Origin of the sequence: Polaromonas aquatica, from assembly GCF_042659145.1 — a bacterium.
Lineage (GTDB): Bacteria > Pseudomonadota > Gammaproteobacteria > Burkholderiales > Burkholderiaceae_C > Polaromonas > Polaromonas aquatica.
Map to the genome: position 1 here is coordinate 55,667 of NZ_JBHSRS010000013.1, position 54,937 is coordinate 110,603.

56 protein-coding genes, 1 other RNA gene and 1 riboswitch (2 of these 58 cut by a window edge) are annotated in these 54,937 nt (G+C 61.6%); of the genes, 31 read left to right on the plus strand and 26 right to left on the minus strand.

The genetic code is table 11. From position 1 onward, the window contains the following. The 3 genes from ACFQND_RS04415 to ACFQND_RS04425 form a co-directional block, all read left to right on the plus strand. Positions 1-1,213 carry the 3' portion of an Hsp70 family protein gene (locus ACFQND_RS04415; RefSeq protein WP_371437883.1) on the plus strand. Its footprint begins 68 nt before the window's first position, so the window shows 1,213 of its 1,281 coding nt (coding positions 69-1,281); its start codon lies off the left edge, out of view; the stop codon is at positions 1,211-1,213. 53 nt (positions 1,214-1,266) lie between these two features. Continuing rightward, positions 1,267-2,130, plus strand: coding sequence for an alpha/beta hydrolase (locus tag ACFQND_RS04420; RefSeq protein ID WP_371437882.1), 864 nt, complete (start codon positions 1,267-1,269; stop codon positions 2,128-2,130). Positions 2,131-2,317: 187 nt separating this feature from the next. Further along, positions 2,318-2,779, plus strand: coding sequence for a DUF2721 domain-containing protein (locus tag ACFQND_RS04425; protein ID WP_371437881.1), 462 nt, complete (start codon positions 2,318-2,320; stop codon positions 2,777-2,779). A 104-nt stretch (positions 2,780-2,883) separates the two neighbouring features. Here the strand turns inward: ACFQND_RS04425 and feoB are convergent, their stop codons facing one another. Beyond that, positions 2,884-4,791 (minus strand): ferrous iron transporter B, encoded by a 1,908-nt coding sequence (gene feoB / locus ACFQND_RS04430; protein WP_371437880.1) that lies wholly within the window; start codon positions 4,789-4,791, stop codon positions 2,884-2,886. Beyond that, positions 4,788-5,084: a FeoA family protein gene (locus ACFQND_RS04435; protein WP_371437879.1), complete on the minus strand. Its 297-nt coding sequence runs from the start codon at positions 5,082-5,084 to the stop codon at positions 4,788-4,790. The genes feoB and ACFQND_RS04435 overlap by 4 nt, the downstream gene beginning before the upstream one ends. 247 nt (positions 5,085-5,331) lie before the next feature. Between ACFQND_RS04435 and ACFQND_RS04440 the strand changes: the two genes are divergently transcribed. Then, positions 5,332-5,811, plus strand: a complete 480-nt coding sequence (locus ACFQND_RS04440; protein WP_371437878.1) for an Lcl C-terminal domain-containing protein — start codon at positions 5,332-5,334, stop codon at positions 5,809-5,811. Between the two features lie 17 nt (positions 5,812-5,828). On the opposite strand, the gene ACFQND_RS04445 is transcribed toward ACFQND_RS04440, so the two are convergent. After that, positions 5,829-6,863: an NADP-dependent oxidoreductase gene (locus ACFQND_RS04445; protein ID WP_371437877.1), complete on the minus strand. Its 1,035-nt coding sequence runs from the start codon at positions 6,861-6,863 to the stop codon at positions 5,829-5,831. Between the two features lie 141 nt (positions 6,864-7,004). On the opposite strand from ACFQND_RS04445, the gene maiA reads away from it, so the two are divergent. After that, positions 7,005-7,643 carry a maleylacetoacetate isomerase gene (maiA, locus tag ACFQND_RS04450; RefSeq protein ID WP_371437876.1) on the plus strand — a complete coding sequence of 213 codons (639 nt, stop codon included), beginning with the start codon at positions 7,005-7,007 and terminating at the stop codon, positions 7,641-7,643. 21 nt (positions 7,644-7,664) lie between these two features. After that, positions 7,665-8,477, plus strand: coding sequence for a peptidoglycan editing factor PgeF (pgeF, locus tag ACFQND_RS04455; RefSeq protein WP_371437944.1), 813 nt, complete (start codon positions 7,665-7,667; stop codon positions 8,475-8,477). A gap of 14 nt (positions 8,478-8,491) precedes the next feature. Here pgeF and ACFQND_RS04460 read toward each other — a convergent pair whose 3' ends face one another. The 5 genes from ACFQND_RS04460 to ACFQND_RS04480 are packed head-to-tail and all read right to left on the minus strand — an operon-like array spanning position 8,492 to position 12,386. After that, the gene (locus tag ACFQND_RS04460) at positions 8,492-9,151 is read right to left on the minus strand and encodes a hypothetical protein (RefSeq protein WP_371437875.1); all 660 of its coding nucleotides are present in this window, start codon (positions 9,149-9,151) and stop codon (positions 8,492-8,494) included. 1 nt (position 9,152) lies between these two features. Then, the gene (locus tag ACFQND_RS04465) at positions 9,153-9,674 is read right to left on the minus strand and encodes a carboxymuconolactone decarboxylase family protein (RefSeq protein WP_371437874.1); all 522 of its coding nucleotides are present in this window, start codon (positions 9,672-9,674) and stop codon (positions 9,153-9,155) included. Positions 9,675-9,694: 20 nt separating this feature from the next. Continuing rightward, positions 9,695-10,687: a Bug family tripartite tricarboxylate transporter substrate binding protein gene (locus ACFQND_RS04470; RefSeq protein ID WP_371437873.1), complete on the minus strand. Its 993-nt coding sequence runs from the start codon at positions 10,685-10,687 to the stop codon at positions 9,695-9,697. A gap of 35 nt (positions 10,688-10,722) precedes the next feature. Further along, entirely contained in the window at positions 10,723-11,523 is an 801-nt protein-coding gene (locus ACFQND_RS04475) for an SDR family NAD(P)-dependent oxidoreductase (RefSeq protein ID WP_371437872.1), read from the minus strand. After that, positions 11,520-12,386 (minus strand): amidohydrolase family protein, encoded by an 867-nt coding sequence (locus ACFQND_RS04480; protein ID WP_371437871.1) that lies wholly within the window; start codon positions 12,384-12,386, stop codon positions 11,520-11,522. The genes ACFQND_RS04475 and ACFQND_RS04480 overlap by 4 nt, the downstream gene beginning before the upstream one ends. Before the next feature lie 115 nt (positions 12,387-12,501). Between ACFQND_RS04480 and ACFQND_RS04485 the strand changes: the two genes are divergently transcribed. Next, positions 12,502-13,410 carry a LysR substrate-binding domain-containing protein gene (locus tag ACFQND_RS04485; RefSeq protein ID WP_371437870.1) on the plus strand — a complete coding sequence of 303 codons (909 nt, stop codon included), beginning with the start codon at positions 12,502-12,504 and terminating at the stop codon, positions 13,408-13,410. Between the two features lie 3 nt (positions 13,411-13,413). Here ACFQND_RS04485 and ACFQND_RS04490 read toward each other — a convergent pair whose 3' ends face one another. Continuing rightward, entirely contained in the window at positions 13,414-13,704 is a 291-nt protein-coding gene (locus ACFQND_RS04490) for a hypothetical protein (RefSeq protein WP_371437869.1), read from the minus strand. A gap of 98 nt (positions 13,705-13,802) precedes the next feature. Between ACFQND_RS04490 and ACFQND_RS04495 the strand changes: the two genes are divergently transcribed. The 4 genes from ACFQND_RS04495 to ACFQND_RS04510 all read left to right on the plus strand — a co-directional run bounded on the left by ACFQND_RS04495 (position 13,803) and on the right by ACFQND_RS04510 (position 19,050). Then, a complete protein-coding gene (locus tag ACFQND_RS04495; protein ID WP_371437868.1) occupies positions 13,803-15,563 on the plus strand; it encodes a PHA/PHB synthase family protein in 1,761 nt (586 codons plus the stop codon). Between the two features lie 46 nt (positions 15,564-15,609). Then, positions 15,610-16,788, plus strand: a complete 1,179-nt coding sequence (locus tag ACFQND_RS04500) for an acetyl-CoA C-acetyltransferase (protein ID WP_371437867.1) — start codon at positions 15,610-15,612, stop codon at positions 16,786-16,788. Between the two features lie 140 nt (positions 16,789-16,928). Beyond that, positions 16,929-17,666 (plus strand): acetoacetyl-CoA reductase, encoded by a 738-nt coding sequence (gene phbB / locus ACFQND_RS04505; RefSeq protein ID WP_371437866.1) that lies wholly within the window; start codon positions 16,929-16,931, stop codon positions 17,664-17,666. A 223-nt stretch (positions 17,667-17,889) separates the two neighbouring features. Further along, on the plus strand, positions 17,890-19,050 hold the full coding sequence (locus tag ACFQND_RS04510; RefSeq protein WP_371437865.1) for a low temperature requirement protein A: 1,161 nt from the start codon (positions 17,890-17,892) through the stop codon (positions 19,048-19,050). Positions 19,051-19,156: 106 nt separating this feature from the next. Here ACFQND_RS04510 and ACFQND_RS04515 read toward each other — a convergent pair whose 3' ends face one another. After that, positions 19,157-19,996: an AraC family transcriptional regulator gene (locus ACFQND_RS04515; protein WP_377412461.1), complete on the minus strand. Its 840-nt coding sequence runs from the start codon at positions 19,994-19,996 to the stop codon at positions 19,157-19,159. 98 nt (positions 19,997-20,094) lie between these two features. Here ACFQND_RS04515 and ACFQND_RS04520 point away from each other — a divergent pair, with 98 nt between their 5' ends. The 3 genes from ACFQND_RS04520 to ACFQND_RS04530 all read left to right on the plus strand — a co-directional run bounded on the left by ACFQND_RS04520 (position 20,095) and on the right by ACFQND_RS04530 (position 22,755). Continuing rightward, the gene (locus ACFQND_RS04520) at positions 20,095-21,327 is read left to right on the plus strand and encodes an MFS transporter (protein ID WP_377412464.1); all 1,233 of its coding nucleotides are present in this window, start codon (positions 20,095-20,097) and stop codon (positions 21,325-21,327) included. Between the two features lie 197 nt (positions 21,328-21,524). Next, positions 21,525-21,845: a quaternary ammonium compound efflux SMR transporter SugE gene (sugE, locus tag ACFQND_RS04525; RefSeq protein ID WP_371437862.1), complete on the plus strand. Its 321-nt coding sequence runs from the start codon at positions 21,525-21,527 to the stop codon at positions 21,843-21,845. 121 nt (positions 21,846-21,966) lie between these two features. Further along, positions 21,967-22,755, plus strand: a complete 789-nt coding sequence (locus ACFQND_RS04530) for a MipA/OmpV family protein (RefSeq protein ID WP_371437861.1) — start codon at positions 21,967-21,969, stop codon at positions 22,753-22,755. 44 nt (positions 22,756-22,799) lie between these two features. Here the strand turns inward: ACFQND_RS04530 and ACFQND_RS04535 are convergent, their stop codons facing one another. From ACFQND_RS04535 to ACFQND_RS04585, 11 genes are all read right to left on the minus strand, one after another. Further along, positions 22,800-23,891, minus strand: coding sequence for a DNA glycosylase AlkZ-like family protein (locus tag ACFQND_RS04535; RefSeq protein ID WP_371437860.1), 1,092 nt, complete (start codon positions 23,889-23,891; stop codon positions 22,800-22,802). A gap of 48 nt (positions 23,892-23,939) precedes the next feature. After that, a complete protein-coding gene (locus ACFQND_RS04540) occupies positions 23,940-24,818 on the minus strand; it encodes a sugar phosphate isomerase/epimerase family protein (protein WP_371437859.1) in 879 nt (292 codons plus the stop codon). A gap of 8 nt (positions 24,819-24,826) precedes the next feature. Beyond that, positions 24,827-25,792 carry a Bug family tripartite tricarboxylate transporter substrate binding protein gene (locus ACFQND_RS04545; protein ID WP_371437858.1) on the minus strand — a complete coding sequence of 322 codons (966 nt, stop codon included), beginning with the start codon at positions 25,790-25,792 and terminating at the stop codon, positions 24,827-24,829. 39 nt (positions 25,793-25,831) lie between these two features. Continuing rightward, positions 25,832-26,851, minus strand: coding sequence for an amidohydrolase family protein (locus tag ACFQND_RS04550; protein ID WP_371437857.1), 1,020 nt, complete (start codon positions 26,849-26,851; stop codon positions 25,832-25,834). A 24-nt stretch (positions 26,852-26,875) separates the two neighbouring features. Next, a complete protein-coding gene (locus ACFQND_RS04555; protein ID WP_371437856.1) occupies positions 26,876-27,574 on the minus strand; it encodes an SDR family NAD(P)-dependent oxidoreductase in 699 nt (232 codons plus the stop codon). Next, on the minus strand, positions 27,564-28,529 hold the full coding sequence (locus tag ACFQND_RS04560) for a Bug family tripartite tricarboxylate transporter substrate binding protein (RefSeq protein WP_371437855.1): 966 nt from the start codon (positions 28,527-28,529) through the stop codon (positions 27,564-27,566). The genes ACFQND_RS04555 and ACFQND_RS04560 overlap by 11 nt, the downstream gene beginning before the upstream one ends. A 161-nt stretch (positions 28,530-28,690) precedes the next feature. Continuing rightward, positions 28,691-29,887, minus strand: coding sequence for a dihydrodipicolinate synthase family protein (locus ACFQND_RS04565; RefSeq protein WP_371437854.1), 1,197 nt, complete (start codon positions 29,885-29,887; stop codon positions 28,691-28,693). Then, positions 29,884-30,924 (minus strand): NAD(P)-dependent oxidoreductase, encoded by a 1,041-nt coding sequence (locus tag ACFQND_RS04570; RefSeq protein WP_371437853.1) that lies wholly within the window; start codon positions 30,922-30,924, stop codon positions 29,884-29,886. The genes ACFQND_RS04565 and ACFQND_RS04570 overlap by 4 nt, the downstream gene beginning before the upstream one ends. Beyond that, positions 30,822-31,985 carry a Gfo/Idh/MocA family protein gene (locus ACFQND_RS04575; RefSeq protein ID WP_371437852.1) on the minus strand — a complete coding sequence of 388 codons (1,164 nt, stop codon included), beginning with the start codon at positions 31,983-31,985 and terminating at the stop codon, positions 30,822-30,824. Before ACFQND_RS04575 ends, ACFQND_RS04570 begins: the two co-directional genes overlap by 103 nt. 111 nt (positions 31,986-32,096) lie before the next feature. Next, positions 32,097-33,080, minus strand: coding sequence for a tripartite tricarboxylate transporter substrate binding protein (locus ACFQND_RS04580; RefSeq protein ID WP_371437851.1), 984 nt, complete (start codon positions 33,078-33,080; stop codon positions 32,097-32,099). Between the two features lie 156 nt (positions 33,081-33,236). Beyond that, entirely contained in the window at positions 33,237-33,887 is a 651-nt protein-coding gene (locus tag ACFQND_RS04585) for a TetR/AcrR family transcriptional regulator (protein WP_371437850.1), read from the minus strand. Between the two features lie 152 nt (positions 33,888-34,039). On the opposite strand from ACFQND_RS04585, the gene ACFQND_RS04590 reads away from it, so the two are divergent. Both ACFQND_RS04590 and ACFQND_RS04595 read left to right on the plus strand, forming a co-directional pair. After that, positions 34,040-34,351: a hypothetical protein gene (locus ACFQND_RS04590; protein WP_371437849.1), complete on the plus strand. Its 312-nt coding sequence runs from the start codon at positions 34,040-34,042 to the stop codon at positions 34,349-34,351. Between the two features lie 189 nt (positions 34,352-34,540). After that, positions 34,541-36,244 (plus strand): thiamine pyrophosphate-binding protein, encoded by a 1,704-nt coding sequence (locus ACFQND_RS04595; protein WP_371437848.1) that lies wholly within the window; start codon positions 34,541-34,543, stop codon positions 36,242-36,244. Positions 36,245-36,348: 104 nt separating this feature from the next. Here ACFQND_RS04595 and ACFQND_RS04600 read toward each other — a convergent pair whose 3' ends face one another. Next, positions 36,349-36,807 carry an SWIB/MDM2 domain-containing protein gene (locus tag ACFQND_RS04600; protein WP_371437847.1) on the minus strand — a complete coding sequence of 153 codons (459 nt, stop codon included), beginning with the start codon at positions 36,805-36,807 and terminating at the stop codon, positions 36,349-36,351. A 548-nt stretch (positions 36,808-37,355) separates the two neighbouring features. Between ACFQND_RS04600 and rraA the strand changes: the two genes are divergently transcribed. Beyond that, the gene (rraA, locus tag ACFQND_RS04605) at positions 37,356-37,868 is read left to right on the plus strand and encodes a ribonuclease E activity regulator RraA (RefSeq protein ID WP_371437846.1); all 513 of its coding nucleotides are present in this window, start codon (positions 37,356-37,358) and stop codon (positions 37,866-37,868) included. A gap of 43 nt (positions 37,869-37,911) precedes the next feature. On the opposite strand, the gene ACFQND_RS04610 is transcribed toward rraA, so the two are convergent. The 4 genes from ACFQND_RS04610 to ACFQND_RS04620 form a co-directional block, all read right to left on the minus strand. After that, on the minus strand, positions 37,912-38,727 hold the full coding sequence (locus ACFQND_RS04610) for a sulfite exporter TauE/SafE family protein (RefSeq protein ID WP_371437845.1): 816 nt from the start codon (positions 38,725-38,727) through the stop codon (positions 37,912-37,914). Positions 38,728-38,763: 36 nt separating this feature from the next. Continuing rightward, a non-coding RNA gene (gene ssrS, locus ACFQND_RS27290) (6S RNA) lies at positions 38,764-38,943 on the minus strand. Positions 38,944-39,048: 105 nt separating this feature from the next. Beyond that, entirely contained in the window at positions 39,049-39,414 is a 366-nt protein-coding gene (locus ACFQND_RS04615; RefSeq protein ID WP_371437844.1) for a cell division protein ZapA, read from the minus strand. Further along, positions 39,414-39,656, minus strand: coding sequence for a DUF904 domain-containing protein (locus ACFQND_RS04620; protein ID WP_371437843.1), 243 nt, complete (start codon positions 39,654-39,656; stop codon positions 39,414-39,416). The genes ACFQND_RS04615 and ACFQND_RS04620 overlap by 1 nt, the downstream gene beginning before the upstream one ends. Positions 39,657-39,692: 36 nt before the next feature. Continuing rightward, positions 39,693-39,979, plus strand: a riboswitch (cobalamin riboswitch). Positions 39,980-40,062: 83 nt separating this feature from the next. On the opposite strand from ACFQND_RS04620, the gene ACFQND_RS04625 reads away from it, so the two are divergent. The 14 genes from ACFQND_RS04625 to cobN all read left to right on the plus strand — a co-directional run. Next, positions 40,063-41,904 carry a TonB-dependent receptor domain-containing protein gene (locus tag ACFQND_RS04625; RefSeq protein WP_371437842.1) on the plus strand — a complete coding sequence of 614 codons (1,842 nt, stop codon included), beginning with the start codon at positions 40,063-40,065 and terminating at the stop codon, positions 41,902-41,904. An 11-nt stretch (positions 41,905-41,915) separates the two neighbouring features. Then, the gene (locus ACFQND_RS04630; protein ID WP_371437841.1) at positions 41,916-43,262 is read left to right on the plus strand and encodes a cobyrinate a,c-diamide synthase; all 1,347 of its coding nucleotides are present in this window, start codon (positions 41,916-41,918) and stop codon (positions 43,260-43,262) included. Further along, positions 43,259-44,110 (plus strand): cobalamin-binding protein, encoded by an 852-nt coding sequence (locus ACFQND_RS04635; protein WP_371437840.1) that lies wholly within the window; start codon positions 43,259-43,261, stop codon positions 44,108-44,110. Before ACFQND_RS04630 ends, ACFQND_RS04635 begins: the two co-directional genes overlap by 4 nt. Next, positions 44,103-44,729 carry a bifunctional adenosylcobinamide kinase/adenosylcobinamide-phosphate guanylyltransferase gene (locus tag ACFQND_RS04640; protein WP_371437839.1) on the plus strand — a complete coding sequence of 209 codons (627 nt, stop codon included), beginning with the start codon at positions 44,103-44,105 and terminating at the stop codon, positions 44,727-44,729. Before ACFQND_RS04635 ends, ACFQND_RS04640 begins: the two co-directional genes overlap by 8 nt. Continuing rightward, positions 44,726-45,604 carry an ABC transporter substrate-binding protein gene (locus ACFQND_RS04645; protein ID WP_371437838.1) on the plus strand — a complete coding sequence of 293 codons (879 nt, stop codon included), beginning with the start codon at positions 44,726-44,728 and terminating at the stop codon, positions 45,602-45,604. The genes ACFQND_RS04640 and ACFQND_RS04645 overlap by 4 nt, the downstream gene beginning before the upstream one ends. Beyond that, positions 45,601-46,620 (plus strand): FecCD family ABC transporter permease, encoded by a 1,020-nt coding sequence (locus tag ACFQND_RS04650; protein ID WP_371437837.1) that lies wholly within the window; start codon positions 45,601-45,603, stop codon positions 46,618-46,620. Before ACFQND_RS04645 ends, ACFQND_RS04650 begins: the two co-directional genes overlap by 4 nt. Further along, entirely contained in the window at positions 46,617-47,411 is a 795-nt protein-coding gene (locus tag ACFQND_RS04655) for an ABC transporter ATP-binding protein (RefSeq protein ID WP_371437836.1), read from the plus strand. Before ACFQND_RS04650 ends, ACFQND_RS04655 begins: the two co-directional genes overlap by 4 nt. A 17-nt stretch (positions 47,412-47,428) precedes the next feature. Beyond that, complete coding sequence (gene cobO / locus ACFQND_RS04660; RefSeq protein WP_371437835.1) at positions 47,429-48,010, plus strand: cob(I)yrinic acid a,c-diamide adenosyltransferase; 582 nt, start codon at positions 47,429-47,431, stop codon at positions 48,008-48,010. Positions 48,011-48,139: 129 nt separating this feature from the next. Continuing rightward, positions 48,140-48,835 (plus strand): 5,6-dimethylbenzimidazole synthase, encoded by a 696-nt coding sequence (gene bluB / locus ACFQND_RS04665; RefSeq protein WP_371437834.1) that lies wholly within the window; start codon positions 48,140-48,142, stop codon positions 48,833-48,835. Positions 48,836-48,963: 128 nt separating this feature from the next. Beyond that, positions 48,964-51,156 (plus strand): TonB-dependent receptor, encoded by a 2,193-nt coding sequence (locus ACFQND_RS04670; protein WP_371437833.1) that lies wholly within the window; start codon positions 48,964-48,966, stop codon positions 51,154-51,156. Positions 51,157-51,168: 12 nt separating this feature from the next. Further along, positions 51,169-52,668 carry a PepSY domain-containing protein gene (locus tag ACFQND_RS04675; protein WP_371437832.1) on the plus strand — a complete coding sequence of 500 codons (1,500 nt, stop codon included), beginning with the start codon at positions 51,169-51,171 and terminating at the stop codon, positions 52,666-52,668. Between the two features lie 83 nt (positions 52,669-52,751). Then, positions 52,752-53,234 (plus strand): MotA/TolQ/ExbB proton channel family protein, encoded by a 483-nt coding sequence (locus tag ACFQND_RS04680; protein ID WP_371437831.1) that lies wholly within the window; start codon positions 52,752-52,754, stop codon positions 53,232-53,234. Next, positions 53,231-53,599 carry a DUF2149 domain-containing protein gene (locus ACFQND_RS04685; RefSeq protein ID WP_371437830.1) on the plus strand — a complete coding sequence of 123 codons (369 nt, stop codon included), beginning with the start codon at positions 53,231-53,233 and terminating at the stop codon, positions 53,597-53,599. The genes ACFQND_RS04680 and ACFQND_RS04685 overlap by 4 nt, the downstream gene beginning before the upstream one ends. Beyond that, on the plus strand, positions 53,596-54,937 hold the 5' end (the start) of the coding sequence (gene cobN / locus ACFQND_RS04690) for a cobaltochelatase subunit CobN (RefSeq protein WP_371437829.1). 2,912 nt of this gene lie beyond the right edge of the window; 1,342 of the gene's 4,254 nt are visible here — the first part of the coding sequence; the start codon lies at positions 53,596-53,598; the stop codon falls past the right edge of the window. The genes ACFQND_RS04685 and cobN overlap by 4 nt, the downstream gene beginning before the upstream one ends.

Below are 54,937 nucleotides of genomic sequence, written 5' to 3' on the forward strand. Positions count from 1 at the left end.
TCCCGGCCAGCCTGCAAATTCATCGCTTTTGCTGCCGCTTGAAGACGGCAAGCTGACCCTGCCATCGGTTGTTTTTTTTCATGCCGAGGACGAGCATGTTAGTTACGGCCGTGCCGGCCTGGCGGACTACCTGGCAGGGTACGAGGGGCGTTTGATGCGCTCGCTTAAAAGCCTGCTCGGCACATCCATGATTGATGAACATACGGAAGTCGCGGGCCGCGCGCTGCCGTTTCGCACCTTGCTGGCGCAGTTCATCGGTGAACTCAAGCGCCGCGCCGAACGCACCGCAGACCAGCCCTTTACCCGCGCGGTGCTGGGCCGGCCGGTGTTTTTTGTGGACGACGATGCCAAAGCCGACAAACAGGCTGAAAACACGCTGGCGGAAATTGCCCATTCGGTCGGGCTCAAGGACATCGCCTTCCAGTACGAACCGATTGCTGCGGCATTTGATTACGAATCGCAGATCGCACACGGTTCGCGTGAAGAGCTTGTGCTGGTGGTTGACATAGGCGGCGGCACTTCCGACTTCGCGCTGGTGCGGCTGGGGCGCGAGCGTGCCGGCAAAGCCGAGCGGCGCGACGACATCCTGGCCAGTGGCGGTGTGCACATAGGCGGCACGGACTTTGACAAATACCTGAGCCTGGCCAGCGTCATGCCCACCCTGGGCCTGGGCAGCCGGCTGCACAGCGGGCTGGAGATTCCTTCGGCCCAGTACTTCAACCTGGCGACCTGGCACACCATCAACCAGGCCTACACCAAAAAATCGTGGACTCAGATCAGCGACCTGCACCGCAGCGCGATTGAAAAAGACAAGCTTGAGCGCCTGCAGAACCTGGTGCGCGAGCGGGCCGGTCACTGGCTGGCGATGCAGGTCGAGGCCGGCAAGATCGCCTTGTCCGATGCGGCAGAAACCACCATGGACCTGGGACGCATCGCACCCGGCGAAACACTTGTGCTGCACCGGCCGGATTTTGACCGCGCCATTCACGGCCTGGTGAATACGGTGGAAAGCACGGTTTCAAACCTCCTGCGGGATGCGGGCATCCAGGCGGACGACGTGGATACCGTGTTTTTTACCGGCGGCTCCAGCGGCGTGCCCTTGCTGCGCGAGCGCATTTCCGCACTGTTGCCGCAGGCCCGGTCCGTCGAAGGCGACCGTTTCGGCAGCATAGGCAGCGGCCTGGCGCTGGATGCGCTGCGCAAGTTCGGCTAAGGTCTGATTTGTTTTTGCAGTTGACGGCAAGCTGCGCTGGAGTTTCTGACACCGTGAAACGCTTTCTTCCCTTGTTTGCATGTGTATGGTTTCTGGCCGCCTGCAGCAGCGTGCCGGAACCCCGGGCGAGAATTCAGCAGGCTGATGCGCTGGCCGCGAGCAAGGGCTGGTTGCCGTCACCGGTCAATGCGGGTGTGTTCCGGCTGATGCGCTATACGCCAGCGGCCTACGTCGCAGGAGACCAGCTGACGGTCTACATCGAGGGTGACGGCCTGGCCTGGATCAATGGCCAGCAGCCTTCGTCGGACCCCACGCCGATTAATCCGCTGGCATTGCGACTGGCCCTGGCGCATCCCGGGGGCAATGCCGCTTATCTGGGCCGCCCCTGCCAGTACGTGGGTGCCGATAGCGCGGGCTGTGCCGAGCGCTACTGGACATACCAGCGTTTTGCGCCAGAAGTGATTGAGGCTTCCAGCCAGGCGCTGGACAGCCTGAAGAAGCAGTTCTCTGCAAAAAAGATCACCCTGGTGGGCTATTCGGGCGGTGCGGCTGTGGCGCTGCTGCTTGCGGCGCGCCGGTCAGACATCGCGCAAGTGATCACTGTCGCGGGTAATCTGGACCACCAGTCGTGGACGCGGATGATGAGGGTGGAAGCACTGGCTGGCTCCCTCAATCCTGCGGATGTCACAGGCCAGTTGCAGAACATCCGGCAAACGCATTTTGCCGGCGCCGGGGATCGCACAGTCCCGGCTGCGTTGATTATTGATTTCTCAAAACGTTTTCCATCGGGCAAACAGCCTGTGGTGATCGTCAAACCCGACTATGGCCATGCCTGCTGCTGGGCGGAAAACTGGCCCCAGCTCCTTCGGGAGGCGGAGGCCCTCCCAGGGCAAGCTTCCGGTTCAGAAAAAATGTGATGCAGGCGAGGGCGCGGGCAGATGCCAGCACCCGCAGGCACCTGCAAAAGCCTCTGACATGCACATACACTTGGGCTGGAAAAATCAATAACAAACACAAGCTGAATATGCGCAGTAAACCGGCCTCCGTGCCCAGTTCCTCTCTATCGTTACGGTTGGCCAGCCTGCTTGCGGCGAGGAGCCTCAGATGAACTTTGCGACTGACCTTTCAACTGTCACGCACGGCATACAGCTGGCTGTGGCGCCCGTGTTTCTCTTGACGGCGGTTTCCGGAATGATTGGCGCCGTGGCGGGCCGGCTTGCCCGCATCATCGACCGCGCGCGTTTCCTGGAAAACCGGCTTGAGGATGGCGACGTGGCGCGGCCGCGCGCCCTGAAGATGTACGCCGAACTGCGGGCGCTCAGGCACCGCGGATGGCTGGTCAACAGCTGCCTGGCCTTGCTGACTTTTTGCGCCATGCTGATCGGCTTCACCATTATTTTGCTGTTTCTGGGCGAGACCGCCGAGCTGGCGATACTGAAAGTCGCGACCATCTCCTTTTTGTCCGGCGTGGTGTGTTTTCTCGCGGCGCTGGTTTGCTTCCTGGCTGAAACCATGCTGGCCACGCGCCTGCTCAGGTTTGCCGAGTTACCTGCCAAAGAAGGCTAGTTTTATATAAAAATGGCCTGTGGCCACCGTGCAGCGGGCGCGGCGAGCTATTAAAAGAGTAGCGTTGGATATCGCCCCGGCCCGCCTGCGGGCGCAACCCCGAGCTACCCGCCCGCGCCAAACGCCAGCGCCACGCGGTAAGTCACAAAGGAGGCCAGGTAGGCGAGTGCAAAAAGGTAGCCGGCAACTATCAGTGGCATGGTCCAGCCGTTGGTCTCGCGCTTGATGGTTGCCAGTGTTGACAGGCACTGCGGTGCAAAAACGTACCAGGCGAGCAGCGAGAGCGCGGTGGCCAGGCTCCAGGTTTGTGCAATCAGCGGCGTCAGTGCCTGCGCCGTGTCGTTGGCTGTCGCCGACAGGGCGTAGACGGTACCCAGCGAGCTGACAGCCACTTCGCGGGCTGCCAGTCCAGGGACCAGTGCAATGCTGATCTGCCAGTTGAAGCCAATAGGCTCAAACACCACCGCGAGTGCGCGGCCCAGGGTGCCTGCCAGGCTGTACTCGATGGCGGGCCGGGTGGCGCCTTCCGGTGCGCCCGGAAAGCTGGCCAGAAACCACAGGGCAATGGTCAGCACCAGGATCACGCCGCCCACCCGTTTCATGAAGATGGCCACACGTTGCCACAAACCTATGCCCACGTTGCGTATGTTCGGCAGGTGGTAGTTGGGCAGCTCCATCATCAGAGTGCGAGCCTGGCCGCGGGTTGTGAAGCGCTTGAGGACCCAGGCCACAAGCAGCGCGCCCAGAATGCCGGCGACGTACAGGGTAAACAACACCAATCCCTGCAGGTCCAGCAGGCCCCAGACTTCACGGCGTGGGATGAACGCACCTATGAGCAGCGCATAAACCGGCAGCCGCGCCGAGCAGGTCATGAGCGGCGCGATCATGATGGTCACCAGCCGGTCGCGCGGGTTGGCAATGGTGCGGGTCGCCATGATGCCGGGAATGGCGCAGGCAAAACTCGACAGCAGGGGGATAAACGAGCGCCCCGACAGGCCGACGCCGCCCATCAGGCGGTCCAGCAAGAATGCTGCGCGCGGCAGGTAGCCGGACTCCTCCAGCACCAGGATAAAAAAGAACAGGATGATGATTTGCGGCAGGAACACCACGACACCACCTGCGCCGGCAATCACGCCGTCCACGATCAGGCTTCTGACCCAGCCCATGACGCCGGTGTCAGGCAGCAGCGTGCCCACCATGGCGCCCAGCCAGTCGCTGGCGGCCTTGATCGCATCCATCGGTGCGACTGACCAACTGAAGACCGCCTGGAAAATCAGGAACAGCACCGTGGCCAGCAGGATGGGCCCGAATACCGGATGCAGCACAACGCGGTCAATGCGGTCGCTCATGGTGTGCGGGATCAGCTCATCCAGCGCCAGCCGTTTCAGGATGCCGCGTACTGTGTCATGGTCGGCATCGGTTGCATGGCTTGGGGGCGCATCCGTGTTTGCTGCTGCAGAAGCAGGGCGTTGCCACAGGCTCGGGTCGTCGAGCAGGGTGCGCAGTTCGGTGTCGCCGCCGCCCTTGGTGCCGACGGTGCCGACCACGGGCACACCCAGCTCACGCGCAAGCGCTGCAGTGTTTACCGTCAGGCCCCTTGCCTTTGCCAGGTCCTGCATGTTGACTGCCACGACACAGGGCAGGCCCAGGCGTTTGACGGCCAATACCAGGCGCAGGCTGCGCCGCAGGTTGGTGGCATCCACCACACAGACGACCAGGTCGGGGCGTTTCTCGCCTTTCGCCCGGCCATACAACACATCATGGGTCACGCGTTCGTCCGGCGAGCGCGGATGCAGGCTGTAGGTGCCCGGCAAATCGAGCACGCGCAGCGCCTTGCCTGCCGCGGTGGTCAGCTTGCCTTCCTTGCGCTCCACCGTCACGCCGGCGTAGTTGGCCACTTTCTGGCGGCTGCCCGTCAGCAGGTTAAACAAGGCGGTTTTGCCGCAGTTCGGGTTGCCCACCAGCGCCAGCAGGGGGCCGCCGGGGTAAAAGTGGATGATGGCTTCGTTCATGTCGCGGCCCCGTTTGCCACGGGCGTCACGCGCACACAAGCTGCTTCAACAAGGCGCAAGGCAAAGGTTGACAGGCCCACGCGTACCACCAGCGGGTCCCCTCCGGGCAGGCCACGCGCCATGATCGCGACGCGCTCTCCTGCCAGGAATCCAATGTCTTCCAGCTGTGTGGCCCATTCCGGCGCCCCTGACGGTGCCACCACGTGGTTGACTGTAAAGACGTCGCCCGTGGCGGCGTCGGCGAGCGACAGGTGGGTCGGTTGCGCGGGGATCAATTTCTGGGGCTGTTTCATAAAAATCCAGCCATCGTGCCGTCGATGGCAGCATGGGCTGGTTCTGAATCTTAAACGATAACCATTCTCATATAAATATGGCTTTTACATTCACCCATATGGCGATGTGGCCGGGTGGGCTGCCGGCATACGGGGTAAGTATTACCCGCTAGGTAGCTTCCCTCTGCCTGCGGGAGGGCAATGTATCTAGCATCACGGCTGTTCAGGTTTGGCTTTGTGTCTGTGGAGGACTCTGATGCGGATTTCAATGACAAGGGTAGCGGGTTGGGGTTTGTTGCTCGCGGGCGCGGCCTGCTCGCCCGTATTTGCGCAGGAGCGCTACACCGCGTCTGCCGATGGCCAGGAGATCACGGACAGCAAAACCGGCCTGACCTGGCGGCGTTGTGTGGAGGGCATGGCCTGGAAGGCGCGTACCTGCAGCGGGCAGGCCACATTCTTTAACCAGACAGACGCCGCCTTGCGCGCCAAGAGCGCATCGGCCGGCGGGACGGAGTGGCGCTTGCCTGTCCTGAAGGAGCTCTCCAGCATTGTTTCCGTGCGCGAGGCGGAAGAGGGCAAGGCTGCGATTGACCCTGTGGTGTTCCCGGGCACGCCTGTGGCCCGTTTCTGGACCTCCAGCAGCACCGGGCCGGGTTACTTTACCTTTGTCAGTTTCAGCGACGGCAGTGCCGGGGAAAGCCCGCGCGGCACGCCAGGCGGCGTGCGCCTGGTCCGCGGCGGCAAATAAGCCCGGCAGGCCGGCTTTTATTCCTTGGCGACCTGCAACACCAGCTTGCCGAAGTTTTCGCCGTTGAAGAGCTTGAGCAGCGCCTCGGGGAAGTTTTCCAGGCCAACGACCACGTCTTCCCGGCTTTTCATGGTGCCGGCTTTCAGGTAAGCCGCCATTTCCGCTATGCCGACGTGGTAGCGGTCGGCGTAGTCAAACACCACAATGCCTTCCATGCGTGCACGGTTGACCAGCAGGGACAGGTAGTTGGCCGGCCCCTTGACGGGCGTGGTGTTGTTGTACTGGCTGATGGCGCCGCAGATGATGATGCGGGCGCCGCGTGTGATTTTGGCCAGCACCATATCAAGGATTTCACCGCCCACGTTGTCAAAATAAATGTCAACTCCCTTGGGGCAATGCTCCTTCAACCCGGCGCGGACATCGCTGTTTTTGTAGTCTATGCAGGCGTCAAAGCCGAGCTCGTTCACCACCCAGTCGCACTTGGCCTTGCCGCCGGCAATACCGACCACGCGGCAGCCCTTGAGTTTGGCGATTTGCCCGACGGTCTGGCCCACGGCCCCGGCCGCGCCCGACACCACGACGGTTTCACCGGCCTTGGGCAGGCCGACTTCCAGCAGGCCGAAGTAGCCGGTCATGCCGGGCATGCCCAGCACATTGAGCCATGTCGTGAGGCCTGCGCTTGGGTCGATCTTGAACATGCCGCTGCGCTTGAGCTGCTCCTGCGGGACCAGGCAATACTCCTGCACATCCAGCCCGGCGCTCACATAGTCGCGCACGGCAAAGGCCGGGTTCTGCGAAGCGATGACTTTGCCCACGCCGCCGGCCCGCATGACGGCGCCGATTTCAACCGGCGGGATGTAGCTTTTGCCTTCGTTCATCCAGCCGCGCATGGCCGGGTCCAGCGACAGGTACAGCGTTTTGACCAGCACACCGCCGGGGCCTGGTTCGGCCACTGGCTCGGTGGTGAAACTCCAGTTGGCGCGCGTGGGCAGGCCCACAGGGCGGCTGGCCAGGCGGACCTGGTGGTTGCTGAGAGTGCTGATGGTGCTCATGGGTGTGTCTCCACTGAAACGGGTTGTTGCAAACAGGTGCAGATGCGTAGCGGATGGTAGGGTGCCAGCGCATGGCGGCCAGTCGCGCAGGCTCTAAGGCAGGCCCCTCCAGAACCGGGCTTTTCAGTTTATGCTTTCGCCATGAAACTTCACAACTATTTCCGCTCGTCCGCATCCTTTCGCGTCCGCATTGCACTGGCCCTCAAGGGTTTGAGTTATGAATACATCCCCGTGCACATTGCCAGGGGCGACCACAAAAAAGAAGCTTATGCCGCGCTGGCCGCCGACACGCTGGTGCCGCTGCTTGAGGTCGATGGCGAAAAGCTCTCGCAGTCCATGGCCATCATCGAATACCTTGATGAAAAACACCCCACGCCCGCGCTGCTGCCGGCTGACCCCGTGGGCCGTGCCAAGGTGCGCGCGCTAGCCCAGTCGATTGCCTGCGAAATCCATCCCATCAACAACCTGCGCGTGCTCAAGTACCTGGTCAGGGAACTGAAGGTCGAGGAAGAGGCCAAAAACACCTGGTACCGCCACTGGTGCCGCGAGGGACTGGAAGCATTCGAGCGCCAGCTCAATCAACTGCCGGCTTCCACCTATTGCTACGGCAACACCCCCACGATGGCCGATTGCTGCCTGGTGCCGCAAATCTTCAATGCCCAGCGCTTTAACGTGAATCTCGATGGGCTGCCGCGCACCATGGCTGCGTTCGACGCCGCGATGGCGCTGCCGGCTTTCCAGGCGGCCCAGCCTTCGGCCTGTCCTGACTTTGAAGCCTGATCACATCATCAGGTGAGCAGCTTGCATAAGGACTGGCTGATCCCCGACTGGCCTGCGCCTTCAAACGTGCGGGCCGTTTTCACCACACGTCATGGTGGCGTTTCAAATATGCCCTATGACAGCATGAACCTCGGCGACCACGTTGGTGATGCCCCGGAGCATGTCGCGGCCAACCGTGCTCTGCTGCAGGACGCTACCGGCGCGCGCGCGGTATTTCTGAAGCAGGTTCACGGTAATGAGGTGCTGGCGCTGGATGCAGCGACGCCGGACGGCGGGCAGGCCGACGCCTGCGTGACGGCGCAGCGGCATGTCGCCTGCACCATCATGGTGGCGGATTGTTTGCCGGTGCTGCTGACCAATGAGGACGGCACGGCGGTGGCTGCAGCGCATGCCGGCTGGCGCGGCCTGGCCGGGGACGCCAGTCAGGGCCATAAAGGCATTTTGGCGTCTTTTTATGAGTCTTTTAGTGCTGTGGCCGGCGTGCAGAGCTCGCAACCAGCTATCAAAACAATAGCGTGGCTGGGTCCGTGCATCGGGCCTTCTGCATTTGAAGTTGGCGCTGAAGTCAAGGCCGCGTTTGAAGCCGGCCACGCAGATGCCGGCCGGTTCTTCGTGGCCAAAGGTGGCAGCAAGTATTTTGCGGATTTGCCCGGGCTTGCGCGCATGCGCCTGCAGGCGCTGGGTATCACACAGGTTTACGGTAACGATGGCAGTGCACCCTGGTGCACGGTGAGCAATTTTTCAAACTTCTTCTCGCACAGGCGTGATGCAGGACCAGCCGGCAATGGCTTTGGTACCACGGGCCGCATGGCGGCCTGTATCTGGCTGGCCTGAGCCCGGCGCGAGCATCAGTTGCGTTGCGTTGAATCAAGCAGCAACGTGAACATCGTGCGAATCGTGTTGGTAAAGCGCGGCCGCATGCGGCTGCTCCATTCGGTGCCGCGTATGGCCAGCCATGGGGGCGAGCCCAGTGTTTCCTCCGTCACAAGGTCGTAGCAGGCCAGCGACAGCGGGCCATGGTCGTGGTTCAGGAAACGGCTGGCGCTGACACAGCCGGGCACCGTCGCCAGGCCGGGCATGTGTTCGGTGTCGTACCACTCTGACAGTTCGGGCATCCAGCCGGATTCAGGGTCCATCTCGACGGTGTAGTGAAAAACCGTTTTGGCACTTGCCGATGCGCCGGCGATGGCAAAAACCTGTTCCAGCCGCGAAACCCGCACATCCTGCAACAGGGGCCACTTCGTTCTCAGCGAAGTGGCCAGCGCATTGGCTGCGGATTTTTCAACCGGTGTGCGCTTGTCAAAATGCAGGTAGGCGTAAAGCGTGCCGTGATCTTTCGACAAGGCTGCGTGTACAGGCCTGTCGGCGTGCGGCGCAGCGCTGTGAAGGTGCTGCAGCAGTGCCGGCAGCAAGGCCTGCGCGCCTGCAGGCAGCGTGAGCTGCACCAGCAAGGCGTCCGTGGGGATGGGCTCAGCCGCTGTGCCGGGTGTTGCGGTGGCGTTCGCCATGTCAATGCCCTATCCTGAACGCACTGAGAAAACGGGAGACCATGTTGTAGGAGGCAATGGTTGCCACCAGGTCCACCATCTGCTGGTCGCTGAAGTGGGACTTTGCCTCGGCAAACACGTCGTCGGGCACATCGATGTCGCGCGTCATGGTGTCGGTCAACCGGATGACATGGCGCTCCTGCGCGGAAAATGCGGTGTTCAGCTGCATATCCCCGTTATCCCTCAGTGCCTCGATTTTGTCCTGCGACATGCCTGCCTTGAGCGCATGCGGCACATGCGCTTCAAACTCATAGGGCGCACGGTTAAGCACGGCCACGCGCAGTATGACCATTTCGCGCAGGTCGGCGGGCAGGCTGCTGCGGTTGCGCACGGCTGTCAGAAGCTGCTCCCAGCCCTGCGCCAGCGGCGGGCTGTTCAGCAAGACCTGGTAAAGCAGCGACACACGGCCGCGCTCCGCAGTGATTCCGGCCTCAATGGCGGCAAGCTCGGGCCGGCTGCCCGGCGTGATCGGTGAAATTCGCATTTGCGTCACGTTGCAACGGCCTATTCAGGTTTGATCTGTTTGTCGCGGATGACCTTGCCCCATTTGGCCGTGTCGTTTTTCATGAGCAATGCAAGTTCCGCCGGGCTGGATGCAGAGGGCTCTGCCCCGGAGGCCATCAGCTTTGAGCGCACGCCTTCATTGGCCAGCGTGCGCCTGACAGCCAGGTTGAGGCGGGCCACATCTGCAGTCGGTGTGCCCTTGGTACTGAACAGCGCATACCAGTTGTCGGAGTCCACACCGGGCATGCCCATTTCCTTGAAGGTCTTGACGTCCGGCAGCAGGGGGTGGCGTTTGGGGGATGCAATGCCTATGGGCTTGAGTTTGCCGGCCTTGATAAAACCGACCAGGCCGGGGATGTCGCCGAAAAAGCCGTCCACGTGCCCTGCAATCACGTCGGTGATGGCGGGTGCCGCGCCCTTGTAGGGCACATGCACAAGCTTGGCCTTGCTGACATCTGCCAGCAGTTCCATGGCCAGGTGCGGCACGCTACCCGTGCCCGACGATGCCATGGTGGCGCCTTCCTTGCGTTTTTTGGCGTTGGCGACAAATTCAGCGCCGTTGTTGGCCGGGTTGTTAGCGCCGACCACCAGCAGCTCCACGTTGTTGACGACCAGTGAGATCGGTGCCAGATCGCGCACCGGATCGTAGGGAAGTTTGTCGTAGAGCGGCGGGTTGATGGCCACGGCGCCCACACTGGTGAGCCAGAGCGTACTGCCGTCCGGTGTGGCCCGTGCCACGTATTCAGCCGCAATGGCGCCGTTGGCTCCGGCCCTGTTTTCAATGATCACCTGCGTGCCAAGTTCCTTGCCAAGCTGCTCGCCCATGGTGCGGGCCACAAAATCAACCGGGCCGCCGGGCGGGAAGGCCACGACCAGGCGGGTGATTTTGGCCTGTGCCATTGCCGGCAGTGCAAAGCCGGCCGAGAGCGCCAGGGTTGCGGCGGCTGCCATCAGGGTGATTGCATTTCTGCGGGTGTTGTCTCGTTTGCGCATGGTTTTTCCTTTGGTTGTATTTGATTTGGATTCAACTAATCACATCTGGCGGACATGCCGCCATCGACGACGAGCTCTGTGCCGGTGACAAAGCGGGCCTCGTCGGAGGCCAGGAACAGCGCCGCATTGGCGGTGTCGCGGCCGTCACCCATAAACGGCAGCGGGATGCGCGACTGGCGTTGCTGCAACAGGGTCGTTACATCACCACCTGTACGCTGTTTGGCCAGGCGCACATCGACCATGGGGGTGTAGAGCTGGCCCGGCACCACCGTGTTGACGCGTATGCCTTTTTTGGCGTACTGCACGGCCACCACGCGCGAGAACTGCATCACCCCGGCCTTGGTGGATGCATAGGCGACCTGCGCCGAGCCGGTCCAGCGCATGCCTGACGTTGAGGCGATGTTGACGATAGCGCCTGTCGCCTGTGCTTCCATGATGGGCAGCACGTGTTTGCAGGTGAGGAACACGCTTTTGAGGTTGTGGTCCATCTGGGCGTCCCAGACGTCCTCTGTCATTTCAACCGGCCCGCCCGCTGCGGAGCCGCCCACGTTGTTGACGAGTATGTCTATGCGGCCGAAACGTTCAACGCAGGCTGCCACAACGGCGGCAACCGAGCCGGACTGCGTCACGTCGCAGGCGGCGGTTTCTATCTCGCCACCGGCTTCCTTTACCAGCTTCACGGTTTCTTCCATGCGGCCGGCATCACGATCGACTGCGAATACTTTTGCGCCTTCCTGTGCAAAACGCACGGCGATGGCGCGCCCGTTGCCCCAGCCCGGACCGACCGAGCCGGCGCCGGTGACGAAGGCCACCTTGTTGTGCAGGCGCCCGTTCATGCCGGGAACCGGTAGAAGCGCTGCGGGTTTTGCACCAGCAGGCGGTCCAGCAGGTCGGGTGTGGGGGCGATGCTGACCAGCAGGTCCACCAGGGCCGCATCGTCCGGCACATGCGTATGGTTGGGATGCGGCCAGTCGGTGCCCCAGAAGCAGCGGTCCGGAAAGCGCTCGACCATCTGGCGTGCCAGTGCCGCGCCCTCGGCATAAGGCGGGGCAGGGGAGTTGCGCTCGGCGCCGCTGACCTTCATGTAGAAGTTCGGGTCTTCCATCAGCGTGCAGAGTGCGCGGAAGTCCGCATGGTCGGGGCCCAGCGCTGCATTGACGCGGCCCAGGTGGTCAATGACCACGGGCACGGCCGATGTCTTGAGGATGGGCGCCAGCTCATGGACCAGGCCGCTGGCGAAATGCACCTGCAGGTGCATGCCAAGCGGCGCCAGGCGCTGCGTGAGTTCCATGACCTGCTGTGGCGTTGAGCCCTGTTCCAGGTGCGGTATGAAATTAAAACGCACGCCGCGAAAGCCGGCAGCCTTCAGGCGCTGCAGTTCTGCATCCGGCACGGTGTGCGGGGCCAGCGCCACGCCCAGGTAATGGCCGCCGCCTGCGGCAATGGCATCTTCTGCCGCCGAATTGTCGAAGCCGTGGATGGCGGACTGCACGATCACGCAACGTGAAATGCCCAGGACCTTGTGCAATGCAAACAGCGCCTCCTTGGGCGCATCGGCAGGCGTGAAGTTGCGGCTGGCTGCAAACGGGAAGCGCGCGGCCGGGCCGAAGACATGGACGTGGCTGTCGCAGGCCCCGGCGGGTAAACGCAGGGCCGGGCGGGCCGGCTGGGGGTTATAGGTGAGTACAGGTGTTGTCATGATGATGGGTGCCTATTCTGAGGGCAGCAAGGCCGGTTTTGCTAAACGTTTTTTGGCTATCAGCTATTTGATTTATCAATAGAATTCATGGTTTTGATGTTTACCGGGAGCCACTGTGGACCTGCGCCGCCTTGAGTATTTCGTGGCCGTTGCCGAAGCCGGCAGCTTCAGCAAGGCCGCCGCCGTGCTGGTCATGTCCCAGCCGGCCTTGAGCCAGCAGGTGGCCGCGCTGGAGCAGGAGACCGGCCAGCGCCTGCTCAACCGCACCGGCAGGGGCGCCGAGCCGACCGAGGCGGGGCTTGCGTTGCTGGCCCATGCGCGGGCGATTTTTGAGCTCGCCGAGCGTGCGCGTGCGGACATGCGCGAACGGCAACTGATCCCCAGCGGGCGCATCACCATAGGCCTGCCGCCGCGTGTGGCACATGCCATGACGGCAGACCTGGTTGAGCGATTCAGGGCCGAGTTTCCCGATGCGGCCATCAGTGTCGAGGAAGGCCTGAGCATCCGCTTGCGTGAATGGCTGGTGGCCGGTCGCCTGGATGTAGCGGTGCTGTTTGACCCGCCCGCATCCCCGCTGCTCAGTATCGAGACCGTGGCGCGCGAGTCGCTGGTGTTGATGGCTTCAACGCCCTTGCCGTCCCGCATCCGCCTGGCCGAAGTGGCGGCGCTGCCGCTGGTGCTGCCCAGCAAACCCAACTCCCTGCGGCAATTGCTTGAAAGCGAAGCCAGGCCCAGGGGTTACCTGCTCAAGGTGGTGGCCGAGGTGGATTCGATCAAGACGGTTTTGTCGCTGGTGGCGCGCGGGGTCGCGGCGACTGTTTTACCCGCCAGCGCCATCCGGGAGTGGACACACAGCACGCCGCCCTTCATGGCAGCCATCCATGCGCCCGTGATCCGGAATCGCCTGTGCATTGCCGTTCCGAAGGCCAGGCCTGCCACGCGTTTGAGCCGGTCCCTGGTGCAGCTTACGCGGGAACTGTGCGTGCAATATTACGGCGATGCTGTGCGAGTAAGAAAACCCTGAGGGTCAGGGCGTCTTTTGTGGCGCCTCACCGGGTTCGTGTTGTGGCGACGTGCCCGCCTCTGCCGCTGCTGCTGCTGTTGTTGCAGCCTGTTGAGCCAGTTCTTCGGCGCGGCGTTTTTTAATGGCCTTGTTGCGCGCCGGAGCGCCCATCAGGTAAACCACCAATGCCACCGGCCCCACGCCATAGAGTACAAAGGTGACCAGGGCGCCCAGCAATGTGCCTGTGGTGTTGGTGGCTTCGGCAATGCTCATCATGAGCACCACGTAAATCCACGCTATGACAACTAAATACATAAAACTCCGGACAGGAACGGGACTTTAGAATCAATCTCTAAGATACTGTGGAAACACACAAGCAGAGTCGTCAAGACTCAAATCGTCTGGGAGACATGATGAATTTTGACGCAAACCGGGCCCAGGCGGCCCAGCAGATGCAAGAGACCTTTGTTGCAGGTTTGCAGCAGGCCATGACCGCTTTTGGCGGAGCCCAGCCCTTTGGCGCGGCGGGCATGCCGCCCGGCTTTCCGCCAATGGATCTTTCCGCCTTCAAACAGGCGCAGCCGGCCATCAGTTTTGATGCCGCCCGCCTGCGACAAATCCAGCAAAATTACCTGGAAGAGGTCACCGCACTGTGGAACCAGAGCATTCAGGCCGGCAGTGCCATACCTGCTGCGTCCGACAGGCGGTTTTCGGCCGAAGCCTGGAATGACAATCCGGTCTCCAAGTTCTCGGCCGCCACCTACCTGCTGAATGCCCGCACCCTGATGAGCCTGGCCGAAGCGGTCGAAGGTGATGCAAAGACAAAAGCCCGCGTGCGTTTTGCCGTCGAACAGTGGATGGCTGCTTCGGCGCCCAGCAATTTCCTGGCACTGAATGCCGAAGCGCAGAAAAAGGCCATCGAAAGCCACGGCGAAAGCATAGGCAAGGGCATACAGAACCTGCTGCATGACCTCAAGCAGGGCCATGTATCGATGACGGACGAAAGCGTGTTCGAGATCGGCAAGAACGTGGCCACCACAGAGGGAGCGGTGGTGTTTGAAAACGAGTTCTTCCAGTTGCTGGAGTACAAGCCGCTGACAGCCAAAGTCTATGAAAAACCCTTCCTGCTGGTGCCGCCCTGCATCAACAAGTTCTACATCCTGGATTTGCAGCCCGACAACTCGCTGATCCGTTATGCCGTCAGCCAGGGCCACCGCACCTTTGTGGTGAGCTGGCGCAATCCCGACGAGTCCATGGCCGGTAAAAACTGGGACGACTACATCGAGCATGCCGCCATCAAGGCCATTGAGGTGGTGCAGGAAATCACCGGCGCCAAAACCATCAACACCCTGGGCTTTTGCGTGGGGGGCACCATCCTGGCAACCGCGCTGGCGGTGCTGGCCGCCAGGGGGCAAAAGCCCGCGGCCAGCGCAACCTTGCTCACGTCCTTCCTCGACTTCACCGACACGGGCATCCTCGACATCTTTATTGACGAAACCTCCGTCAAGTACCGTGAAGCGGAAATGGGGCAGGGCGGTTTGCTCAAGGGCCAGGACCTGGCATCGACCTTCAGCTTTTTGCGCCCCAATGACCTGGTCTGGAATTACGTGGTCGGCAATTACCTCAAGGGTGAAACACCGCCGCCGTTTGACCTTCTCTACTGGAACAGCGACTCGACCAACCTGCCTGGCCCGTTTTACGCCTGGTATCTGCGCAACACCTATTTTGAAAACAACCTCGTCAAGCCCGGCAAAACCGTGGTGTGCGGACAAAAGGTTGACCTGGGGAAGGTGGACATACCTGTGTATGTCTACGGCTCGCGTGAAGACCATATCGTGCCGATTGGCGGGGCCTACGCGTCCACCCAGCACCTGCCGGGCAAAAAACGTTTTGTCATGGGCGCATCTGGCCATATCGCCGGTGTCATCAATCCACCCGCGAAGAAAAAGCGCAGCTACTGGACGAACGACAAGTTGCCGGCCAACAAATTCCCGGCGGCGCAGGCGGACTGGCTCAAGAGCGCAAGCGAGCACCCCGGCAGTTGGTGGACGGACTGGTCCGACTGGCTCAAGGGCCACGCTGGCAAGCAAATTGCTGCGCCCAAGGCATACGGCAGCCGCAAGCACAAAACCATTGAGGCGGCGCCTGGCCGCTACGTCAAGGCGAAAGCCTGAACATCATTTTTAAAACCCTGCAAAAAATTCACAAAGGACAAACATCATGGAAGACATCGTCATCGTTTCAGCCGCCCGCACCGCTGTCGGCAAATTCGGCGGCTCGCTGGCCAAAACGCCTGCAACCGAACTGGGCGCTGCAGTCGCCAAAGCCGTGCTTGAGCGCTCAGGCCTGTCCGCCGACCAGATCGGTGAGGTCATCATGGGCCAGGTGCTGACGGCCGGTGTGGGCCAGAACCCCGCGCGCCAGACGGTGATCAAGGCCGGTTTCCCCAATGGCATTCCCGGCCTGACCATCAACGCCGTTTGCGGTTCGGGCCTGAAGGCCGTCATGCTTGCCGCGCAGGCCGTGGCCACGGGCGACAGCGAGATCGTGATTGCAGGCGGCCAGGAAAGCATGAGCCTGTCACCCCACGTCCTGAACAATTCGCGTGACGGCCAGCGCATGGGCGACTGGAAGATGGCGGACTCCATGATCGTCGACGGCCTGTGGGACGTCTACAACCAGTACCACATGGGCATCACGGCAGAAAACGTCGCCAAAAAATACGACATCAAGCGTGAAGCGCAGGACGCGCTGGCGCTCGCCAGCCAGACCAAGGCGGCTGCGGCGCAGGACGCCGGCAGGTTCAAGGATGAAATCGTGCCGTTTTCAATCGCCCAGAAAAAAGGCGATCCCATCGTGTTTGCAGCGGACGAGTTCATCAACCGCAAAACCAGCGCCGAGGGCCTGGCCGGCCTGCGTCCGGCATTCGACAAGGCCGGTGGCGTGACCGCCGGCAACGCTTCGGGCCTGAACGACGGTGCCGCTGCCGTGATGGTCATGAGCGCCAAAAAAGCGGCAACGCTGGGCCTGACGCCCCTGGCACGCATTGCCAGCTATGCGACCACCGGACTGGACCCGGCGTACATGGGCATGGGCCCGGTTCCTGCTTCAACCAAGGCACTGGCAAGGGCCGGCTGGAAAGCACAGGACCTGGACCTGCTGGAAATCAACGAGGCCTTTGCCGCGCAGGCCTGCGCGGTGAACAAGGAAATGGGTTGGGACACCAGCAAGGTCAACGTGAACGGCGGCGCGATTGCCATCGGTCACCCGATTGGTGCATCCGGTTGTCGCATCCTGGTGACACTCTTGCACGAGATGGTGCGCCGGGATGCCAAAAAAGGCATTGCCAGCCTGTGTATTGGCGGCGGCATGGGGGTTGCCCTGACTGTGGAACGCTGAATCTGGGTTAGTATTTTCTCGTGAATTCAGTATAAATACGGCTGTAGCGCCCGTCCTTCGGGCGCGGGCAGCTATTGAATTCATAGTAAATTTCAGAGTAAAAGAATCTCAACGAGATTTACATCATCAAGGAGAACAGCATGTCCAAGAAAGTAGCCTACGTCACCGGCGGTATGGGCGGCATCGGTACCGCCATCTGCCAGCGGCTGGCAAAAGACGGTTTTACCGTCGTTGCCGGTTGTGGTCCCACGCGGGATTTCACCAAATGGCTTGACGAGCAGAAAGCTGCCGGCTACACCTTTTATGCCTCTGTGGGCAATGTCGGCGAGTGGGACTCCACAGTGGCCGCCTTCGACAAGGTCAAGGCGGAGCATGGCCCGGTCAGCGTGCTGGTCAACAATGCCGGCATCACGCGCGACGGCCAGTTCCGCAAGATGAGCAAGGCCGACTGGGACGCGGTGATCTCCACCAACCTCAACAGCATGTTCAACGTGACCAAGCAGGTCATCGAGGGCATGGTCGAGGCCAACTTCGGCCGCATCATCAACATTTCGTCGGTCAATGGCCAGAAGGGCCAGTTCGGCCAGGTCAACTACTCCACCGCCAAGGCCGGCCTGCACGGCTTCACCATGGCACTGGCGCAGGAGGTTGCCAGCAAGGGCGTGACGGTCAATACCGTGAGCCCGGGCTATATCGGCACCGACATGGTCAAGGCAATTCGTCCCGATGTGCTGGAGAAGATTGTTGCCGGCGTGCCGGCCAAGCGACTGGGCCAACCGGAAGAAATCGCCTCCATCATTTCGTGGATCGCATCCGACGAAGGCGGTTATGCCACCGGCGCGGACTTCTCGCTCAACGGCGGCTTGCACATGGGCTGAAGCAGGTTGATGCCTTGCGCCTGCCAGAATGAAAAACCCGCTTCGGCGGGTTTTTTGTTTGCTACTTTATTGATAGCTGGTTGTGCAGTCAGGACGGAGGCCTGCGCCTGTTTTTGCCTGAAAAAAAGCGAAAAACAGCTTGCTGGCGGCCCTGCGAGGCGTAAACGCCCGTGTGCAGGGGCAGGGTCAAAGCCATGAAAAATTCATTTGTTCAGGAGTCGGCATGAGTACATGGAAGAACGGCGCATTGCTCAGGGCGCGCGACGGGCATGAGGCCAGGGTTTCCTTCGGGGAACTGTTTTTTGACCTGGTGTATGTGTTTGCGGTCACGCAGATCTCGCATCACCTGCTGGCGCACCTGTCGCTGTGGGGGGCGCTCCAGGCGCTGGTGCTGTGGTTTGCCGTGTGGCTGGGCTGGCAGTACACGGCCTGGGTGACCAACTGGTTCGACCCGGAAACCCTGCAGATACGCCTCATGCTGTTTGCCATCATGGCGGCCGGGCTGGTCATGTCTGCAGCGTTGCCGCAGGCCTTTGAAGGGCTGGGCCTGGTGTTTGCGCTTTGTTATGTCGCCATCCAGGTGGGGCGAACGGTTTTTGTACTCATCAGCCTGGGCAGCAAGCATACGCTGGCCCCGAATTTCCGGCGCATCCTCGGCTGGGTCTGCATCTCCGCAGTGTTCTGGATTGCCGGTGCCATGGCTGAGGGCCACACCCGCCTCGCGCTCTGGGCGCTGGCCGTGGCCTGTGAGTATTTTTCACCGATGACGGGCTTTCGCCTGCCTGGCCTGGGCCGCTCCGCTACATCCGACTGGACCATTGAAGGCGGCCACCTGGCCGAGCGCTGCCAGCTGTTCATGATCGTGGCGCTGGGCGAATCCATTCTGGTGACGGGCGCCACGCTCAGCCACCACGAGCACTGGGATGCGCCCACATTGATCGCATTTTTCGTTGCCTTTTTGGGCAGCCTGGCCATGTGGTGGGTTTACTTTGACACCAGCAGCAAGGACGGTAGCCATGCCATCGCCCATTCAGACGACCCGGGCCGCATGGGCGGCTACTTTCACTATGTGCACGTCATCATGGTGGCCGGCGTGATTGTGTCTGCCGTGGCCAATGAACTGGTGATAGCGCACCCGGATGGGCACATCGACACCACCTCAGTCGCGGTGCTGATCGCAGGCCCCTTGATCTACCTGATGGGCAATGCCCTGTACAAACGCGCCGTTTACGGGCGCGTGCCGCTGTCGCATCTGGCCGGGCTGGCTGCACTGGTGGTGCTGACGCCGCTGGCCTACCTGACGGATTTGTTGATGGTTGGCGGCCTGACGACCGTGATCCTGGTTGCTGTGGCAGTCTGGGAGGGGTGTTCGCGGCGGAGGTGATGCTGCTGACGGTGTTGGCGAATGCGCTGCTGCGCAAACGCCGGAGGCCTGAAAAAACAGGTGCGCGCTATTCATTTGATAGCTGGTTGCGCGCATGGAGCGGAGGCTACAACCTGTTTTTGTTCTGAAAATGGCTGGGCGACTGGCCCATGGCTGCCTTGAACATGGCTGAAAACGCGCTGTCGCTGGCATAACCGCTGGCAGCGGCCACCGTGCTGATGGGCTGGCCGCGGGCCAGCAGGGGCAGGGCGTGCGCCAGTATGGCCTGCTGGCGCCACTGCTGGTAGCTCAGGCCAAGTTCATCACGGAACAGCCTTGCGGCGGTGCGTTCACTGGCGCCTATGTCGGCCGCCCATTCGGCCAGCGTGGCGCGCTCGGATGGTGCACGCAGCACCGCCTCGCACAGTGCGCGCAGGCGCTTGTCGCCGCTTTGCGGATGCGGCAGCGGCACGCCCAGTGCCTGCGTGTCGGCATGGGTGATTTCATCAAGCACCAGGCTGCAAAGCAATTGCTCGCGGGCGGCGCTGATGGGCTGGCCGGCGGGTGCATCCAGCGCATGTATGGACTCGCGCAATAAGGGGGACACCACGAGCACACGGCAACCGGCCCAGCCTTTGGGAGTGGCGCTCGCATCGATATAAAGGGTACGGAACTCGGCGGTCTCCAGCACGGTGATGTGGTGCTGCGCGCCAGGCGCAATCCACACGGCCCGCGTGGGCGGCACGATATAGGTGATCTGGTCGGCTGTCTGGCCTTTTTGTTCTGCCGTGACCTGCACGATGCCCACGGCGCAATAGGCCAGTTGCGCCCAGGCATGTGCGTGCGGTTTGAAGTGTGTATCTGCAGGCATGGTCCGCGCGCGCACGCGTACCGGGTGCTGCGGGCTGGGTGTGAAGCCGCCGGTGTCACCCAGCGGCATGAGCTGAAGTCGGGGGCTGCGGTGCATGGGATCGTTGCGGCCTGCGGGAAGGGGTTGTCTGAAATTCGATAAATATTGTCTATTTGTCGCATTTTTACATGATCAGTCAATACTACGATAGCGCCATGAATACTTCAAGCACCATGAATTTGCCGGCCAGCGTGCCTTTGCGGCATGACGCCGGCGTTATCGGCCTCGTTGGTGGGGCGCACCTGATCAGCCATTTCAGCCAGTTGCTGCTGGCGCCGCTGTTCCCCTGGCTGAAAACCGAGTTCAACGTGAGCTACGCGGAACTGGGTTTCCTGATGACGATTTTTTTTGTTGTCTCCTGCGCGGTGCAGGCCCTGTCCGGTTTTGTGGTTGACCGTTTCGGCCCGCGCCCCATCCTGTTCGGCGGACTGGCCCTGATCGGTGTTGCGGCCTTTGGTTATGCGCTGAGCACCAGCTACTGGATGCTGGCGGGCGCTGCGGTGATAGGCGGCATAGGCAACGGCGTGTTCCATCCGGTGGACTACACGCTGCTCAACCGCAAGGTCAGTGCGCCTCGCCTGGGACACGCCTACAGTGTGCACGGCATCACCGGCAGCCTGGGCTGGGCGCTGGCGCCGGCCATGCTGGTGCCGCTGACGCTTGCCTATTCATGGCGCGTGGCGCTGGCCGCTGCCGGTGTGCTGGCCTTTGCCGTGCTGGTGGTTTTGCTGTTCAACCGTGACAAGCTGCATCTGGATGTGGCCGCGCCCGTCAAGGGCGCGCCAGCGACGGACAGCAGCCTGGGTTTCCTGAAAATCCCGGCGGTCTGGATGTGTTTTGCCTTTTTCTTCTGGTACGCCATCGTGCTGGGTGTGGTGCAGGCTTTTGCACCGGAAGCCGCGCGCCAGCTGCACGACGTGCCTTTGCCCCTGGTCGCCATCTGTTTGACGACTTACATGCTGTGCAGCGCGGGCGGCATGGTGTTTGGCGGTTTTCTGGCCGCTGACCCGACACGTTGCGAGCGCATCGTGGGCATAGGCTTCGGGCTGGCCGCGGGCGTGGCCTTGCTGCTGGCCCTGGGCAGTTATCCGGCGTGGGTGGTTCCGGTGCTGTTTGGCCTGATGGGTTTTACATCCGGCATTGCAGGGCCTTCGCGCGACTTGCTGGTCAAGCGCTCAACGCCTGCAAATGCCTCGGGCCGGGTTTATGGCGTGGTGTATGCCGGCCTGGACATCGGGCAGGCCGTGTCGCCACTGATCTTCGGCACCATGATGGACCATGGCCAGTATCGGGGTGTCCTGCTCGGCCTGGCCGTGATGCAGGCCCTGCTGATTGCCAGCGCGTTCAACGTGCGGCGTGTACGGCGTACGGCGCTGGTGGGCGCCTGAGTGCATACGCTGGCAATCATTGCCAGCGTTCAGGTGGAGATTGGTCGCCTCGCTGGGTTGCCCACCGAAAAAATTTCCATTTTCGATAGAATCAATTCCTCATTCGCACGTGGACGTTTGCTCCGCGTCGACGCACGGGACGACCCTGCGTATCCAACTCCGCTCAAGGACGACCTTGGGATCGTTTGAGGAACTCCATGAACTGGCTCATTCTTTTTGTCGCCGGCCTTTTTGAAATAGGCTGGGCGATCGGGCTCAAATACACCGAAGGCTTTACCCGCCTCTGGCCGTCCATAGGCACCGTCGCGTCCATGGTGGTCAGCGTGGTGCTTCTCGGCATCGCGATGAAGACGCTGCCGGTCGGCACCGCCTACGCGGTCTGGGTCGGCATCGGCGCCGTCGGCACGGCCATCCTCGGCATGGTGCTATTGGGCGACGCGGCCAGCACCGGGCGCCTCGTCAGCCTTGGGCTGATCGTCGCTGGCGTGATTGGTCTCAAACTCGCCACCCCTGTGTAATCAGGCGCTCGGCGGAGCACGACCTGCAGGGACAGGCACCATGCGCAGGCACGCAAGCAGGGCAGCAGTCCGGTTCTATACTCGATCGCACAACGTCCAGACAACAAAGAAGAGGCATGCGATGAATTGCAAAAACACCGGCTTCAACGGCCTGCAGGCATTTACAGCGCTGGCTCTGGCGGCTGCTGCGCTGCTGGTGCCGCACCTCGCAAGCGCCCAGGCCGCGCCGCTGACGGACAAGCTGGTGGGCGACGTGGGCGGCGCCGTGTACGGCACACAAAGCGTCATTCGCAGCAAGGGCACGGACAGCACGGTGCTGCCCTATGGTTTTTTTGACTACGGCCGTTTTTTCGCGCGGGTCGATACCTTTGGTGTGAAGACGGTTCCGGTCGGCTACGGTTACCTGGAGTTGGTCGGCCGCGTAAGCCAGGACGGCTGGCGCGCTGATACGGCCGCGCTGGCTGGCCTGACGGACCGCAAGACGCCGATTCCATTGGGCGTTGGCACCTTCCAGCAGACGCCTTATGGCGCATTTATCCTGAATGCCTTTGTGGATGCCAACAAGTCGCGCGGGGCCTTGCTGGAGGCGACTTACGCGGCTGAGTTCAAGCTGGGGCGCGTATCCTTTTATCCGCAATTGGGCGTGGAGTACCGCAGTGCCAGGTACGCCAACTATTTGTACGGGGTGACGGCTGCCGAGTCCCTGGCCAGCGGCTATGCCAGCTATAACGCCGGTGCATCAACTACACCTGTGTTGGGACTTGCAGTGGATGTACCGCTGGGCAATCCCTGGATACTCAGCCTGCAATTGCGCCGGAAGTGGCTGGATTCCGCGGTCTATAACAGCCCCCTGGTCAGCCGGAAAACGCAGGACACGGGGTTTGTTGCGCTGTCGTACCGCTTCAAGTAAGCCTGAGCTCCTTCGGCTCCAAACCGCCGGAGACGAGCCCCGCATCAGCGCCCGGCCAGGAATTGCGTCATGCGCTGCAATTCGTCATCAAGAGCCGCGCGAAATGCCGCATCGCGCGGCTTGGCACCGGCATAACCGAAGCTCGCTTGCAGCCCGCCCGCAGCGTTCACCACATTGGCCCAGCCAATCACGCGGTCATGCCACAGCAGGGGCAAGGCGTAGTAGCCGAACTGCCGCCTGGGCGCTGGCGTATAGGCTTCGAACTTGTACGTCCAGTCCCATAGCAGCTCAAAGCGGCGCCGGTCCCACACCAGCGGGTCGAAGGGCGCGAGCAGACGTACTTCGGTATCGGGTGCGTGTTTTCGGGAGGCCGGGTTCTCATCGGCAGGCCAGTACCAGGTGCTGCCATCGATGCGACAGCTCGCCAGTTCTTCGCGCGCCAGTTTGAGGGCCGCCTGCGTTTGCGCCGACAGATGCGGGGCGCCGTAACCCAGCAGGCGGACGAGGTAAGTCAGGCTCGCTGCCGGCAGCGGCGCGTACTTGCGCACCACCAGTTCGATCAGCGCTGCGGCGCGTTGCGCGCGAGCGGCGGCGCTGTCGTCAGCAGGCGCATGCGCTACCGCTTCGTAGACGCGTGTGCCGTTGTCGCGCTGCGCCACGCGCAGCTGGCCACGGTAGTGCAGGCCATCCAGCAGACGGGTGCTCGCATTGCCCGAACCGCCCCAATTGTTCTTCACCCGGCCGTGCGCCAGATGCAGGTCGACCTGGCGAGGATGCACCGGACCGTGTTCGCGCACATAAGCCAGCACGTCGGCCGCCTTGCGCTGCGTGTCGGCATCCCAGGCACGCCTGGCTTGCCGCGGATGCATCAGCGCCAGATGCTCGCGCGGCAGAAAGCCGTAGTTGACAAGGCAGTCTTCCTCGATCGCCAGCCTGGTATACCGGCTTTCCAGGTCACCCGCACGGTAGTCCTTGACGCGGTGGCGCAGCGTGAGGTCTTGTGCACGCGCCGGCGCGCGTATCGGGTCGGCCTGTACGAAGCCCAGCCGCCGGATTGCGCGCAGCAGTGTCGTAGGCGGGAAAAGCGTGCGCGCCACGGCATAGCGGCGCAAGTGGTCCAGGGTAATTTCAGGCATGGGGCGGATTACAGCATGGCGGGCTGCTTTTCGCCTGGCCTTGCCCGATCAGACAGCGCTGCGGTGCCGCTCTATGCAGGTGTCCAGGGTTTGGGCACCGGGACGTTGCCACCAGTCGAGTGTCGAGAAAATCTCAACTTCGCTGAAACCTGTAAACCCCGCATCTTCAACCCAGCCGCGAATCTTCTTTAGCTCCACCACGCCATCACCCATCATGCCGCGGTCGGAGAGCAGGTCGCGGGTCGGTGTACGCCAGTCGCAAACATGGTAGGCCAGCAAGCGCTCCTTGCCTGCGCGGGCGATCTGCTGCTCGAGCTTGGGGTCCCACCACACATGGTAAATGTCGAGCGCCACGCCGAGTGCACCGGTCTTGCCGGCGTCAAGTTCGTCGCAGATGTCGAGTGCGTGTTCCAGTGTGTTGACGCAGGCACGGTCGGCGGCCTGCATGGGGTGCAGAGGCTCTATGGCCAACGGCATGCCGACTTCGCGTGCGTATTCCAGCGAGGCAGCGATGCCGTCGCGCACCTCGTTGCGGGCACGGCCCATGTCCTTGTAGGCCGCGTGGCCATCGAGCGCGCCGGGCAGGGCGCCGACAACCAGCACCACGCAAGGTGCATTCAGTGTTTTTGCCTCGTCAATGGCGCGGCGGTTGTCGTCCAGCGCGGCTTTCAGGCCGGCCGCATCGGCTGCCGGAAAGAAGCCGCCACGGCAGTAGCCCGAGAGGCTCATGCCGTGCGCCTTCAATTGTTTTGCGACCTTGTCGAGCCCTACGGCCGCCACCTGGTCACGCCAGGGACTGACGGCACGTATGCCGCGCTCGGCGCACTGGTCGATGATGCGGTCCAGGGGCACCTCGGCACCCTCCTGTTTGCGCACCGTTGCGGTGTTGATGGACAGCCAGTTGTGGTCCCGGGAAAAATCGCGCATGGTCTGGTTTACTCAATCTGGATGTTGGCGTCGCGCACGACGCGGGAATACAAGGCGATTTCCTTGGTGATGTGGCGCGAAAAATCTGCCGGGCTGGTGCCTGCCGCCACAAAACTCTGGGGCGCAAGGCGCGCTATCACCTTGGGTGAATGCATGGCTTTCGCCGTTTCCGCACTCAGCCGCCTGGTGACATCGTCAGGCAGTTTTGCCGGACCCCACAGGCCGTACCAGGACACCATTTCAAAGTCGGGAAAACCGGACTCGGCCACGGTCGGTACATTGGGCAGCAGCGGCAACCGGTTTTTTGTCGTCACGGCCAGGGCCTTGAGCTTGCCGCTCGCAATGTGTGGATAGGTCGACGGGATGGCATCGATGATGGCGCTGATCTGCCCGCCCAGCACATCGTTGATGGCCCCGGCCGTACCCTTGTAGACGATGATGGGGATATCGAGCTTGGCGCTGCGCTTGATGGCGGCCTGCGCGACATGCATGGGCGAGCCCAGCGCGGATGTGCCAAAGGCGTATTGTTTGGGGTCGGCCTGGGCCAGCGCCACAAACTCCTTGAGGTTGTGCGCAGGCACGGCCGGATTGGCCGCCAGCACCATGGGTACCGAGCCCAGCATGGAGACAGGTGTGAAATCCCTGACCACGTCGTAGGGAACGTTTTTCAGCATCAGCGGATTGGCAACCAGCGTGGGCGACTGCACCAGCAGGGTGTAGCCGTCCGCTGGAGCCTTGGCCACGGCATCGCTGCCGATCACGCCGCTCGCACCTGCTCGGTTTTCAACAATGAATGGCTGGCCCATCTGCTCGCTGAGGCTTTGCGCCAGCACACGGGCCACCAGGTCAACCGTGCCGCCGGGCGCGTAGGGCACGATGATGCGAACCGGCTTGCTGGGGTAGCCCTGCGCGGTCGCGCTGATGGCCGTGGCTGCGACCATCAGGCCGAGCAGTGCTTTTAATGTTTTTCTCATGGTGTCTCCTTGTCGGGGTCTGGACGGATGTCAGGGTGGTCAGCAGTCGCAGGGCATTTTCAGCAACCGCAAGGCGTTGCGAAAGTAAATGCCTTCGCTGTCTTCCTTTGACAGGCCGAGGCCGTCTATGGCTTCTGGAATGGTGCGTATGAACATGGGCCCGCCCTCCGGGTCGAACGGGCAATCGGTGGCAAACACCACCTGCTTGGGGCTGAAAAACTCAAGCCCGCAGCGCAGTCCGGCCTGGCCGCCTGCGAGTGCGGTGTCCGCGTAGAACATCTTGAAGTAGTCGATGGGCCGTTTGGCCATGCGTTTGAGCAGGCCTTCGTAGTCCTCATCCGAGGTGCGGCTGCCGAACTGGTCCAGGCCGGGGCCGACGCGGCCATCAAAGAAGGGAATCATCGCGCCCATGTGGTGGGTGATGAGCTTCATGTTGGGCAGCTTGTCGAAGAAGCCGGAGAACACCATGCGCGTCATGGCTGCACTGGTCTCGTAGGGCCAGCCGAAGGTCCACCAAATCTCGAACTTCGATTTTTTCTCGCTGGCGTAATCGGGCATGTTGGCACCGCGCGCCGGGTGCATCCAGATGGGCACGTCGTATTTGTTGACGGCGGCATCAAAGATGGGCCAGAACTCTTCATCATCAAGCGGTCGGCCGTTGACGTTGGTGAAAACCTGTATGCCTTTGGCGCCGAGCTTTGTAATGGCGCGCTCCATTTCCTCCAGCGCGGCCGGTACGTTGTTCATGGGCAGCGAAGCGACAAACGCAGGGAATTTGTCCGGATGCTGGTCGCGAATCTCCGCCATGCTGTCGTTGGCCAGGCGAGCCATTTCAGGTGACTGCTCTGGCCCGGCAATCATTTCAATTGGCGGGCTCGACAGGGTCAGGATCTGCTGGTAGTCGGGGAAGTCTTCCATCATTTTCAGGCGGGCATCCAGGTCATAAAGCACCGGAATCGTGAGCCAGCGTTTGATGGCGCCTTTGTCTTTCGCCAGTTCGGCCATGCGGTCGAAATAGGCGCGCGGCAGGATGTGGGAGTAACTGTCAATTTGTCGCATGGTTTTTAAACTGGTTGAAAAAATTCAGGTCAGCAATGAGGAACCGCCGCAGATCTGGATGTCCTGGCCTGTGATGGCTGCGGCGGCAGGGGAGAGCAGGTAGCTCACGAGTGAGGCGATTTCAGCGGGCTGGACCAGCCGGCCCATGGGCGGCAATCGGGGGGCTGCGGTCTTTCTAGCCGGGTCGTCGAGCATGGCAGTCTGGGTGGCCGCTGGTGACACCACATTGACGGTGACACCTTTGGCCACGACTTCGGCGGCCCAACTGCGTGCGAGCGAGATCAGGGCGGCCTTGGTGGCTGCGTACTGGCTGCGCCCGGCAAAGCCGCGCGCCACGCGGCTGCCGACAATCACGACCCGGCCCATCCCGGCCGAGGCCATCCTGGGTACGACGATGTTGGCGATGTTGCTCAAGGCGTTTACATGGATTTGCCACATGAAGGCCGCATCGGCTGCCTGCAACTGCCCCAAGGGGGCGACCCTGAGCACCCCGGCCGCATGAACCAGCGCCTGGGCCGTGGGTTCGGCCCGCGCGGCGGCATCAAGGGCCGCCGTGTCACACAGGTCCAGCTGCACGTGAGAATAAGACGGGTGGTTTATATGCGCTGGCGCGATGTCAAATCCGCTGACAGTCCAGCCCTGGGCCAGCAGGTTTTCTGCTATGGCCAGGCCTATGCCGGAACTGCTGCCGGTGACGATGGCCCGTTGCATCTCATTCGACACGGATGTGGCCGTCCGTGATGACCTTTTGCGAGCGGGCCATGTCCGCGTTCTGGAATTTGGCAAAGTCCTCCGGCGAGCCTGGCGTCAATACCAGACCTTGCTGGATAAGTTTTTCGCGCATGTCGGTGCCCAGCGCCTTGTTGGTCTCGGCATTCAGGCGCTGCGTGATCTCCGCGGGCAGTTTTGCAGGCGCCCACAGTCCATACCAGCTGTAAAACTCATAGCCTGGAAGGGTTTCGGCCACCGTCGGCACATCGGGAAGGTTGGGTGCGCGCTTGTCGCCCGTGACGGCGACGACGCGAAGCATGCCGCTTTTGTGGTACTGCAGCGAGCCAAGGATGGGATCAATGAAGCCGTCAATCTGCCCGCCAATGAGATCCTGGAAGGCGGGAGCTGTGCCTTTGTAGGGAACCACGGTGTAGTCCATGCCACCAACGCGTTTGAGCAGTTCGGTGGAGAGGTGGCCGGCCGAGCCGATGGAGCCGACCGCAAAGGTCATCCTGCCGGGGTGGGCCTTTGCGTAGGTGATGAGCGACTTGATATCGGTGATGGGCAGGTTCTTGTTGATGGCGACCGACAGCGGCGCCTTGGCCACGAGTGCTATCGGCGTGAAATCCTTGACCACGCCATAAGGCACGGACTTCATGGTCATGGGGGCAGACGTGAATGTGGATGCATTGAAGAGCAGGGTGTAGCCGTCGGCAGGTGCGCTGGCGACTGCGGCCGCGCCTATGGTGCCGTTGCCACCCGCCCGGTTCTCGACCACAAAAGGCTGGCCCATCTGCTCGCCGAGCTTTTGCGCCAGCTGGCGTCCCACGGCGTCCAGCGTGCCGCCGGGCGGAAAGGGGATGATGACCTTGACCGGGCGGCTGGGGTAGGCCTGTGCCATCGCACCAAATGTTGCTGCTGCAAGGCTTGCGGCCAGGCAGGCCTTGAGGAAAATGCGTGTCTTCATGGTTTGTCTCCGGTGGTTTTATTTGACTGGCGTCTGGATTGAAGGGCAAAGCGAAGCAGTCTCTTCCGGCAGGCGCCGCGGAACTGGCTTTGCCAGGCCGCCAGCGTCGCCCCTTGTGAAGGAGGTCACTACACGAAGTGAGCGGGCAAGCAGGGGCGCCATCACTCGACGCCGTGCAGCGCCAGCAGCGTTTTCATGCGCCGCGTGGCGAGTTCAGGCTGCTCCAGCAGGTTGGCTGCATCGGCCAGCCGGAACAGTTCCGCAAAATGCTGCAGCGAACGTGTGCTTTGCTGGCCGCCCACCATGGTGAAGTGGCTCTGGTGGCCGTTGAGCCAGGCCATGAAGACCACACCGGTCTTGTAAAAGCGCGTGGGCGCTGCAAAGATATGGCGCGACAGCGGCACGGTGGGGCCCAGGATGGCGTGGAAGCTGTCGACATTGCCTTGTGCGAGTTCACCCAGTGCTGCACTGGCCGCGGGCGCGATGGCGTCAAAAATTCCCAGCAACGCATCGCTTTTGCCATGCAGTGGGTTGCTTCCGAAACCGTCGCCGGCAATCAGCTCGGCGTAATTGAAGTCGTCACCCGTGTACATGCGCACGCCGTCCGGCAGGCGTCTGCGCATGGCAATTTCCTTGTCCTTGTCGAGCAGTGAGATCTTGATGCCGTCGACCTTGTCGGGGTGCGCATTGATGATGCCGAGCGCCGTGTCCATGGCGGCTTCAACATCATTGCTGCCCCAGTAGCCCTTGAGTGCCGGGTCAAACATGTCGCCCAGCCAGTGCAGCACCACGGGTTGCCTGGCCTGGCTCAGGATGCGGTCATAGACACGTTCGTAGTCGGCCGGGCTCCTTGCCACGCGGGCCAGTGCGCGGCTGGCCATCACGATCAGCTTGCCGCCCAGCTTTTCAATGGCGGCCATCTGCTCTTCGTAGCCCTTGATGACTTCGTCAACTGATCTGACCTGATCAAGTGTCAGGTGGTCCGTGCCGCAGCCAGAGGCGACAAGCGCGCTGCCTCCTTTGGATGAGAAGTCCCTGGCGGCGTCCAGTGAGCGGCGGATCAACTCCAGCGAGGTCGGCCAGTCCAGGCCCATGCCGCGCTGGGCAGTGTCCATTGCCTCGGCCACACCAAGGCCCAGTGACCAGAGGTGTCGCCTGTAGGCAATGGTGGCATCCCAGTCCACGGCGCAATCCAGCCAGGGGTCGGCAGCGGCGAGCGGGTTGGCCACGACATGCGCTGCGGAGTAGGCGATGCGGTTGAACTGGATGCCTGCGGCAGGTTTGACCGGAGTCGTTCCGCGCAGGGTGTAGTCCCCAAGCTCGCCGGAGGCGAGGGGCAACTGGAGTGTCAAAGTCATAAGGGTTTTCCGTCTGGGTTGGGCTTGGGGTGGTGAGGCAGGATGGCGGCGATGACCGCCGCGTTGTCGAGGTCCCCCAGGCCATCTTCGATAGCGCGGTCCAGCAAAGCTGCATGGGCTGCGGTGAGCGTGAGGTCCAGGCCCGCCTGATCGCCCTGTTCAAGAATCAGTGCGAGGTCCTTGCGGTGCTGGCGTATGCGTGAAGCCGGTGAGAAGTCCCGCGCCACCATACGCGGACCCGCCACATCAACCGCCCGTGAATAGGCCGGCGACTCGCGCAACAGTTCGAGAAAACGTGTGCCATCGAGACCGAGCGTGGTTGCGAGGGCCAGGCCTTCGGCCAGTGCGGCGCGGTTAAGGCCGAGCACCAGGTTGCAGGCCAGCTTGGCGCGAACCCCGTAAGCCCGGGGGCCGACGTGGCGGTAGCGCGGACAGAGATCAGAAAGCAGCTTGCTCCAGCCTCCCGGCACTGCCTCATCTGCGCCCAGCAAACCCAGCGCTTCGCCTTGCGCTATTTGCCGGCTGGAACCCAGGAGGGGCATATCGGCAAAAGCAATGTGGTGGCGTTCCAGCAGGCTCGCTGCATCCTGGGTGGCCTGTACGCTGGCCGTCACGCAACTGAGCACAAGAACGGTTTTCCCGGGAGCATCCGCCACAGCGTTTGCGCAGGCAAGCAGCGCTGCGTCGTCGAGCACGCAGATGATGACGGCTTCGCATTGCCTGGCCAGCGCTGTCGCGCTTGCCGTCACCTGCACGCCCGCAGCCTGGGCTGCTGTCTGGGCCGCTGGCGAAGGATCACAGCCTGCAACCGGGTAGCCGCAAGCCTTCAGCCGTGTTGCCAGTGCCTGGCCAACAAGTCCCAAACCGAGGATGCCTATGGTGGTGTCTGCCGTATTCATGGGCTGTGATGTTGTGCGTGAATGGCTTGGGGTGCTCAGATACTCAGCGCAGGTACGTCGATCCAGCGCCGTTCTTTCCAGCTTTCGAGTGCGGCCTCGACCAGTTGCACACCTTTGGCGCCTTCGGGCAGGGTCCACTTGTAGGGTTCGTTTTCGACGACGTGGCGGATGAAGTGTTCCCACTGGATCTTGAAGCCGTTGTCGTAGGTTTGCGAGTCCGGCACTTCCTGCCACTGGTCGAAGAAATTCATCATCTGCTTCTCGTCCGGGTTCCAGACCGGGCGCGGTGTGGTGACGCGGCTCTGGGCCCGGCAGGAGGACAAGCCGGCGACGGCCGAGCCGTGGGTGCCGTCCACGTGGAAGGTGACCAGGTCGTCGCGGCGCACGCGTGTGGCCCAGGACATGTTCATCTGCGCGATCACGTTCTCGCCGTTGTGGCCTTTCAGTTCGGCTGTGGCATAGGCTGCGTCGTCGGCCGTAGCCTTGTAGGGCTTGCCGGCTTCATCCCAACGCTCGGGAATGTGGGTCGCACCTATGCAGGAGATGGACTTGACCTCGCCGAACAGATTGTCCAGCACATAACGCCAGTGGCACATCATGTCCAGGATCATGCCGCCGCCGTCTTCGGTGCGATAGTTCCAGCTCGGGCGCTGGATCGGCTGCAGGTCGCCTTCAAACACCCAGTAGCCGAACTCCAGGCGCACCGAGAGCATCTTGCCGAAGAAGCCGGCGCGGCGCAGCATGTCGAGCTTGCGCAGGCCGGGCAAAAAGAGTTTGTCCTGCACCGCGCCGTGTTTCAGACCCGAGCTTTCGGCCAGGCGCGCAATCTCGACAGCTTCGTTGAGGTTGGTTGCAATCGGTTTTTCGCAGTACACGTGTTTGCCGGCGCGTATGGCTTTGGCCAGCAGGGTGGGGCGCATCTGTGTGGTACCGGCGTCGAAGAAGATGGTGTCATCCTTGTTCTTCAGCGCTTCGTTGAGGTCGGTGCCCCAACGGGTGATGCCGTGGGCCTTGGCCAGGGCTTCTATTTTTTCGGCGTTGCGGCCGATCAGGATGGGGTCGGGCATGACCTTGTCGCCGTTGGATAGCGTGACGCCGCCCTGTTTGCGGATCGCGACGATGGAGCGGATCAGGTGCTGGTTCATGCCCATGCGTCCGGTGACGCCGTGCATGATGAGTCCTAGTCTTTGGGTGGCCATGAGAGGGGTCCTTGTAAATGGCTGGAGAATGCGGCGGCCGCGCCGGTGCCGGGTGGGACCAGGCACGGGGCCTGGATCACCCGGCCCGGACGTGAGCCGGGCGGGGGAAAATTACTGGGGTGCCGGGGCGAGGCCGGCGACTTTGACCAGCCTGGCGTTGCTGGTGATTTCGTCCTTGATGTAGGCGTCAAACTGCTCGGGCTTCATGGTCCAGGCGTCGGCGCCCAGCTTGGCAAAACGTTCCTTGACTTCGGGCGAGGCCAGCGCCTTGAGCACTTCGTCGTGCAGGCGGTTGACGATGTCGCGCGGCGTTTTGGCGGGTGCCATCATGCCTATCCAGAAATTGAACTCGGAGCCGGGCACGCCTGACTCGGCCGTGGTGGGTACATCGGGCAGGGCGCTGGCGCGTTTGGGCGAACCCACGGCCAGTGCCAGCAACTGGCCTTCCTTGATCTGGCCGATCACCGGGGCGATGGGCGAGAAGTAATAGTCGACACGGCCCGACAGCACTTCGGTCACGGCTTCGGCTGACCCCTTGAACGGAATGTTTGTCGCCTGGATGTTGGCCGCCAGCTTGAATTTTTCGGCGTTCAGGTGGGTGGCGCTGCCCTGGCCGGCCGATGCGTAATTCAGCGTGCCGGGTTTGGCTTTGGCTGTGGCCAGCAGGTCTTTCAGCGTCTTGATGTTTGTGCTGGGCGAGATCACCAGCACATTGGGTGTGGAGGAGATCGGCGTCACGCCGGCAAAGTCGCCCACGGTGTCGAAAGGCAATTTGGCAAAGGTCGAGGGGCTGACGGTGTGCGACGAAGAATGAATCATGATGGTGTAGCCGTCCGGTGCGGCCGTAGCCACGGCCTGCTGGCCTATGGTGCCGCTGGCACCGCCGCGGTTGTCGATCACCAGCGTCTGGCCCATGCTGGCCCCCATCTTGTCGGCAATGGCGCGGGCAATGATGTCGGTGGTGCTGCCGGCGGCAAATGGCACGATCACGCGGATCGGTTTGCTCGGGTAGGCGCTTTGGGCGCTGGCCATTAAGGGGGTAAGGGCCGCAAGGCTGGTAATGCAGGCCAGTGCGGCACGGCGTGTGAATGTCATGTTGTCTCCTTGTTTTGGACGGTAGGACGGGCTGCGCTGCTCGGTCAGCGCCGCATGACATGCCGGCGCGGTGACTTTAGTTTACGCTTAATTCACCATATAGTGAATTGAAAATTGTAAAAAGATTGACCGGAGCGCGTCAATCGTCAGCCCGATTCAGTTTCTAAGGACATACCCTAGGATGACGTCGCACATGTGCGACAGTCGTTCCTGGTGCGCTTTGGGTGTCATCAGGTCGCGTCCGAAAATGGCGGAAAGTGTGTGGTTGTTCGACAGGTAAAAATAGGCCATGCCGGCAATCGAGACATAGAGCTGCAGTGGGTCGATGCCACCACGAAAAATGCCTTCGCTGCGCCCGCGTTCGAGAATCTCCGCCAGTGTCTGGATCAGCGGTGAGTTGGTTTTTTGCACCCGGCTGGACATTGCCACATGTCGCCCCTGATGCAGGTTTTCACTGTTAAGAAGCGTCAAAAACTCGGGGTGGGCGATGTAGTATTCCCAGGTGAATTCGGTCAACCGGCGAATTGCCTGTGCCGGCGCCATGTCGCGCAAATGCAGCTGTGCTTCTGCCTCGCGGATGTGTGCATAGGCATTTTCAAGTACCGCAAGAAACAAGTCATCCTTGCTTTTGAAGTAGTAATAGATCAGGCGCTTGTTGATGTCTGCGCGTTCGGCAATGCGGTCCACGCGCGCGCCAGCCAGTCCGAAGAGGGCGAACTCGTCGCGAGCTGCCGCCAGGATTGTTTGCTGGGTGCGGTCCGCATCGCGTGAGCGTGGTTCCTGGGGTGGGGTAACGATTGATTGCATATTTTATTAACTGTTTGGTGAATTATCGCGGACTGCTTGGCCTGGAGGATATTTCGCTTGAGAACTTTGTGCAGGCGCTGGCTCCATAATGAGGCGGTGAAGCAGGTTTCGGTCATTCGCGCCGAAGTCGCAACACAAGTCAGGAGACGGCCATGAGTGATTCGAACATACCCAAAGAAGGTGATTTTGCACACTGGGTTGACGAAAAGTCAGAAGCACTGAAATTTGAGCTGGGCGAGAAATTTCCCGTGCCGCCGACAGTGCTGCAGTCACCCTCTGTGCATGCTGTAGAGACCGGCAACCAGAAGCTGGAAGAAGTTCTTCTGGAACATGAGGCGCCCACCGAGGCGTTTCTTGAAGAGCTTGCCGCGCTTGAAAAGGCGCCTCCGCTAAGCGAGGAAGAACTGGCCCGCCAGGCGCTGGCCGATGGTGGTGGCGACGGCGACAGCAGTACGCCGGAGTAGTTGACACTGCGCCCCGGAGAGCAGCGCGCTACGCGCAGCGGTGCGTGGGGGCCAGCGAACGCCGCGCAGGACCGCCCCAAGCAAGTTCAGCCTCCTCGGGGAGGGCATCCTTCGACAAGCTCAGGAGGAACGGAAAAGCGGTGAGCGAACGTGGGGGCCATATCCCTTCAGCGCGGCACAATAACGCGCATGACTAAACAACTTGCCGGCCACCTTCTTGTCGATTGCCTTCTGGCCCAAGGCACCACCCATGCGTTTGGTGTTCCCGGTGAAAGTTATCTGGCTGTGCTGGACGGCCTGCATGCGCGCCGGGAGCAGATTCAATTCATCACTTGCCGCCAGGAGGGCGGCGCAGCTTTTATGGCCGAGGCATACGGCAAACTCACGGGCAGGCCTGGCGTCTGCATGGTCACACGCGGGCCGGGTGCCACGAATGCCTCCATAGGCGTGCACACGGCTTTCCAGGACTCTACGCCCATGGTCTTGCTGGTGGGCGATGTGGCCAGCGACTGCCGCGACCGTGAGGCCTTCCAGGAGGTGGACTACCTGAGCTTTTTCGGCCCCAGCACCAAAGGCTTTGCCAAACGTGTCGAGCGTATTGACGATGCAGATCGTATCCCCGAGTATGTTGCGCGGGCCTTTGCCACGGCCATCAATGGCAGGCCAGGCCCCGTAGTGCTGGTGTTGCCCGAAGACATGCTGACCCGCATGACGGATGCCCAGCCGTTGCCGCGCGTGGAGGCTGTTCAGGCCTGGAGCGATCCGGGGTCCTTGCGTACCTTGCGCGAGATGCTGTTGAAATCGGAGCGCCCTTTGATCATCGCAGGTGGAGGCGGCTGGACGCCGCAATCTGCACAGGCCTTGCAGCGTTTTGCAGAAAACTGGAAGCTGCCCGTCGGCAATGCCTTTCGTTTCCAGGATACGTTTGACAACCACCATCCGCTGTATGCGGGCGACGTGGGCATAGGCCTGAACCCCAAACTGGCCGCGCGCGTCAAGGCCAGTGACCTGATCATCGCCATTGGCCCCCGGCTGGGCGAGATGACGACAGGCAACTACACGCTGCTGGAAGCCCCCAGGCCCAAACAGAAGCTGGTGCATATACATGCCAGCGCCGAAGAGCTTAACCGCGTGTTCCAGGCCGACCTGGCCATCAACGCCACCATGAATGCGGCGGCGCGTTCGCTGGAGGTGCTGACCGCGCCTGTGTCTGTGCCGTGGGATGCCTGGACGGCTTCGGCCAATCAAGACTACCTGGCCAACCTTGAACCGCAAAAACTGCCGGGCGATGTCGACATGCCGGCCATCGTGGGCCTGCTGCAAAAGCACCTGCCGCAGGATGCCGTGCTGACCAACGGCGCGGGTAACTTCGCCAGCTGGGTACACCGCTTCTTCAGGCACCACGGGCTCGCCAAGGGATACAAGACACAGCTGGCGCCTACGGTGGGCGCCATGGGCTATGGTGTGCCCGCGGGTATTGCGGCGGCCATCACGACCGGACGCACGGCCTTCACCATTGCAGGTGACGGCGATTTCCTGATGAATGGCCAGGAACTGGCCACTGCGGTCCAGCACGGCGCCAAAAGCATCGTCGTGCTGCTCAACAACGGCATGTACGGCACCATCCGCATGCATCAGGAAAGGGAGTACCCGCAGCATGAAAGCGGTTCGTCCCTGAACAATCCGGATTTTGCGGCGCTGGCACGCGCTTACGGCTATGCGGGAGTGCGCATCACGCGCACGGCTGAATTTGAAGCTGAGCTGCTCGCCGCGCTGGCACGCAAGGAGGGCACGCTGATTGAAGTGATGCTGGATCCGGAGGTGATCACAACCCGCGGCACCTTGTCAGCCATCACACAGAACGCCATGGCTGCTTCAGCCAGGGCGCTATAAAAAAGTAGCTTGTTGCGCCAGTCCGTTGGGCGCCAGGGACTCAATTCCCTGGATAAATAAAAAAGGCCGGTTTTCACCGGCCTTTTAGTTTCAGCAAACGCTGATTACTTGACGTGCTTGCCGATCAGGCCAGCCATCTCGAACATCGACACTTGCGCCTTGCCGAAAACGGCGCGCAGTTTTTCGTCGGCGTTGATCATGCGCTTGTTGACCTTGTCCTGCAGGCCCTTGGACTTGATGTACGTCCACAGCTTGCTGACGATCTCGGTGCGTGGCAGGGGCTTGTCGCCAACCACTGCTGCCAGTGCCGGGCTCAAGGTCAGTGCCTTCATGAACGCTGCGTTGGGAGTGCGCTTTTTAGCAGGCGCCTTTTTGGCTGCTGGCTTTTTGGCCGCAACTTTCTTGGCGGGGGCTGCTTTTTTAGCGGCTACCTTTTTTGCGGGAGCTGCTTTTTTAGCGGCTACCTTCTTCGCAGGAGCTGCTTTTTTCGCAGCTACTTTTTTTGCCGGTGCAGCCTTTTTTGCTGGCGCTTTTTTTGCCGGTGCTTTTTTTGCAGTTGCCATGATTGATTTTCCTTCTAGAAGTTGATAAATCACCACTAGAGATAACTACTCACGAGTGGCACTGCGGATGCTACTGGAGAAAAACCCGGTTTCATAGGGGAAAGGCACTTTTTTTGATGGTTTGTGTTGCGGATTTACCCCTGAAAGTCCAAAACTTGCCTCTGGCGGCGCATTCGACAGCCGCCTTGCCGCTCGATGATGTGTGTTTTTCAGAGGAGAAACTGCATTGCAGCGTGATCAGTTTTGGGCAATCACGGGCAATGCATGCCCTCCGATTTTTGTAGTGCCGGCGCCGCAATTTGCCTGAGCATGCAGGCCGCCTGATGCTCACGCAGCACGGGAGATAAGAGCATTAACGTCGCGCCACCACACAGCATTTTGTTGGCCAGGGGTCTGTTTTTTTTTGCCCGCAGCAAGCCTGTGGTGAGTCGGGTTGGATGGATGGTGCGGATACAGTCGTGCATGCGGCACCGCCCCGGGCCATGTATCCTGCGTGGCGAGCGCGGCGGACCGCTATCAATCTTTCATTCAGAAAAGGGCACCGAGACATGACCACTGCAAGCAGCCTGAAATTTGCCACCTGCGATTTGTGCGATACCCATAAAAACGACAGTTCGGGCGCGTTTCGTGTATTGCCACCCGTCTTCAGGGATTTCGGCGTTGTCCGGAAATTCAGCGGACCGGTTACCACCATCAAGTGTTTCGAAGACAACTCGCTTGTGAAAGCGGCTGTCGATTCGCCGGGCGAGGGCCGGGTGCTGGTGGTTGATGGCGGTGGGTCATTGCGCCGTGCATTGCTGGGTGGAAACCTCGGGATCGCGGCCGAAAAAAACGGCTGGGCCGGTGTGGTGATCGACGGTTGTGTACGCGATACGGCCGAGATCGCGACATGCAAGGTCGGTATCCGGGCATTGGCTGCCGTGCCTTTGCCGTGCATAAAACGTGATGAGGGGCAGCGCGATGTGGGTGTCCAGCTCCAGGGTGTGTGGGTGCGTCCCGGTGACTGGCTCTATGCCGATGAAGATGGCATCGTGGTGATGCCGGTGCCGCTCGCTGCCTGAGCGATTGCCCGGACGCTGTCACCCTGCGGGCGTGGGCCGCGACTCAGGTGCTGAGTCCCTTGTAGAGCATGTAGGCGGCCAGGACATAGAGGATGCTGGCAAAGACACGCTTGAGTTTTCCTACCGGCAGGCTGTGCGCCGCTTTGGCGCCCACTGGAGCCATCAGGAAGCTGCACACGGCGATCACCACCAGTGCCGGCAGCCAGATGTAGCCAAAGGCCCCCGCTGGCAGGTTCTGGACGTGCTGGCCGCTGATGATGTAGCCGATGACATTGGCCAGTGCAATCGGAAAGCCCAGGGCCGCTGATGTGGCCACCGCGCTGTGTATGGCCACATTGCACCAGGCCATGAAGGGCACGCTGATGAAGCCGCCGCCGGCGCCGACCAGGCCGGACAGGAAGCCGATGAAGCCGCCTGCCGCAAACTGGCCTGCGGTGCCAGGCATCTGGCGCGTGGGCTTGGGCTTTTTGTCGAGGAACATCTGGGTCGCGGAAAAACTCACGAACAAGCCGAAGAAGATGGCCAGGTAGGAGCCCTTGAGCAATGCAAAAACGCCCAGGCTGCCGATGATGCTGCCGACCACAATGCCGGGCGCCAGCCGCTTGACAATGTCCCAGCGCACTGCGCCGCGTTTGTGGTGCGCCCGGACGCTTGAAATCGACGTGAAGATGATGGTGGCCATGGACGTTGCAATCGCCATCTTGACGGCCAGGTCGGGCGCGACGCCGCGGTTGGACATGATGATGGTGATGAAGGGCACCATCAGCATGCCGCCTCCAATGCCCAGCAGCCCTGCGAGAAATCCGGTGCCGACGCCCAGCAGGGCGAGTTCAAGAATTAGCAGGGGTTCAAGGGGCATGCGGGGAGGGGAATGAAGTTCGGGAGCGGCGCGAATAAGGTGTCTGCGAATACCACTGGACCGTCATCCTGAACCGGGGTTCAGGTGGGCGAGGGCAGTCAGGTTTCGGGTTCGTCTAACGCGAGACGATCACACCTGCCAGACAATTTACCAAGCCCGTGCTCTAAGAGCATTGGTTCAAGGAAATATAAAGCCCAATGCGCATCGCAGACTGCTCGATTGTAGGCGTTTGCGATTGCCTGCGTTGGCCGATGCGGCGGCTTCAACGGAATAGGGGCGTTGCTTGACGAATCCTGGTGGCCGGATCGCACGCCCGGGGGATTACAGCAGTTGTCCGTCCAGGCCCAGGGCCGCATCCAGGCGCTGCAACAGTGCGGCAAGCTGTGGGTTTGCCTGCGTGTCGTCTGTGCCTGCTGCTGCGGCCTGCAGGGGCATGGGCGCACTGGCAGATGCAGATGCAGATGCCGGGGCTGCCGGATCGAGGGCGGAACGATCCGGCAATTCGAAAGCCAGATTGAGTGCGGCAAGAACGGCAATGCGGTCCCGCGCCTTGATTTTTCCGGCATCGCGGATCTTGCACATGGCGAGGTCAACACGGTTGACGGCGTCAAGCATGCGGGCGTCACCGTTTTCGGGGCAGCCGAGCAGGTAGCTCTGGCCCATGATTTGTACTTCGAGCTGTTTCATCAGTCCGTTCCTGCCGGCGCATGCAGGCCATGGCCGTTATTTGCGTTTTCGGGCAGGCGCTCCAGCAGCGCATCCACCCGCGCACGTGCTGCGCTGAGCCGGGATCTGAGCGAGTCCCGTTCATGCGTCAGTACACCAAGCTGCTCGTTCAGCAGGGTATTGGTGCGTTGCAATTCCTCGTAACGGAGCAGAAGGCGCTCTACCCGTTCGGTGATCTGGTCGATTTGGGTTTGGTTCGACATGGCTGTACCGATTGTAGGGTTTGCGGCCTGTTGGGGCGTAGAATCTCGGTTGTTGGTGCTCGCAGTGTGGTTCACACGCTGCAGTTCAACGGGAAGCAGGAGGGAGTCAAAGCCATCCGGAACGGGTCAACCCGGTCCGCAGGCGCCGCGACTTTTAACCTGCGCTGCCCCCGCAACGGTAAAACGGACGAATGCCCAGCAGGACTTTTCCTGCAGGCATTCAGCTTTCATCATTCGCCACTGAGTACCCCTGAACAAGGGCTTGGGAAGGCGATGAAAGCAGTTCCGTCAGCCCGGATACCGGCCAACAAGGTGAATGCACGCGCCCGTTACCAGGCTGTGCGTTTGTAACGCTCATGCACTGGCGGGGAAGCCGGTGAGGGCATTTTGTTGATTGTTTTGATTCATGACAACCTGTATTTCCCGTGCGCGTTTTGCCGCACTCCCCCTGGCTTTGGCCGCTGCCTTTCCTGCTTCACAGTCTTATGCGCAAACGGGGCCTGCACCCCAGTTGAGCGAAACGGTGGTTTCCGCGACGCGCACGCCCACCCGCACTGATGAGCTTGTCAGCGACGTTGTGGTGGTCAACCGGGCGGACCTTGACAAAATGGAGGGCAGGACCTTGCCTGAAATTCTGGTGCGCGTTCCCGGCGTCCAGTTTTCGTCCAACGGCGGCCTGGGCAAAACCAGCAGCATCAATATTCGCGGTACCGAAGCGCGTCACACTATTTTGCTGATTGACGGTGTGCGGTACGGCTCGGCCACCTCGGGCACGCCGAACTGGGACAACATTCCTGCGGACATGATTGAACGCATTGAAATCCTCAAGGGCCCCGCATCTGCCTTGTACGGCAGCGAGGCGGTGGGTGGTGTTGTCCAGATATTTTTACGCAAGGGCGCCCAGGGGTTCCGGCCATACGCCTCCGGAACGCTGGGCAGCGCGAACTACCAGCAGCTTGCTGCAGGATTTACCGGCGGCTCGGGTGCCGTCAGCTACGCGCTTGGCGTGCAGAAAACGCACGATGGCGGCTTCTCCGCAACCAATCCCAGGGTAGGCGCCAATTACAACCCTGACCGGGATGGCTTCGACCAGAACGCGCTGAACGCATCGGTCGCCTTGCAGATCAATGATTCGTGGAAGGTGGATGCGGGCCTGCTTTATTCGGACAGCGTGAACCACTCGGATGACGGTCCAGGCCGCGACACCCGGTATGCGGGACTCACAACGACGGCCAGGGCCGGGGTTGAGGGCCGGCTGCTGCCGGGCTGGAGAACACAGCTGCGTTACAGCCAAAGCGTGGACTCCAACCGGGCCATCGTGGCGGCGCCAGCCGTGTTTCCGAGCCTCTTCAAAACAACCCAGAACCAGCTGACCTGGCAGAACGATATCGACACGCCCATAGGCGTTGCCCTGGTGGGTGTGGAGCAACTTACCCAGAAGGTTGACAGCACGACCGTGTATTCCGTCACCCAGCGGACGGTGTCGTCGTATTTTGTCGGGCTCAACGGTAGCCAGGGGCGGCATAGCTGGCAGGCCAACCTGCGCAATGACAGCAATTCGCAGTTCGGCGACAACAGCACCGGCTTTGCCGGTTATGGCTTCAGCCTGACGCCTGCCTGGCGCGTGAATGCGTCGTACGGTACCAGCTTTGTGGCGCCGACCTTCAACCAGCTTTATTTCCAGAGTCTGACCTTCAAGGGCAACCCCTTGCTGCAACCCGAACGTGGCGCGAACACGGATATCGGCGTTACCTGGAGTGAGGGCGGCCACACCGTGAAGCTGGTCCATTTCGACAACAAGATCCGTGGTTTTATCGCCAACCCGCTGGCGCCCACCAATGTGGCTCAGGCGCGGATTGACGGGTACACGCTGGCATATGACGGTTCCTTTGGCGCCCTGGCGCTCAGGGCATCGGCGGACGCAATGAATCCCCGCGATGCCCTCACCGGGAAACGCCTGCCGCGCCGCAGTGCCAGCCAGGTCAGGGTGGGCGCAGACTATGGAGTGGGGGCATGGACTTTTGGCGGCTCGGTATTGAGCGCTGGCGCAAGCTTTAACGATACCAACAACCTGCAGCCCCTTGCCGGGTACACCACGGCAGACCTGTATGCGGATTACAAACTGAACAAGGACTGGATGTTGCAGGCCAAGGTCAACAACCTGACCAACCAGCAATACGAAACCGTACTGGGCTACAACCAGCCTGGCCGTACGCTGTATGTGACGCTGCGCTACCAGCCGAAGTAAGGGAGATCGCCTTGTCTGCATCCAGCTGCCCCGCCATCCTCATCGCCGCCCCGGCTTCCGGCCAGGGCAAGACGACGGTGGCCAGCGCATTGGCGCGCCTGCATGCGCGCCAGGGGCGGCGGGTGCGTGTGTTCAAGTGCGGGCCCGACTTCCTGGACCCGCACTGGCTCACACTGGCCAGCGGCTCGCCGGTGTACCAGCTTGATCTGTGGATGACGGGCGAGTCCGACTGTGCGCAGCGCCTGCATGATGCTGCGCTGGACGCTGACCTCATCATTGTGGAAGGCGTCATGGGACTTTTTGACGGCGAACCCAGTGCTGCCGACCTGGCGCAGCGCTTTGGTTTGCCGGTGCTCGCGGTGCTGGACGCCAGTGCCATGGCCGGCACCTTTGGTGCGCTGGCCTGGGGTCTGCAGCATTACCGTGAAGGCCTGCGTTTTGCAGGGGTGCTGGCGAATCGTGTGGCCTCGGAAGGCCATGCCGGGATGCTCAGGGATGGCCTGCGCGACCCGGAACAGTGGCAGGGCGCGCTGATGCGCAGCGAGGCTTTCACCCTGCCGGAACGGCACCTGGGCCTGGTCATGGCGAGCGAGCTGGACGATGCCATGGTGCGGCTCGATGCTGCTGCGGATGCGCTTGCCACAACGCCCCTGGGGCAGATGGGCGAGGCCGATCTGCAGGCGTGGGCGGTGAGCTTCGATGCACCTGACTCGCCTGAGGCAGCCTTCCCCTCTGGTGGGCTGCAAGGCCGGACGATTGCGGTGGCGCGCGATGCGGCGTTTTGCTTTTTGTATGCGGCCAATATCGATTGCCTGCAGGCACTGGGCGCGCAACTGGTTTATTTCTCGCCGCTTCAGGATCAAGCCCTGCCGGCTTGTGATGCGCTCTGGCTTCCCGGCGGTTACCCGGAACTGCATGCTGAAGCATTGGCTGCCAATGCGGTCATGAAAGCCGGCATAGCAGAGCATGTGCAGGCTGGCAAACCGGTCTGGGCTGAATGCGGCGGCATGATGGCACTGTTTGACCAGATCACGACTGTGGACGGGAGCAGCTACCCGATGTGGGGGGTGTTGCCCGGCAGTGTGACCTTGCAAAAACGCCTGGCTGCACTCGGGCCGCAGCAGCTTGAGGTGGCAGGCGGCATTTTGCGCGGTCATGCCTTTCACTATTCGACTGTCGCCACCGACCTTGCGCCGCTGGCACGCACCACCGCCGCGCCCGGCCGCAAGTTGCGCGGTGCGGGTGAGGCGCTGTATGTGTCCGGTCCCTCCGGCGCGGTCAAGGCGAGTTATTTCCATGCCTGGTTTGCCTCCAATCCGCTGGCCGCAGCAGCCCTGTTCCTGAAAGATGCGTCATGACTGAAAAATCAATCGACTGGCGCACGCTGGCGAAGGCTGTGGACAGATCAGCCTATGGCCCGCAGCGCATTGTCTGCCTGACGGAAGAACCCACCGAATGGCTTTATATGCTGGGCGAAGAGCGCCGCATTGTCGGCATCTCGGGTTACACCGTTCGCCCGCCGCGTGCACGAGAGGAAAAACCGAAGGTCAGCGCTTTTTTGAGTGCCAGGATCGACAAAATTGTGGAGCTTCAACCTGACTGTGTGATTGGTTTTTCAGACCTGCAGGCCGACATTGCCTCGCAACTGGTGAAAAAGGGCATACAGGTCACCATCTTCAACCAGCGCAGCGTGGCCGAGATTTTTTCGATGCTTTACCAGCTGGCAGCCATGGTCGGGCAGGAGGCCAAAGGGCTGGCGCTGATACAAACCATGCAACACCGGCTGCTGGAGATTGAAAAGGCTGCCGCCGCACTCAAACGCCGGCCGCGTGTTTTTTTTGAGGAGTGGTATGACCCGCACATCAGCGCCATTGCCTGGGTTTCCGAACTGATGGGCATTGCCGGCGGCGACGACTGCTTTCCCGAACTGGCCTCGCAAGCCATGGGCAAGGACCGCATCATTGCCGATGGCAGCGAGATTGTGAAGCGCAACCCGGACATCATCTTCGGCTCCTGGTGCGGCCGCAAATTCCGACCCGATCATGTGCGGGCGAGGGCGGGCTGGGAAAACGTCAACGCGGTCAAAAACGGCCAGCTGTTTGAAATCAAGTCGGCCGAGATTCTGCAACCCGGCCCGGCTTCACTGACAGACGGGATAGAACAGATACATCGCATTGTTATGAACTGGAGCCGGGACCATGGCTGATCATTTGGTCGTCGCCCGCAGCGAATTCATCCTGGGCGGGCAGAAAAGCGGCAAGTCGCGCCGTGCTGAATTGTTGGCACGGGACTGGCTGGCTCAGTCGCCTGAACACCGGGCGGTGCTGATCGCCACTGCCCAGCCCTGGGACGACGAGATGCGCGAGCGCATCACACGCCACCAGCTAGACCGCGCTGCGCGTGTGCCGGGCATGTCCACGGTTGAAGAGCCTTTGGCGCTGGCAGATGCCATCGCGCGCAACAGCACTGCGGACACCTTGATCGTGGTGGATTGCCTGACCTTGTGGCTGACCAACCTGCTGATGCCCGCCGAAGCCCTCGAAACGGCTGAAAAAAACGGAAACCACCTGAAAAATGAATCAAAAGAGGCTGTGGCCGGCGTTGTACAAGCGCAGCAAGCTATGGTTTTAGGAGCAATTAAAAATGCTGCCGGTCCCGTGGTGCTGGTGGGTAACGAGATCGGGCTGGGTGTGATCCCGCTGGGCCGCGAGACACGGGCCTTTGTCGATGCGCTTGGCCGCCTGAACCAGGATGTCGCCGCTGTTTGCGAGCGTGTAACGCTGATGGCGGCCGGCTTGCCGCTTTTTTTGAAAGGCCAGCCATGAAACGTATTGCCCTGGGCATGCTGCTCTGTTTTGCAGCGATGGGCACTGTCCACGCCTTGCAGCTGACCGATGACCGCGGTGTCACCATCACGTTTGCACAGACGCCGCAGCGCATCGTCAGCATGTTGCCTTCGCTGACCGAAAGTGTCTGTGCGCTGGAGCAGTGCCAGCGCCTTGTTGGCGTGGACCGCTATTCCAATTACCCCGACAGCGTCAAACGCCTGCCGATGATGGGTGGCGGCATGGACCCGAACATTGAGGGCATCGTGGCGCTCAAGCCCGATGTGGTGCTGGTGGCCATCTCGTCGCGCGCCAGCAACCGGCTGGAGTCACTGGGCATCAAGGTCGTGGCGCTCGAACCCAAAAACCACACCGATGTGAAGCGCGTGCTGCACAAGCTGGGTGTGCTGCTGGACATACCCGATGAAGTCGGTGCAGATCGCCTGTGGCGCATCATTGACAGCAGCGTTTCGGCCGCGGCCCAGTCGCTTTCGCCCAGGGCCAAAAACGCCAGGGTTTACTTTGAAGTCAGCCGTGGGCCTTATGCGGCGGGTGAATCGTCCTTTATCGGTGAAACACTCAAACGCTTGGGTGTGAAGAATGTGGTGCCGGCATCGCTGGGTCCTTTTCCCAAACTCAATCCTGAGTTTGTGGTGCGTGCCAATCCGGACGTGATCATGATAGGCAACCGCAGCATGCAGGCCATGGTGCCTTACCCCGGCTGGAACAGCATCAAGGCCGTCAGGGAGCAGCGCATCTGCGTCTTTGGCGTGGTGGATTCCGACGTGGTGGTACGCCCCGGGCCGCGCATGGCTGAAGCTGCACGCCTCATGGCCCAATGCCTGGAAAAATATGCCGGAGACGGGCCGCGATGAGCTTGTTGCACGGTCATCAGAATCGCAAGGCCCTGTTGCTCGCCGGCGGCCTGTTGCTGGCCTCCGCCGTATTGTTGTTGCTGGGCATGACGGTAGGCAGCACCGGTTTTGAAAGCGTGCTGAACATGCAGCGCGACCCGCAGGCCATGCAGATCGTGTGGGAGATCCGTTTGCCGCGCACGGCCGGCGCCTGGCTGGCCGGCGCCTTGCTGGGGCTGGCGGGCGCGGTGGCGCAAGGCCTGTTTCGCAACCCGCTGGCCGACCCCTATTTGCTGGGCAGTGCCTCGGGCGCGTCGCTGGGTGTGGCGTGTGCGATGGTGCTGTTTGGCGTGTCGCCGCTGGCCACACACTGGGTGGCACGCATAGGCCTGACCGGGGCTGCGTTCCTGGGCGCGGTGGGTGCAGTACTGCTGACCTTGCTGCTGGCCAAGGGCGTGCAACACACCTTGCGCCTGCTGCTGGCCGGTGTGGTTGTCGGTGTGGTGCTGGGTGCGCTTACCTCGCTGATCCTGCTGCTCACGCCCGACATCATGCAGGCCATGCAGTCCTTCATGCTCGGCAGCACGGCGTTTGTCGGCTGGACGGCCTGTGTCGTGATGGCCTCTACATTTGTGGCCTGCCTGCTGGCCGCCTGGATGATGAGCCATGTGCTCGATGGCCTGGCGCTGGGCGAAGCCACAGCGCAAAGCCTGGGCCTGCGCCTGCCGCAAATGCGCGCTGCGCTGGTGGCCGTATTGGCGCTGGCCACGGGAACGGCGGTTGCACAAACCGGCCTGATTGCCTTTGTTGGCCTGGCCGCACCGCACCTGGTGCGCTCCGTCGTCAAGACCACACACGGCCGGCTCATCCTGCTGGCCAGCCTGATGGGCGCGGTGCTGCTCATGGCCGCTGACATCCTGGCGCGCTGGCTGATTGCGCCGCAAGAGCTGCCTGTTGGTGTGCTCACAGCCGTGCTGGGCGGTGGTTACCTGCTGTGGCTGATGCACAGGCACACAGGGCGGGGGGCTGGATTATGACTGCGGCGGTCAAATCTCGTGCTATTAATTCTGTAGCAATCGGCGCGCAGTCCATAAGCGCCAGCCTGGGAAATGTTGAAGTTCTGCACGGCATTTCACTGCAACTGCCGCTTGCGCGTTGGACCAGCATCGTGGGGCCCAACGGTGCAGGCAAGTCCACCTTGCTCAAGGTGCTCGCCGGCCTGTTGCCGCATGACGGCCATGTTGCGCTGCTCGGGCAGGCGATGGCCGGGCTGCCCGCCAAACAACGCGCACGGCAACTGTCCTGGCTGGGCCAGAACGAGGCTTCGGCGGATGACCTCACGGCCTATGACGTGGCCATGCTGGGGCGTTTGCCGCACCAGGCCTGGCTGGCACCGCCGTCCAGCCACGACCATGCAGCCGTTGAGCGGGCTCTCCGTGCCACGCAGGCGTGGGACTGGCGCGCCCGCGCGCTGGGCCAGCTTTCGGGCGGCGAGCGCCAGCGGGTTTTGCTGGCGCGTGCGCTGGCGGTTGAAGCCGAGGTGCTGTTGATGGATGAACCGCTGGCTAACCTCGACCCGCCGCACCAGACTGACTGGCTGCTGATGGTGCGCGAGCTGGTGGCTGCGGGCAAGACCGTCGTCAGCGTGCTGCATGAAATTTCCTTCGCGCTGCAGGCCGACGAACTGGTCGTGATGGCCGGCGGCCGCGTGACGCACCAGGGCGCTTGCCGTGATGCCGCCACACATCGCGCGCTGGAACAGGTGTTTGACCACCGTATCGGCGTGCACGACCTCGCCGGTCAATGGGTCGCGCTGCCAAAAATATGACCTTATCGAGAGACACCATGCAAATCGAAACACCTCCATCCGAGAAGCCCTATGAGAAACCCGAGGGCGAGCGCCGCGGCATCATCATCGTCAATACCGGCGATGGCAAAGGCAAAAGCACCGCCGCTTTCGGCCTGGCCCTGCGTGCGCAGGGGCGCCATCATGTGCATGGCAAGGCTGTCAGGATTTTCCAGTTCATGAAGGTGCCCAGTGCGCGGTTCGGCGAACACCGCATGTTCGAGCAACTGGGTATTCCCATCGAAGGGCTGGGCGACGGTTTCAGTTGGAAAAGCCAGGACCTGGAGCATTCGGCCCAGCTCGCTCGCAATGGTTGGGAAAAAGCCAAAGCCGCCATTTTGAGCGGCGACAACTTCATGGTGGTGCTGGACGAGCTGACCTATCCGCTGATCTACGGCTGGATGCCGCTTGACGATGTTTTGCTGACCTTGCAAAACCGGCCCAAGGACGTGCATGTGGTGATCACCGGCCGCCGCTGCCCGCCGGAGATCATTGAAATGGCCGACACCGTAACGGAAATGACCAAGATCAAACACGCCTTTAACGCCGGCATTCCGGCCCAGCGCGGCATTGAGGATTAAGAAGATGCGAATAGATCTATTGCGCGACCCGATCTCGCATCTGCGGTCCTCGCCGTACGCTTGTACGGCTCCGGTTCTCGATGCGACCTCGACCCGCTCGCTACGTTTTTTTCACACCTTCTGAGTGCGATGGATACGGACCAACAGGCCTTGGGCCATGGCTTTTCCGCGCCTGAGACCGCTGCTGTCTACCGCGCGATTTTCGAGCGCCGCGACATGCGCCATTTCTCCGGCGGTAGTGTTGCACCGGAGCAGATGCAGCGCCTGCTCAAGGCTGCCCACCATGCGCCCAGTGTTGGGTTCATGCAGCCCTGGCGTTTTGTGCGCATAGGGCAAACCGACTTGCGCCAGCAACTCCATGCGTTGGTTGACGCCGAGCGCATGCAGACGGCCCGTGCCATGGGTGAGCGCGAGGACGAGTTCATGCGGCTCAAGGTCGAAGGCGTGCTCAGCGCCGCCGAAGTCTGGGTCGTGGCCCTGGCCGACGGGCGAGAGCGCCATGTTTTCGGCCGCCGCACCATGCCGCAAATGGACCTGGCCTCCGCCGCCTGTGCCATCCAGAACCTCTGGCTGGCGGCGCGTGCCGAGGGGTTGGGTGTGGGCTGGGTGTCCATGTTTGACCCGGCCGCCGTTGCTGCACTTCTACAAATGCCCACGGGCGCGGAGCCCATGGCCGTGCTGTGCATTGGGCCGGTCCAGCAGTTTTATGAAGAACCCATGCTGCAGCAGGAGCGCTGGGCAAGCCGCTGCGCGCTGGATGACTTGATTTACGAAAACAGCTGGGGCCAGCCTTTGCTACCGGCTTTGGAAAGTGGAGGTCGCTGACAGGCTGTTGGCCGACTGATAAGGGTCCCTTGGTTTTCGGCGTGCTTTGGTGCAGCACTGCGCTGCCGGACGGCAAGGGGAATGGCAAATGGCCTTGACGGGCCTTCAACAAGAGGAAGAGGACGAGGATGGGACACACGAAGTTCAAGTTGACCGGTACTTGCATTGCTGCAAGCACGCTGGTTTTTAGCCTGCACGCTTATGGACAAACGACCGGAACAGCCACGCCCCCTGGCGGCGGCCAGCGGGGGGAGAAAACCTTTAGTGCGGAGGGTACCCTGACGCCGACAACGGTGCAGTCGGGTATTTTTATTGAGACACCGCAAACCCTAACCACCCCGACGACGACAGGCAGCCGTCTTGGATTGACCGCTCTTGAAACACCTGCCTCCGTCGAGGTTCTTGAAGGGGAAACCATCCGGCAGCGGGGCGACCAGTCCATCACGGATGCTGCATCGCGTGCCACCGGTATTTCACAAACCTCCTCTGCCTCAGGCAACGTGTTTGTGTCGCGTGGCTTTGCCGGCAATACTTCTGTCATGCGCCTGTATGACGGCACGCGCCAGTATGTTGCCGGTGGTACGGTCACCTTCCCGTTTGACGCCTGGCTGGCAGATCGCGTGGAGATTCTGCGTGGACCCGCATCCATCCTGTTTGGTGAAGGCGCCATTGGCGGTGCGATCAATACCATCCCGAGAAAGCCCACCCGTGACCCGATCAGCAACGAGGTCCGTTTTGCATATGGCTCCCAGAACACCCGCCGGACGGCCTTCGGCAGCGGTGGTGCCATTGATGACAGATGGTCTTACCGCGTTGATTTATCCGATAACCGTTCGGACGGTTATGTAGATCGTGGCCAATCCAGGTCGCTGGTGGCGGCCGGTGCGATTCGTTTTGATGCCACGCCCAACCTCAAGTTCACACTTTCGCACGACTACGGCACCCAGGAGCCGATGGCCTACTTTGGCATTCCGCTGATCAACGGCCAGATTTCCCCCTCGCTCAAAACAGCCAACTTCAACGTTGCCGATACCTATCTTCGCTTCAAGGACCAATGGACCCGTTTTGACACGGAGTGGGCAGCCTCCAGTACGGTGACCTTCCGTAATTCGGTTTATCGCATTTTTTCCGACCGGCATTGGCAGGATGCAGAAGGTTACGCTTACTCGCCTGCTACCCGCCTGATCACGCGCTCTAGTTTTTTGGGTATCGATTACACGCTGGATCACGTCGGCAACCGCTTTGATGCGACCATCAAGCAACCCATAGCTTCTTTGGCCAACACGCTGACTGTCGGTTTTGATGTGAACCGGCTCAAGTACGCCAGAACCCGCAATGATGCCGGTGTCGCAGGTGCAGGTGTCCTGACCATCAATCCCTTTAACTTTGTGCCGGGCAATTTCCCGACCAATGTGACCATTGGGGAGTTGTTCACCTCGCAGACATCCACCCGCTCCTTTTTTGCTGAAGACCAGCTCAAGCTGACTTCACAACTCTCACTGGTAGGTGGACTGCGGTTTGACCGGATTTCCTATGCCAAGCAGGACTCCAGGGGGATCGCTGCCGACTTCAGCAAACAGTTCAACAGCACGACCGGCCGGCTCGGCGTTGTCTACGCGGTGACGCCGGCCACGTCCGTGTATGCACAACGCTCTACCGCGGTGGATCCGCTGGGCGGCGTGGTCAATACCACCCTGCAACAAAGCCAGCTGGACCTCACGACCGGAGAACAGACGGAGATTGGCTGGAAGCAGCTGTTTGACGACGGCAAGGGCGAGTTCACCCTGGCTGCCTACACGATCAAAAAGAAGAAGCTGCTTATCCCTGACGCAACCAATCCGCTGTTGTCGCAGCAGGTGGGTGCACAGTCATCACGTGGGCTGGAGGCTTCGCTGAGTTACTCGCCAACGTCAAAAATCCGGTTCGACATCAACGGCGCCGTCCTCGATGCCCGCTACGATGACTTCAACGAAACTATAGGCGGTGTAGTGTTCTCCCGCAACGGGCTGACGCCCCCGGGTGTTCCCGAGAAAATGGCGAATGCGTGGGTTACCTGGGCGTTCCAGCCGAAATGGGAGGCCGGTTTCGGCATGCGTTATGTCGGGCCGCGCCAGATCAACAATGCCAACACAGGCCAGGCGCCTTCGTTTACCGTCGCAGACGGCAGCTTGCGCTGGGCGGTAAAGCCAGGCACCACGCTGGCGCTGCATTTCTACAACCTGTTTGACCGGACGTATGCCCAGACCCTGTACTCGGGCAACAACCAGTTCATTCTTGGGCGGCCGCGTTCTGTCGAGTTGTCTGCGCAGTTGCGCTTCTAGTCAGGCACGGCCATGCGTTTTGCATTCATCGATGTCTGGGCGCCGGTGCGGCGCGCGCTTTACCTGACGCACCGCTGGCTGGGAATCCTTGGCTGTGTGCTGTTCGTCCTGTGGTTTGTATCCGGGCTGGTCATGCTTCATGTGAGGTTCCCCACCCTGACGCAGCAGGAAAGGCTTCAGCAACTCACAGCGATGGACCTTGGCAGCATCAGGGTTTCGCCCCGGGATGCGCTTGAAAGGGTTGGCGTCGTCAATCCCCGGTCTGTCGTGCTGGAGGAGCGGGGCGGTGAGGCCGGCCATCTGGTCTGGCGCATCCTGGACCAGCGTGGTGGCCACCATGCCGTATCCGCTTCAAACCCGTCCGCAAGCAATGCACCGTTTTCTCCCGCAGACGGGCAGGTCGTGGCCCAGGCATTTGGCAAGGCACCTGCACGTTATATCGAGACAAAAGAGCGTGACCAGTGGACCATGCCCAACGCCGGGCCGTTTGACAAAGCCAGGCCGCTTCACCGGTTTGCGCTTGACGATGCCGCGCGCACCGAGCTTTACATCTCGGCAAAAACCGGCGAAGTGGTGCGCGACACCAATGCCTACGAGCGCGGCTGGACGACTTTTGGCACGCTGCTGCATTACTACACCTACGGCCCGATTCGCCAGTACCCGGATTTCTGGCGGCAACTGGTTCTCTGGACCTCCGGTATCGCGATGTTTGTTGCAGCTTCAGGGCTCATCGTCGGCACCCTGCGTGTGCGTATACGGCGCCGCTATCGCAGCACCGCCAGTGTCACGCCCTACCGTGGCTGGATGGCGTGGCATCACGTCCTGGGCCTCGTGGGCGGGATCACCATCCTGACATGGGTTTTCAGCGGCTGGTTTTCCATGGGGCCCAACAAATGGCTTTCTTACCAGACCCCGAGCACGCTTCCTGCAAGGTTTGCCCAGGCACAGCCGGTGTTTTTGCACCGCCTTGAAAGCCTTCAACAGATGGCCGCTTCAAACCAGGCCGTCAAAGCCATTGAAGCCGGCTGGTATGACGGGCATCCCGTATGGACGCTTTTTGACGGCGCAGGAAGCCGCCGCACGGTAGACGCCATTTCGGGGGAGTCCATCAGCGTTCGCAGGGAGGCGCTGCTCAAGGCCGCGGCGGCGGCGTATCCATCTGCCAGGGTTGAAGATGCAAGGCTTCTCACGGAAGCCGACTTTTACTGGTACAGCCGCCATGCAGCACCGGTACTTCCTGTCTGGCGCATCAAGCTGGCCGATCCTGCGTCTACCTGGCTTCACGTTGATGCAGTGTCCGGCCGCCTGCTGGCGACCAGCACCAGCGACTCCCGCCTGCGCCGATGGCTTTTTAATGGCCTGCACAGTTTTGATTTCCCGTTTTTCATGAAGACCCCTCTCTGGTACCTCACCATTTGGGCGCTTTCGCTGACAGGTCTGGCTGCATCCGTGTCGGGGGTCGTCATTGGATGGCGCCGGCTCCGGCGGCCAGGCCAAAGTGTTGAGGCCTGAATTCAGGACGCGCAATAACCGGCGCGTGCATAACTCCGGTACAAGTTTTTTTATCTCTCTCACACTCTCTTGGAAAGTAATCCATGCCTTTTGAAAATGCACTCTTCCAACTGGCCCAAACTTTTTTATGGCCCGTCACGGTCCTGGTTTTTGCTGTCTTCGCCTATGCTGTCATGAGCCTGGGCGCTTTTGGCGTTGAATGGATGCGCCGTCGCAAGCAGCCTGGCAGCGTGCTGGTGCTGACCGGCGCCAATGCGAGGTCGCCCGAGGTGCTGGAGCTGGCCGTGCTCAAGGAACTGGAAGGCCTGCGCCTGTGCAGCCGCGTTGCGCCCATGCTGGGCCTGGTGGCGACCATGATCCCCATGGGGCCGGCGCTGGTGGCGGTGGCTTCGGGGCAGTCGCATGGTGTGGCCGAAAGCCTGGCGCCTGCATTTGCCGCCGTGATTGTGGCGCTGGTGGCGGCATCCATCACCTTTGTGGTCTACAGCGTGCGCCGCCGCTGGCTGCTGGCCGAAATGCTGGTGGTGCTGGAGCGCCTGGAAACCCTGGAAGGCGATGCAGTATGAGCCCGCTGGTACCCGTTCCTCCCAAGTCGTCCAAACGTTTTGCGAGGTCGCGCCTGCACATACTCGATGAGGATGATGACGACCCGGTGTTGTCCACCATCAATCTGATTGACGTGTTCCTGGTGGTGATAGGCATGCTGCTGATTGCGGTCATCAACAACCCGATGAACCCGTTTGCCAACGACAAGGTGACCATCATCCGCAACGAGGGCAAGCCCGACATGGAAATCATCACCAAGGACGGCCAGAAGGTCACGCGCTTCAAGGCCAGCGGTGCCTCGGGCGAGGGTGACGGCGAAAAAGCCGGCACTGCCTACCGCATGAAGGACGGCACCATGGTCTACGTGCCTGCTGGCGCGCCATGAATTTCCTGAAAGGTTTTGGCGCGCGCTGCTGCTTTGGTGCGGCGGTGTTCTTGCTGGCATTCCTGCCGGTGCATACCAGTGCGCTTGCCACGCCCGCGGGCCAGCGCATCGTGCTGCTGACGACGTATGTGGTGTCGCCGGCACGCCTGGCCGGGCTGGTCCAGGCGGCTGCGCAGGCGGGCGTACCCCTGCAGGTTCTGTCGGCGGAAGAGGACACGCCCGAAACCCTGCAAAAGGCGCTGCTTGGGGCGGGCTTGCTGGTTATTGATGCGCCGCATGCCAGCGTTGTACAGAATGCCTCGGCGAAATTCGGCGCGATGCTGGGGAAAGCCGGGACACCTTATGTGGTGGTCGGCGAGTTCAGTGCCGTCGCGAAAAACCAGCCTGTGCTGGCGGCCCCCCTCAAGTCTGAAAGCGGTTTGGGCGCCGCCTGGGCACAGCGCCTGCGGGAGTACTGGCGTTTTGGCGGTGCACAAAACATGCGTCTTGCCATGACCGCGCTGAAAACCGGCCCGGGGCAGGGCGCGGATGCCGTGGCGGCGTTGCCAGCGGCTGTGCAATTGCCGCTGGCGGGGTTTTACAACCCGGCCTGGCCAAACATGGCAACAGACCCCAAAACCATCGAAAACCTGCCAATTTTCAAGCCAAACAGGGCTGTGGCCGGCGTACATAGCGCGCAACAAGCTATCAAAACAGTAGCAATTGCGGTCAACAACGCGGTGTTTACTGCAGACGACACGCACTGGCTTGACACGCTGATCACGGCGCTGGAGCAGCGCGGCTTGCGGGCCTATGCCTTTTATGGCCCGCGCCAGCAGAAGGATTTGTTTTTTGCGATGACGCATGTGCAGACCCCGGCGGGCCCGCGCCGCATCGCCGACGTGATCATCAACTCGGCGCTGGTGTTCAACCCGACCGAGCGCAAAGCCGAGCTTGAGCGCATTGGCGTGCCGGTGCTGCAGACCATGCCGGCGCTGGCCATGGACGCCGGCCAGTGGGCACAGAGCAAGGATGGCCTGGCACTGTCCGATGTGGCTTATTACTACACCCCCAGCGAGCTTTCCGGCATGGTCGATGCCATGCTCATCACCGCGCGCGACGGAAAAACCGGTGTACTGCAGCCGATAGCTGCGCAGATAGATGCCGTTGCCGACAAGGCCGCGGCGCTGGCCCGCCTGCAGCAGGCACCGCCCGCTGAACGCCGCGTGGCCATGATGGTCTACAACTACCCGCAGGGTGAGGGCAACTTTGGCGCATCTTTCCTGAACGTGCCGAAAAGCCTGCACAACATGCTGGCCGCCATGAAAGCCGCCGGCTACCAGACCGAAGTGCCCAGCG

Excerpts from the sequence above, each read along its gene's own strand:
- ACFQND_RS04425 (WP_371437881.1), top strand. The coding sequence starts at position 2,318 with ATGAACTTTGCGACTGACCTTTCAACTGTCACGCACGGCATACAGCTG.
- feoB (WP_371437880.1), bottom strand. The coding sequence starts at position 4,791 with ATGAACGAAGCCATCATCCACTTTTACCCCGGCGGCCCCCTGCTGGCG.
- ACFQND_RS04435 (WP_371437879.1), bottom strand. The coding sequence starts at position 5,084 with ATGAAACAGCCCCAGAAATTGATCCCCGCGCAACCGACCCACCTGTCG.
- ACFQND_RS04440 (WP_371437878.1), top strand. The coding sequence starts at position 5,332 with ATGACAAGGGTAGCGGGTTGGGGTTTGTTGCTCGCGGGCGCGGCCTGC.
- ACFQND_RS04445 (WP_371437877.1), bottom strand. The coding sequence starts at position 6,863 with ATGAGCACCATCAGCACTCTCAGCAACCACCAGGTCCGCCTGGCCAGC.
- maiA (WP_371437876.1), top strand. The coding sequence starts at position 7,005 with ATGAAACTTCACAACTATTTCCGCTCGTCCGCATCCTTTCGCGTCCGC.
- ACFQND_RS04460 (WP_371437875.1), bottom strand. The coding sequence starts at position 9,151 with ATGGCGAACGCCACCGCAACACCCGGCACAGCGGCTGAGCCCATCCCC.
- ACFQND_RS04465 (WP_371437874.1), bottom strand. The coding sequence starts at position 9,674 with ATGCGAATTTCACCGATCACGCCGGGCAGCCGGCCCGAGCTTGCCGCC.
- ACFQND_RS04470 (WP_371437873.1), bottom strand. The coding sequence starts at position 10,687 with ATGCGCAAACGAGACAACACCCGCAGAAATGCAATCACCCTGATGGCA.
- ACFQND_RS04475 (WP_371437872.1), bottom strand. The coding sequence starts at position 11,523 with ATGAACGGGCGCCTGCACAACAAGGTGGCCTTCGTCACCGGCGCCGGC.
- ACFQND_RS04480 (WP_371437871.1), bottom strand. The coding sequence starts at position 12,386 with ATGACAACACCTGTACTCACCTATAACCCCCAGCCGGCCCGCCCGGCC.
- ACFQND_RS04490 (WP_371437869.1), bottom strand. The coding sequence starts at position 13,704 with ATGTATTTAGTTGTCATAGCGTGGATTTACGTGGTGCTCATGATGAGC.
- ACFQND_RS04495 (WP_371437868.1), top strand. The coding sequence starts at position 13,803 with ATGAATTTTGACGCAAACCGGGCCCAGGCGGCCCAGCAGATGCAAGAG.
- ACFQND_RS04500 (WP_371437867.1), top strand. The coding sequence starts at position 15,610 with ATGGAAGACATCGTCATCGTTTCAGCCGCCCGCACCGCTGTCGGCAAA.
- phbB (WP_371437866.1), top strand. The coding sequence starts at position 16,929 with ATGTCCAAGAAAGTAGCCTACGTCACCGGCGGTATGGGCGGCATCGGT.
- ACFQND_RS04510 (WP_371437865.1), top strand. The coding sequence starts at position 17,890 with ATGAGTACATGGAAGAACGGCGCATTGCTCAGGGCGCGCGACGGGCAT.
- ACFQND_RS04515 (WP_377412461.1), bottom strand. The coding sequence starts at position 19,996 with ATGCACCGCAGCCCCCGACTTCAGCTCATGCCGCTGGGTGACACCGGC.
- ACFQND_RS04520 (WP_377412464.1), top strand. The coding sequence starts at position 20,095 with ATGAATACTTCAAGCACCATGAATTTGCCGGCCAGCGTGCCTTTGCGG.
- sugE (WP_371437862.1), top strand. The coding sequence starts at position 21,525 with ATGAACTGGCTCATTCTTTTTGTCGCCGGCCTTTTTGAAATAGGCTGG.
- ACFQND_RS04530 (WP_371437861.1), top strand. The coding sequence starts at position 21,967 with ATGAATTGCAAAAACACCGGCTTCAACGGCCTGCAGGCATTTACAGCG.
- ACFQND_RS04535 (WP_371437860.1), bottom strand. The coding sequence starts at position 23,891 with ATGCCTGAAATTACCCTGGACCACTTGCGCCGCTATGCCGTGGCGCGC.
- ACFQND_RS04540 (WP_371437859.1), bottom strand. The coding sequence starts at position 24,818 with ATGCGCGATTTTTCCCGGGACCACAACTGGCTGTCCATCAACACCGCA.
- ACFQND_RS04545 (WP_371437858.1), bottom strand. The coding sequence starts at position 25,792 with ATGAGAAAAACATTAAAAGCACTGCTCGGCCTGATGGTCGCAGCCACG.
- ACFQND_RS04550 (WP_371437857.1), bottom strand. The coding sequence starts at position 26,851 with ATGCGACAAATTGACAGTTACTCCCACATCCTGCCGCGCGCCTATTTC.
- ACFQND_RS04560 (WP_371437855.1), bottom strand. The coding sequence starts at position 28,529 with ATGAAGACACGCATTTTCCTCAAGGCCTGCCTGGCCGCAAGCCTTGCA.
- ACFQND_RS04565 (WP_371437854.1), bottom strand. The coding sequence starts at position 29,887 with ATGACTTTGACACTCCAGTTGCCCCTCGCCTCCGGCGAGCTTGGGGAC.
- ACFQND_RS04575 (WP_371437852.1), bottom strand. The coding sequence starts at position 31,985 with ATGGCCACCCAAAGACTAGGACTCATCATGCACGGCGTCACCGGACGC.
- ACFQND_RS04580 (WP_371437851.1), bottom strand. The coding sequence starts at position 33,080 with ATGACATTCACACGCCGTGCCGCACTGGCCTGCATTACCAGCCTTGCG.
- ACFQND_RS04585 (WP_371437850.1), bottom strand. The coding sequence starts at position 33,887 with ATGCAATCAATCGTTACCCCACCCCAGGAACCACGCTCACGCGATGCG.
- ACFQND_RS04590 (WP_371437849.1), top strand. The coding sequence starts at position 34,040 with ATGAGTGATTCGAACATACCCAAAGAAGGTGATTTTGCACACTGGGTT.
- ACFQND_RS04595 (WP_371437848.1), top strand. The coding sequence starts at position 34,541 with ATGACTAAACAACTTGCCGGCCACCTTCTTGTCGATTGCCTTCTGGCC.
- ACFQND_RS04600 (WP_371437847.1), bottom strand. The coding sequence starts at position 36,807 with ATGGCAACTGCAAAAAAAGCACCGGCAAAAAAAGCGCCAGCAAAAAAG.
- rraA (WP_371437846.1), top strand. The coding sequence starts at position 37,356 with ATGACCACTGCAAGCAGCCTGAAATTTGCCACCTGCGATTTGTGCGAT.
- ACFQND_RS04610 (WP_371437845.1), bottom strand. The coding sequence starts at position 38,727 with ATGCCCCTTGAACCCCTGCTAATTCTTGAACTCGCCCTGCTGGGCGTC.
- ACFQND_RS04615 (WP_371437844.1), bottom strand. The coding sequence starts at position 39,414 with ATGAAACAGCTCGAAGTACAAATCATGGGCCAGAGCTACCTGCTCGGC.
- ACFQND_RS04620 (WP_371437843.1), bottom strand. The coding sequence starts at position 39,656 with ATGTCGAACCAAACCCAAATCGACCAGATCACCGAACGGGTAGAGCGC.
- ACFQND_RS04625 (WP_371437842.1), top strand. The coding sequence starts at position 40,063 with ATGACAACCTGTATTTCCCGTGCGCGTTTTGCCGCACTCCCCCTGGCT.
- ACFQND_RS04635 (WP_371437840.1), top strand. The coding sequence starts at position 43,259 with ATGACTGAAAAATCAATCGACTGGCGCACGCTGGCGAAGGCTGTGGAC.
- ACFQND_RS04640 (WP_371437839.1), top strand. The coding sequence starts at position 44,103 with ATGGCTGATCATTTGGTCGTCGCCCGCAGCGAATTCATCCTGGGCGGG.
- ACFQND_RS04645 (WP_371437838.1), top strand. The coding sequence starts at position 44,726 with ATGAAACGTATTGCCCTGGGCATGCTGCTCTGTTTTGCAGCGATGGGC.
- ACFQND_RS04650 (WP_371437837.1), top strand. The coding sequence starts at position 45,601 with ATGAGCTTGTTGCACGGTCATCAGAATCGCAAGGCCCTGTTGCTCGCC.
- ACFQND_RS04655 (WP_371437836.1), top strand. The coding sequence starts at position 46,617 with ATGACTGCGGCGGTCAAATCTCGTGCTATTAATTCTGTAGCAATCGGC.
- cobO (WP_371437835.1), top strand. The coding sequence starts at position 47,429 with ATGCAAATCGAAACACCTCCATCCGAGAAGCCCTATGAGAAACCCGAG.
- bluB (WP_371437834.1), top strand. The coding sequence starts at position 48,140 with ATGGATACGGACCAACAGGCCTTGGGCCATGGCTTTTCCGCGCCTGAG.
- ACFQND_RS04670 (WP_371437833.1), top strand. The coding sequence starts at position 48,964 with ATGGGACACACGAAGTTCAAGTTGACCGGTACTTGCATTGCTGCAAGC.
- ACFQND_RS04675 (WP_371437832.1), top strand. The coding sequence starts at position 51,169 with ATGCGTTTTGCATTCATCGATGTCTGGGCGCCGGTGCGGCGCGCGCTT.
- ACFQND_RS04680 (WP_371437831.1), top strand. The coding sequence starts at position 52,752 with ATGCCTTTTGAAAATGCACTCTTCCAACTGGCCCAAACTTTTTTATGG.
- ACFQND_RS04685 (WP_371437830.1), top strand. The coding sequence starts at position 53,231 with ATGAGCCCGCTGGTACCCGTTCCTCCCAAGTCGTCCAAACGTTTTGCG.